Origin of the sequence: Roseomonas acroporae (assembly GCF_023223525.1) — a bacterium.
Classification (GTDB): Bacteria; Pseudomonadota; Alphaproteobacteria; order Acetobacterales; family Acetobacteraceae; genus Roseomonas_E; species Roseomonas_E acroporae.
The window spans coordinates 1-44,717 of record NZ_JALPRX010000108.1 but is presented as its reverse complement, the minus strand read 5'-3'; the positions used below and the strand labels follow the sequence as shown (position 1 = coordinate 44,717).

Genomic DNA, 44,717 nt, shown 5'->3' with positions numbered 1-44,717 from the left:
GGGAAGGCGCCGCCTTCCCCAGACCCCATCCGGCCCTTGGGGAAGGCTCTGCCTTCCCCAGACCCCATCCGGCAGGAGGGCGAGGCCCTCCTGCACCTCTGTTCGTTTGGTCCCAGGGGTAGAAGCACCTCGGACTTTCTTCCCGAAACGGGGGTTCCAAGGGGGCTTCGCCCCTTGGCGGATGGGTCCAGGGAAGGCAGCGCCTTCCCTGGTCGGGGTCGCAGGGGGCGAAGTCCCCCGTCCTCACCCCACCGCCGCGATCCGTCCGTCCCGCCGCGGCGCCAGCGGCGCGTGCGCCTGGAGGTACGGCACCACCGCGTCCGTCAGCAGCGGTCCGGTCGCGTAGCCCTCCAGCGTCCGGTCGCGCAGCACCGCGTACCCGTCGCCGCCCGAGCGCAGGAAGCTGTGCGTCACCACCACGTAGGCGCGCTCCGGATCGAGCGGCGCGAGCCGCCCGTCCAGCATCACCTGCACCTCCTCCACGCGCTGCCCGGGCGGGGCCGCCGGGTTCCAGCGCAGACGCATCCCCGCCACCTGCGGGAAGGCGCCGGAGGGTTCGGGGGCGCGGCGCAGCCCGTGCTCCAGCGCCGCGCGCAGGTCGGCGCCGCGCAGGCGCAGCAGCGAGAGCGTGTTGCCGAAGGGCATCACGGTCAGCAGGTCGCCCAGCGTGACCTCGCCCGCCGGCAGCCCGGCGCGCAGCCCGCCGCCGTTGTGGATCGCCACCTCGGCCACCGGCAGCGCCGCCAGCATCGCGTCGGCGATCAGGTTGCCGAGCGCGCACTCGCCGGTGCGGCAATTGCCGTTGCCGATCGGCGCGGCGGCGCGGCTCACCCGCCGGCGCAGCGTCTCCTGCAACGGCACGGCGAGGGTGGCGACCAGCGCCGCCACCTCCGGGTCGGGCGGGATGTCCTGGGTCAGCGCCGTGGTGTCGCCGCCATGCGCCAGCACCCGGCCATCGGGGCCGAGATCGAGCTCCAGATGGCCGAGATACCGGCCGTAGGCGCCGGCCTGCACGATGCGCACCGGCCGGTCCGGCCCGTCCGCCAGCACGGGGGAGGGTCCCTCGGCGCGCGCCACCGAATTGGACAGCAACGTGTGCGAATGCCCGCCCACGATCACGTCCACCCCCGCGACATGCGCGGCCAGGCGCTGGTCCGCCTCCAGCCCGCGATGCGAGATCACCACCACGGTCGAGGCGCGTCCCGCCCGCGCGTCCGCCGCGCGGATCTCGGCGATGGCGCGCGAGACCGCCTCCTCGGCGTTGCGGAAGCGCAGCGTCGGGCCGGGCGAGGAGACCGAAGGCGTGGTCGTGGTGGTGACGCCGACCAGCGCCAGCCGCGCCCCGCCGCGCTCCACCGTCATCCAGGGCCGCATCGTCCCGGCCAGCGAGGGCTCGGCCGTCGCGTCGATGTTGGCCGAGAGGATGGGGAAGGGGGCGGCGCGGACGAAGCGGGCGAAATTCTCCGGCCCGTTATCGAATTCGTGGTTGCCCGGCACCATGACCTCGCAGCCGGTGGTGCGCATCACCGCCAGCTCCGCGTCGCCGCGATAGTGGGTGTAGAACAGGCTGCCCATGAACTGGTCGCCCGCATCCACCTGCAGCACGGCGCGGCCGGCGGCCGCGGCCCGCGCGCGGCCGAGCCTGAGGCCGGTCGCCAGCCGGGCGCTGCCGCCGAGGCAGCCGCCGCGCGACGCATCCTCCGCCCGGCAGGTGTTCACCTCGGCGTTCACCGGCTCGTGGCGCGAGTGGAAGTCGTTCAGGTGCAGCAGCGTCACCCGCGCGGCGGGATCGGCGGCGGCGCGGCGCGGGAAGGGGGCTGCGAGCGGCAGCGAGGCGGCGCCGGCAAGGGCGGCGTGGACCGTGGTCCGGAGCAGGGCGCGGCGCGGAACGCGCATGGGGTCGATCCTCGGATTCGGAGAGGCGCCGCCCCACGGCTACGGGTCGCCGGGGCGGGGCGGTTCGTGCCGCCGAGGAGGATTGTACGCCCTCCGCCGTGCCGGGCGATGGCGGCCCGGCGGCGCGGGGGCTCCGTCGGGCCACCGCCGCCGCCCCGCGCCGCCGGGGCGGCCCCGGCATGCCCCGGAACCGCCGGATGGCCAGGCCCGGACCCCGACCGCGCCATCCCGATCACACCGGCCGCCCGACCTCCGCCCGCCGCCAGAATGCCCCTTGCGTGGTGCCGCCCCTCGGTCCAAAGCCGGCCGGGAAGGCGCGGTTCGGGACGGTTGCGTTCCGAGCCGGTTACTCGCCCCTATCCCAACCGCATGACGACCGGGATGCCGCGATGCAGGTCTACCTGCCGATCGCCGAGATGTCGGTGGATGCCCTGCTGCTGCTGGGCATCGGCTTCGGCGTGGGCTGGCTCTCGGGCCTGTTCGGCGTCGGCGGCGGCTTCCTGCTGACGCCGCTGCTGATCCTGATCGGCATCCCCTCGCCCGTCGCCGTCGCCTCCGGCGCCAACCAGACCATCGGCGCCTCCGTCTCCGGCCTGATCGCGCAGTGGCGGCGCGGCAACGTCGACGTGCGCATGGGGCTGGTGCTGCTGGCCGGCGGCTTCACCGGCTCGGCGCTCGGCGTGCAGCTCTTCGCCGCGCTGCGCAAGATGGGGCAGGTCGATCTCGCCGTCGCCATCTTCTACGTGGTGGTGCTGGGCACGGTGGGCGGGCTGATGGTGATGGAGTCGGTGCGCGCCATCGTGCAGCGCCGGCGCACCGGCGGCACGCCAAAGCGGCACGAGCATTTCTGGATGCACGGCCTGCCGTGGAAGATGCGCTTCCGCAAGTCGCGGCTCTACATCTCGGTGATCCCGCCGGCCCTGGTCGGCTTCGCGATCGGCATCCTCTCGGCGGTGATGGGCGTGGGCGGCGGCTTCATGCTGGTGCCGGCCATGATCTACCTGCTCGGCATGCCCACCTCGGTGGTGGTCGGCACCTCGCTGTTCCAGGTGGTGTTCGTGGCCACCAACGTGACGCTGCTCCAGGCGGTGCAGACCGGCAGCGTGGACGTGGTGCTGACCATGCTGCTGCTGGTCGGCGGCGTGGCGGGCGCGCAGTTCGGCGCCGCCTTCGGCTCGAAGCTGCGCGGCGAGGAGATGCGCGCGCTGCTCGGCCTGCTGGTGCTCGGCGTCGCCCTCAGCCTGCTCTGGGGGCTGGTGCGGCGGCCGGACAAGCTGTTCACCATCGGGCCGCTGCTGTGACGCCCCCGCCCGCGGGGAGCGCCCACGGGCCTGTTCCCGGTGGCGGTGCCCGGCCCGTCCGCGCCGCCGCTCCCGGCCGTCGCGCCCATCCCGCCCACGGCCCCGCCGCCCCGGGACGGGTGGCCCCACCGGCTGCGCCCCGGTCCCCGCTCGCCGGCCGCGCGCTCGCCGCCGGGCTGTGCGCCCTGCTGTGCGTCCTGCCCCGGGCGGCGGCGACGCAGCCGCCGCCGCCCGTGCCGCTCGTCGCCGCCCTGTCGCGCGGCGAGATCGCCATCACCACCGGCTTCACCGGCGACGAGATCGTGGTGTTCGGCACCACCGATCGCAGCATCGGCGCCGGCGCCGACGAGATCCTGGTGCTGGCGATCGGCCCCACCCAGGGGATGGTGGTGCGGCGCAAGACGCGCGTGCTCGGCTTCTGGATCAACGGCGCGGCGGCGCGCTTCCCGGGCGTGCCGAGCTACTACGCCGTGACCGGCACCCGCCCGCTGCGCGACCTGCTGGGCGAGGGCGACCGGCGCGAGCTGCAGCTCGGCATCGACGCGCTGCCGCTCTGGTCCGCCGGCCCGCAGGGCGTCGGCTACCGCGCGGCGCTGCGCGAGCTGAAGCAGGAGGCGGGCGAGTGGATCGAGGATGTCAGCCCGATCACCGTCGCCGCCGGCCACCTGTTCCAGGCGCGCATCCCGATCCCCGCCACGGTGCTGACCGGCGACTACCTCGTCGAGGTGATGCTGGTGCGCAACCGCCGCGTGGTGGCGCGCCAGGCGCTCAGCCTGCGGGTGGACCGAGAGGGCACGGCGGCGCGGATCGCCGACGTCGCGGAACGCGCGCCGCTGGTCTACGGTCTGGTCTGCGTGCTGCTCGCCGCCCTCGCCGGGTGGTTCGGCAGCGTGCTGTTCCGGAGGGGCTGATGAGCGATTCGGGCAATCCGGCAACCGGGGAATCGGCGGCCACCGCCACCCCCGCCAAGCGCGACCGCGTCTTCCTGGTGGTGGTGGACGACAGCCCGGAGCGCGCCGTGGCGCTGCGCTACGCCTCGCTGCGCGTGCGCAACGGCGGCGGCCGCGTCGCGCTGCTGCGCGTGATGGAGCCGGCCGAGCCGATGTTCTGGGCCGGCGTCGGCGCCATGATGGCGGAGGAGCGGCGGGAGGAGGCGGAGAAGGTGCTCTCCGGCCTCGCCGCCGAGGTGCAGGAGATCACCGGCGGCATGCCGATCCTGCTGATCCGCGAGGGCGACCCGCGCGAGGCGCTGGAGGCGCTGCTGGCCGAGGACCCGCGCATCTCCATCCTGGTGCTGGCCGCGGCGGCCGATGGCGGCGGGCCGGGACCGCTGATCTCCTCGCTGGTCGGGCGCAACGCGGGGCGGCTGCCGCTGCCGGTGACCATCGTGCCGGGCGGCCTGAGCGACGCCGAGCTGGAACGGGTGACCTGACGGCCTGTTCGAGAAGCCTGCGGGTCGGTCCGGCGGGTCTTTTCCGCGCCGGGCGCGTCAGGGACTTGGCACGATGCCCCGCATCGCGCCGGCGTCCCTTCCTTCCCGGCACGAAAAATCCCTCGCCATCCCTCAGCCGCAGGCCTCTCGAACAGGCTCTGAGGCGCGGGGCTGCCGGCCGGGGAGACCCGCCGCCTCACCCCACCTCCGTGTAGAGCCGCCGCAGCGACGCCAGGAACGCCGCCTCGCCCTTGCGCCGCGTGCCCGCCACCGGGTCGGCATCCAGCATCGTGTCGCTCGCCTGCCAGGACAGGTCCCGCGCGAACGCCACCCGCGCGTCGCGCCGCGCCGCCACCGCCGCCGACAACGCCGCCGGGTCGCCGCCGGCGCGCAGCACCGGCGCGGCCAGCACGCCATCCTCCATCGCCTGGGTGGCGCCCTGCCCGAGCGTGGGCACCATCCCCTGCGCCGCATCCCCCAGGAACAGTGCCCGCCCCTCCGCCGCCCGGCGCAGCAGCGGCGTCTCCTGGATGCGCGCCCAGTGGATGTCGCCGAAGCCCGCCGCCACGCGCTCCAGCATCCAGGCCACGGCGGGGCAGGGCGCCCCGTCCGGCGGCGTGAACAGCGCCTGCTGGCAGGCGACGCTGCGCGCCGCCTCCGGGATGGCGCCGTCGGGCGGCAGCGGGAAGGCGCCGGCGACGTAGACCGCGCCGCCCGGCACCCGGAAGGCCAGCAGCCGCGCATGGCCGTTGAACCACTGCCCGTAATCGTCGAACGGGCAGCCCGCCGACGCCTCCGCCGGCACCAGCAGCCGCCAGATGCACAGGCCGAGCTGGCGCGGCACCGGCTCGCCGGCGGTCAGGGCGCGCAGCCGGCTGTAGCGGCCGTCGGCGCCGACCAGCAGGTCGAAGCCGCCGTCGCGCGCCAGCGTGCCGTCGGGGCGGCGGAACACCGGCACCAGCCGGCCGGCCGCGTCCGCCTCCAGCGCCTCCAGCGCATGGCCGCCCCGGACGGGACCGGGCGCGACGGCGGCCAGCGGCGCGCGCAGCAGCCGGTACAGCTCCGACCAGCGGATGCGTGCCCCCGGCTCCTCGGCGATGCGCAGCAGGTCGAGGTCGAGCAGCGGCCGGCCATCCGTCAGCGCCACCGTCCAGCGGCGCCAGGGCAGGGAGGCCGCGCGCAGCGCCGCGTGCCGCGCCGGCATGTGCAGGCGCAGCGCCTTCAGCGCGTTCGGTCCCAGGTTGAGCCCGGTGCCCGCCCCGGCATGCTCGCCCGCCCCGGCGCGCTCGAAGAGCGCGAGGTCGATCCCCGGCGCGCCGAGCAGCCCCTCGGCCAGCAGGGACCCCGCGACGCCGCTGCCGATGATCCCGATCCGCATCCGACCCCTCCGGCGCCCGCCGGCGACGATGCCGGTGCGCAGGCGCACGCAAACGCCGCGCCAGCGCGGCGCCGGGAAGCGGTCGGGAAGGCGGCGGCCGGCGTCAGCCGGGCTTCAGCACCCAGCGGATCAGCAGGGCGACGCTGCCCACCGCCAGCACGCCCGCGGCCCAGAGCGCCGCGAACCAGAGCAGGCGGCGCCGGAGCCCCGGCGGCGCCTCGCCGGGCGCGCCGCCATCCGCCAACTCAGTGGTATCCCTCTCCCTGCCGGACCTTCCCGCGGAAGATCCAGTAGGTGTAGGCGGTGTAGGCGAGGATGACCGGCAGCAGCACCGCCGCGCCCACCAGGACGAAGAGCTGCGAGGCAGGCGGCGCCGCGGCATCCCAGATGCTGACGGAAGGCGGCACGATGTTGGGCCACAGGCTGATGCCGAGCCCGGTGTAGCAGAGGAAGAACCAGCCCAGCACGCAGGCGAAGGCGGTGCCGTCGCGCCAGCGGAACACCCGGCCCGTCGGGTCCGCCGCGGCGAGCGCCTCGCGCGCCTCCGTCTCGCGCAGCGCGCGGAAGAAGCGCCAGGCCAGCAGCGCCATCAGCACCGGCACCGGCAGGGCGAGCAGGATCAGCGGGAAGTCGAACCAGCGCGCGCGGAAGGCCGGTTGCAGGAAGGGCATGCTGAGCGAGAGCAGCGCGATCAGCACCAGCATCAGCGCGCCCAGCGCCCGCGCCAGGTCGCGCGCGCGGTGCTCCAGCGCGCCCTCCGTCTTCCACACCAGCCAGCAGGCGCCGAGCAGCGCGTAGCCCACGGTGAGCGAGAAGGCGGTGAACAGGGTGAAGGGCGTCAGCCAGTCCCACCAGCCGCCGCCGTAGGCGCGGCCGGTCACGGTGATGCCCTGCACGATGGCCCCGAGCGCGAGGCCCTGGCAGATCGCGGCGCCGTAGGAGCCCCAGGAGAAGGCGCGGTCCCACCAGCGCTGCTGCGCCGCGTTGTCCGCCTTGAAGCGCATCTCGAAGGAGACGCCGCGGAAGATCAGCGCCAGCAGCATGCCGATCATCGGCGCGTAGAGCGCGGGCAGGATGATGGCGTAGGCCAGCGGGAAGACCGCGAGCAGCCCGCCGCCCCCCATCACCAGCCAGGTCTCGTTGCCGTCCCAGACGGGCGCCACCGAGTTCACCATCACGTCGCGTTCCGGCTTCTCCCGGATGAAGGGGAAGAGGATGCCGAGGCCGAGGTCGAACCCGTCCATGCAGACGTAGAAGAAGACGGCCAGCGCGATGATCACGGCCCAGACGAAGGGCAGCCAGGTCTCGATCGGCATGGCGTTCACTCCGCCGGCTGTGGCGCGTGCGGGCCTCCGCCCGGCGCTGCATGCGGGCCTCCGCCCGACGGCGCATGCGGGCCTCCACCCGACGGCGCGTGCGGGCCGTCGCCGGAGGAGGAGGGGCGGCCGGCCTGCATCGCGGCGGGGTCCATGGCCGGGCCCGGCAGGATGCCGCCGGTACGGATCGGCTCGCCCTTGGGCGGGCCCTGCTCGAAGGGGCCGGGCGTGCGCGAGAACAGCCGGAACAGGTACCAGATGCCGGCGCCGAAGACGAGGAAGTACACCACCACGAAGGCGGCGAGCGAGGTGGCCACGGCGGGCGCGGCCAGCGGCGAGACGCTGTCGGCGGTGCGCAGCAGCCCGTACACCGTCCAGGGCTGCCGCCCCGCCTCGGTGGTGATCCAGCCCGCCGTCACCGCGACCAGCCCCGAGGGGCCCATGGCGATCGCGGCGCGCTGGAACCAGCCCGTGTCGTACAGTCGCCCGCGCAGCCGCAGCCACAGCGAGACCAGCCCGGTCAGCGCCATCAGCGTGCCGAGCCCCACCATCACGCGGAAGGCCCAGAACACCAGCGGCACGTTGGTCGGGCGCGCCTCGCGCGGGAAGTCGCGCAGCCCCGGCGTCTCGCCGTCCAGGCTGTGGGTCAGGATCAGGCCGGAGAGGTAGGGGATCGAGATCGCGAGGCGCGTCTCCTCCGCCTCCATGTCGGGCAGGCCGAACAGGATCAGCGGCGCGCCGCGCTGCCGCTCCCAGTGGCCTTCCATCGCCGCCACCTTCTGCGGCTGGTGCTCCAGCGTGTTCAGCCCGTGCGCGTCGCCGATCAGGATCTGCAACGGCGCCACCACCGCCGCCATCCACATCGCCATGGAGAGCATCACGCGCGCCTGCGGGTTGGCGATCTTGTGGCCGGGCGTCACGCCGGAGCCGTCGCGGTCGCGCGCGCGCCGCTCGTGCAGCACGTGCCAGGCGCCGACCGCGCCGACGATGAAGGCGGTGGTCAGGTAGGCGGCGGTGACGGTGTGGACGAAGCGGTAGGGAAAGGACGGGTTGAAGATGATCGCGAACCAGTCCTCCGGCATGAAGCGCCCGTCGGGCGCGATGCTGTGGCCCGCCGGCGTCTGCATCCACGAGTTCACGGAGAGGATCCAGAAGGCCGAGATCGCCGTGCCGACCGCGACCAGCAGCGTCGCCGCGAAGTGCAGCGCGCGGCCCACGCGCTCCAGCCCGAACAGCATGATGCCGAGGAAGCCCGCCTCCAAAAAGAAGGCGGTCAGCACCTCGTAGCCCATCAGCGGCCCGATCACCGGCCCGGCCTTGTCCGAGAAGGCCGACCAGTTGGTGCCGAACTGGTAGGACATCACCACGCCCGAGACGACGCCCATGGCGAAGACGATGGCGAAGATGGTCAGCCAGTAGCGGAACACGTCGAGGTAGACGTCCCGCTTCGTCCACAGCCACAGCCCCTCCAGCACCGCGAGGTAGCTGGCGATGCCGATGGTGAAGGCGGGGAACAGGAAGTGGAACACCACGACGAAGGCGAACTGGAAGCGCGCGAGGTCCAGGGCGCTCGGCAAGGCTTCCCAAAGCATCGGTCGGCACGCTCCCGGTCCTGGGCCCGGCGTCGCGGCGCCGGCGCGCCAGCATCGCACGCCCGCCCGGCGGCGGTCATGCCGTGAATGACCGCGTGCACGCGCATGTCAGCAGGGCCGGCGCGCACGCCGGAAGCGGACCGCACGGCCCCGGCGCGACGGGATGGCGGCGCGTTTCCCGGCGGGCCGCTCAGGCGGCCGACAGCGCCGCGACCGACACCATCCGGACGGAGCGCACGCCGACCACCTGGCCGAGATTGCCGGCGACGAGGTGCAGCATCCCTTCCGGCATGCCGTCGAGGGCGATCTCGGCGCGCATCACCTCGCCCTGGCGCGTCGCCCGGACGCTGTCGGGCGTCAGGTCGCGCTTGGCGAAGGGTTCGAGCAGGCGCGAGAGCAGGCCCGGGAAGGCGTCGGCGACGACCACGAAGCGGGCGGGGACCAGGGACTCGGACATCGGGAAAGCTCCGGAAGGCAGGACGGGCAGGGGGACGGATCGGGTCCCGGCCGCGGGCGACGGCCCGCGGCATGCCGCATCGGCCGGTCGCCTAGGCGGCCGGGCCGCTAATTCGCGCCTGGAAGGTCCGGAGCATGGCCATGGCCGACATGCTAGCGACATGCCCGCCGCCGCGCCAGGGGGCGCACGACTTTTTCCCGCCCGTACGGCGCGCCGGGAGCCGGCCGGGGCAGATTCAGGGAGAGGCGGCCGGCTGTTGCCCCGGCCATTGCCCCGGCCATTGCCAGAGCGGCAGCCGTGCCACGCGCAGCCGCGCGATGCCCAGCGTGCTGTGCTCCAGCATCACCGGCACCTCGATCTGCGGCGGCGCGTCCTCGCTGGGGCGGCGGGCCATCAGCTGCGCCACGGCGCGCGTGGCCATGGCGCTGCGCGCGTCGATCGCGCCGCCCGCCGCGAGCGCGTCCAGCACCTCGGCGAAGCCGGTCAGGCGCAGCGTGCCGGCGCCCATGGGCTGCAGCCGCTCGTCCAGCGTCAGGGTGGCCGAGGCCGCGCCGCCGGCCGGCCCCCAGCGAAGCTGCAGGGAGCGCAGCTCCAGCGTGCCGCCGGCATCCCGCCAGATGGCGGCGCGCTCGGCCGGATCGCGCCCCGCGGGGATGGGGCCGGTCAGCGCCGCCTCGGCGGCGAGGCTCGCGATGCGGTCGCCGAGGGCGGGCGGCGCGACGCCCGGCGGCAGCGCAAGCCCCTCCGCCGACAGGGTCGCCGAGACCGCCGGCTCCCCCTCGATGGCGGTGCTGCGCGTCTCCAGTTCGAGTCGCAGGCGGCGCAGCTCCGCCGCCCCGGCCGGCGTGCCGAGCCGCAGCCGGTCGGCCGCGATTCCGGCCTCGCGCGGCAGCACGCCGGCTTCCAGCGGCACCTGCGCGGTGAGCCGGTCGGCGGCGAAGGGCACCTCCAGCGTGCCGAGCCGCAGCCGCTGCGGCCCCTGGGCCTCCACGGTCAGCCGCTCCAGCCGCGGCGGCACGAGGCGCAGCACCAGCGCCTCCGCCCGCCAGTCGATTCCCCCCGGCACGGTGGCGCCGCCGCCGGCGAGCCGGAAGCGCGGCAGGGTCAGCGTCGCCGAGAAGGGCCAGCCGCCCTGCACCGGCGCGGCGTGCTCGACCACCCAGCCCTGGGCGCGCCGGGTCTCCGCCCAGGTGGCGAAGCCGGCCTCCATCCGGTTGGCCATCCAGCGCCAGAGCACGGCATGGCCGGCGGCGAGCAGGGCGAGCAGCAGGAGGAGGCCGAGCAGCAGGCGCAGGGCGGGCGCGTGCCGGCCCCGGCCGGCGCCGCGCGCGGGGCGGCGGCTGCCCCCCGGCTCGGGGCGGGCGTAGGGGCTGCCGGCCGCGCCGGGGTCGGTGGCATGGGGATCGGGGCTCATGGGCGAGGCGGGATAGAGCGGATCGCCGGCGGGCGGACAAGCCCGGCGGCGCGCATCCGCGCCGGGAACAACGAGCTACGGCGAACCGCTGTCCCAACCGGACCGCGGTTCGCCGCAGGGCGTATCGCCGCCCCGACGCACGCCGCGTCCGCCGGAACGCGGCCGGCCGTTGCGCCGGCGTCGGAAAGCCGTGGCACATCAAGGTACTTGCCCACAGGCGCCGACTTCGTCCACAAGGCGCACCCCGCCGCCGTCTCGCCGCCGCGAAATGGTGGACGGGGTTGTCGGCCCCCTGTGCACAACGGCGTCCCGACTCGTCTGTCCAGATCAAAAAAATCTTTTTGGATCAATGGATTGACGCTATGCGCCGGGGCTGTGGACAAACCGGTGGGCAGGTGTGGCGGCAGCCCGGGGCGCCTGCCGGGGCGATCGCCGCGGCCGGTCGCACGCCGCCGCCCGTTCCATTCCGCCCGCACTATTCCACGAAGTTTTCCACAGGGTTGCCCACCACCGACGCGCGCAGCCGGTCCGATTCCGTCTCGATCGCGGCCTGCAGCCGGCGCATGAATTCGGCGCGTGGCAGGCCGCCGGGCAGCGGCGGCAGCACCGCGACGGTGATGGTGCCGGGCCGCTTGCGGAAGCCGCGCCGGGGCCAGAAGCAGCCGCTGTCGGTGGCGACCGGGATCACCGGCACGCCGAGCGCCCCGGCCAGCGCCGCGACGCCCGGCTGGTAGGCCGGCGGCGCGCCCGGCGCGGTGCGCGTGCCCTCCGGGAAGATCACCACCTGGCGCCCCTCGGCGACGGCGGTCCGCGCCGCCTGCACCATGGCGCGCAGCGCCGGGGCGCCGGCGCTGCGGTCCACCGCGATCATCCCCGAATGGCGGGCGAGCCGCCCCCAGACCGGCAGGCGCAGCAGCTCCTGCTTGAGGACGTAGACCGCGTCCGGCAGCAGGCGCAGCCAGATCACCGTGTCGAAGGCGGACTGGTGCTTGGCGGCCACCAGCGCGCCGCCGCCCGGCTGCCGCGCCGCCGCGAGGTTCGCCTCGCCGGTGACGCGGACCCGGATGCCGCAGACCACGCGCAGCAGCCAGAGCACCACGCCGGCATAGGCGCGCAGATAGGCCAGGAACCAGCGGCGCGGCGCCAGCAGCAGCGGCAGCGCGGCCAGGCAGCCGAGCGCCGTGCCGCCGAGGAACAGCAGGTTGAACAGAGCCGAGCGCAGCCAGGTCATCGACGGGGCGGTTCCGCGGAGAGGTGGGCCGGGGCGCGGCGCCGCCGGCCACGCGGGCGGGCTTCCGCCGCCCCGCGGCACGCTCAGGGCGTCGCCGTCTCCGGAGGCGCTTGTATGCCCGTGGCGCCGGCCGCTGGCATCCCCCCGCCCGGGAGGACCTGCCCCGCCCCCGCCGCGTCCCCCACCACTTCCCCCGGCACTTCCCCCGGCACTTCCCCCGGCATGTCCCCGGCCACATCCTGGCCATGCTTGGCGTCGATCGCCCGGCCGGGACGCGCCGCCGGCGGCTCGCGCAGCCCGGCCACCTGGCCCGGCGGCGCCGCGTAGCGCGCGAGGCCGAGGCTGGCGGCGAGGAATTTCGCGTACTCGCCGAGCAGCAGCGTCCAGGTGCGGGCGCTGCCGGTCGCCCCGCCACGGCGCAGCGCGGCGGGGGTGACGGGGTGCGGCACGAACTCGGCCTCGGGGAAGGCGCGCCGCAGCTCCAGCAGCGCCCGCGCCATGTGGTAGCCGGCGGTGACGACGCGGATGGAGCGCAGCCCGCGCGCGCGGGCCCAGTCCGAGACCTCGGCGGCGTTGCCGAGCGTGGTGGTGGCGCGGTGGCCGAGCGTGACCCGCCCGGCCAGCGGCGCCGGGTCCAGCCCGGCGAGCCGCGTCAGGTCGCGCAGGTCCACGTCCGGATGGGCACCCGAGACCAGCAGCGCCCCGGCCCGGCCCTCGGCCAGCAGGCGCAGCCCGGTCTCCACCCGCTCGGCGCCGCCGGTCAGCGCCACGATGCCGTCGGTGATCCGCGCCGGCTCGCTCGGCGGCGCCGTGGCGACGCGCAGGAACCAGCCGAAGCCGATGGTGAGGCCCAGCAGGGGCACGAGCAGCAGCAGGCCGCCGCCCCGCACCGGCCGCCAGCGGCGCCCGCGGCGGCCCTCCCCCGGCGCCCCGGCGGCCTCGGGCGGCCGGGCGGCGGCCGGCGCCCATGCCGGGCCGGAGGGCGGCGCGGCCGCCGCCGGGGGCCGGGCATCGGCGAGCGGCGGCGGGTCCGGCGGCGGGTCCGCACAGGGCCTCGCCGGCGGCCGGAGGCAGGGGAGGCCGATCATGGCAGGCGCCGCAGCCAGCGCCGCACCGTCAGCTGCGCCGTCGCCCAGCCGATCAGGGCGGCGAGCGGCGGCAGCGCCACCAGCTCGGCCCAGGGCAGCCCCGCCCAGGCCCAACCGATTCCGGAGCCCGCCCCGGCGGCGCCGCCAAGCAGCGGCGCCGCCAGCCCGGCGAGGCCCGCCAGCAGCGGCACCGCGAGGGCGGCCCCCATCAGCGCGCCGGCGCCGGCCAGGGCGAAGACGCGCCGCGCGAAGCGGCGGGCGATGTCGCCATCCGTGGCGCCCAGCGTGTGCAGCACGCCGATCGCCTCCCGCCGCGCGATCAGCCCGGCGCGCGTGGCGACCGCGACCACGGCGGCCGCCACGCCCGCCACCAGCAGCAGCGCCGCCAGCGACACCGCCTGCAGCGAGCGCGCCAGCGCCCCGAGCCGCGCCACCCAGAGCCCGTGCGACTCGACCAGCGCCCCCGGCGCCACGGCGGCGAGCCGCGCCTCCAGCGAATCCGCCCCCTCCGGCAGGGCGGCGTCCGGGTCGAGTCGCAGCTCGATCACGCCGGGCAGCGGCAGGTCCGCCGCGTCGCCGAGCCAGGGGCGCAGCAGCGCCTGCATCCGCGCATCGTCCATCGGCCGCGCCTCGGACACCGACGGGATCGACCGCAGCGCGGCCAGGGCGGCATCGAGCCGCCGTGCGGCCGGGGGGCCATCGAGCCGCCGCGCGGCCGGGGGAGCATCGAGCCGACGTGCGGCCGGGGGGCCACCGGCGGGCGCGCCTTCCGCCGGGGCCGCCGGCGCGGCGGGCTCGGGGACCTGCACGAGCACGGCGGCGGCGGCGCCGGTCTGCCAGCGCGCGGCCAGGGTCGCGGCGCCGCGCGCGCCGCCGAGCGCCAGCGCCGCCAGCAGCGCCATCGCCGCCACCAGCCCCGGCAGCAGCCGGTCCGAGAGGGCGCGGCGCAGGCCGAGCGGGTCGCGGTCCCGTCGCCGCCCCGGGCGCGACGCCGTACCCGGCGGGGTGCCGGCCGGCCCCCCGCCCGCCGGGCGCGTCTCCGCCGCGAGCCCCGCGGGGGGCGCGGCGTCGCGGTCAGCGATCGCCGACAAGCCGTCCCCCCTCCAGGCGCAGCGCCGGGGCGGGCTGTCGCGCCACCAGCTCCTGGCTGTGCGTCGCCACCACCACCGTGGTGCCGAGTCGGTTCATCTCGCCCACCAGCGCCAGCACCCGCCGCGCCTGCGGCGCGTCCAGGTTGCCGGTCGGCTCGTCGGCCAGCAGCAGGGCCGGGCGGGTGACCACCGCCCGGGCGATGGCCACGCGCTGCTGCTCGCCGCCCGACATCTCCGGCGGCAAGGCGTGCAGGCGCGAATCCAGCCCGACCCAGCGCAGCATCTCCAGCACGTCGGCGCGCAATTGCCCCTCGGGGCGGCCGGCGAGGCGCAGCGGCAGCGCCACGTTGTCGAAGGCGGTCAGGTGCGGCAGCAGGCGGAAGTCCTGGAACACCACGCCGATCCGCCGGCGCAGGTGCGGCAGCTGCCAGCGGCGCGCGCCGCCGATGTCGAGGCCGAGCACCTCCACCGTGCCGCGAGTCGGGCGCAGGGCGAGCTGCATCAGGCGAAGCAGCGAGGACTTGCCCGCGCCCGAGGCGCCGAGCAGCCAGGTGAAGCTGCCGGCGGGCAGGGTGAAGCTGAGGTCGCGCAGCACCTCGGGCCGCGTGGCCGCCCCGGCCTGCCGCGCCGCCTCACCCCGTCGTGCCCCCAGGGGCCGCTGCGGTGCGCCGTAGCGCAGGCCCACTTCCGAGAACCGCACCATCGGCCGCAAAATCGCACGCCCCGGCCCCGGCCGCCATGGCGGATCGCCTCGCGGCCCTGCCGCATGCCCCGGCGCAGCCGGATTCCGGCCGCGCGGATGGGCCCGCCGGTCCCGCCGGCGCGGGGGGCGGCGGGCGAATCGACGGCCCGGCCGCGCCGCCTTGATGCGCTGCGATACCGGGCTTGCGGCGGGCGGCCGTTGCGCTTCTGATGCCGCTCCCATGCGTATCACCTGCCCCGGCTGCGACGCCGTGTACGACGTGCCGGAGGCGCTGGCCGGCAGCGGCCGGAAGCTGCGCTGCGCGCGCTGCGGCCGCTCCTGGTCGCCTGCCGCGGCGCCGGCCATGGCGGACGGACAGGCCACCACGCCGGCCATGGCGGCGAGGCAGGCCGCCGCGCCGGAGCATGCCGCCCTCGAACAGGCATCGCGCGGCAGCGGCCAGACCGCCACACCCGCCGGGGCCAGCCTCCCGCGCCCCATGGTGCCGGAGCCGCCGCTCGGCCTGCCGCCGCTGCCCGCCGCCTCCAGGCCGGAGAGCGCCAGGTGGGAGGAGCTGCCGCTGCCGATGCCGGAGGAAAGGCCGCCCACCGGCACGGGGGTCTGGCTCGCCCTCGGCATGTCGGTGGTGCTGCTGGTGGCCGCCGCGGCCTCGCTGCTGGTCTGGCGCGACGAGCTGGCGACGCAGTGGCCGCCGATCGGGCGGCTCTACGCGGCGCTGGGCCTGGACTGACGCTAGAGCATTTTCAAGCTGAGCGTTCTCGCTCAGCGGCTCGGAAAATGCGAAAAATCAAAAGGCTGGAGCCGTTCCGGCCTGATCCAGTCAGGCTGGATCGGCTCTAGCGGCGGGATCGCCCGCCGGAGAACCCCCGGGAAGAGGGCCGCGGGCGGCTCCGGCCCCGCTTCCGGCACCCCTCTCATCGGCACCCCTCATCGGCCGCCCTGCGCCTGCCTCCCGAACAGGTTGCGCAGGAAGCCCGGCGTGACCGCGGTGAGCGGGTTCACCGAGACCTGCGGGTCGGCGAGCGGCCCGCGCACGCTGTAGGAGACCGAGAACAGCCCGCCTCCCGCCTCGGGGCTGAACAGCCGTCCGATCACCGGCAGCCGCCCGAGCGCCGAGTTCAGCACGTAGGCCGGCACGATGGTCCCGCGCAGGTCCAGCCGGTGCCGCTGCCGGTCCAGCGTGCCCTGCGCGGTCAGGCCGAGCGAGGACGAGAAGGCGCGCGCCTCGCCGATGGTCAGCAGCCCCGGCGTCAGCACGAAGGGCGCGTGCATCTGCGAGAAGGCGAGTCCGGGGGAGCGCGCCACGTCCACCAGCCCGTACACGGTCAGCGCCTGCAGCAGCTTGGCCGCGGCCGGCGCGCCGCCCACGCTGAAGTCGGTCATCGTCGCGTTGCCGTGCAGCGCCGCGCCGCGCCGGGAATCGGCGTAGCTGCCGGTCACGGTCAGCCGGCCGCCCTCGATGCTGTCGAGCAGGTCGAGCGCGCGCAGCAGCTCGCCGCCGGATTCGCTCACCAGCCGCAGGTCGCGCCGGCCGCCGGGCTGCGGCGCCACCATGAACTCGAAGCCGCCGCGGGGGCTGGTGCGGCCGGTCACCGCCGCCTCGCGCAGCACGCCGCTGCCTTCCGCGCGCACCCGCGCGACGACGCCCTGCACCTGCCGGCCCTCGCCCAGCAGCACCCGCTCGAAGCGCCCGTCCAGCGCCAGCGGCGCGCCGCCGGACCCGTCCTCCGGGGCGGCGCCGGCCGTCGCCTCGCGCGCCAGCACGGGGCCGAGGTCGAGCACCGCGCCCTGCGCCGCGATCCGCCACTCGCCGCCCTCGCGCTCCGGCGCCACGATCTCGCCGGCGAAGCGGTTGGCACCGGCCGCGCCCTCGCGCAGCACGATGCGGTCCAGCCGGCTGCGCGCGCGCAGCGTGGCGCTGCCGCGCAGCGAGAGGTCGCCGGCATCGACCCGGATGTTGTCCACCGATTGCAGCACGTCGCCGCGCAGCCGCAGCACCGCCTCGGCGGTGCCCGGCCGGCCGGCGGGGCCCGACCAGGCGAGCGGCTCCAGCATCAGCCGCGTGTCGCGCAGGTCGCCGCGCACCACGGCCTGCATGGTGCCGTTGCGCCGGCGCTCGGTGCGCGCCTCCAGCGCGACCGGCCCCTCGGCGTAGTCGGTGAGGTCGAGGTTGAAGGGCACGAGCTGGGCGATGGTGGGGCGGCCGGAATAGCCGATCCGCTCCACCACCTGCGTCGCCGGGCCGGGCCGGAAGTCCATCTCCACCGAGAGCTGCGAGGGCACGCCCGAGACCAGCGCCGGGCCGGAGGCGCGCAGCCGCTCCGTGTCCACCGCGAGGTCGAACTGGCCGCGCTCGATGTCGCGGCCGATCGCGGCGCCGGGCAGGCGGGCATCGGCGAGCTTCGCCGTGGCGCTCAGCCGCAGCATCTCGGCCGGCAGGTCGGCGTAGAGCGGGAAGGCGATGCCGAGTCGCGCCTCGGCGGTGCCGCCGGTCGCGCGCAGCTCCAGCGGCCGGCGGTCGAACAGGTGCAGCCGCGGCTGCCTGATCACCGTCAGCACGTCGGCCAGCGGGCCGCCCAGGCCGAGCTGCATCTCGGCCTGGCCCGGCTCGGTGTCGAGCGCGAAGAAGCGCAGCGTCGCGTCGCGCAGGTCGAGCGCCGTGCCGGACTGCCGGCCGGCGCGCGCACGCACGGTCACCTCGGTCGGCGAGAACTCCACCGTGCCGGCGACATTCTCCATCGGCGGGATCGGCCGCAGCCAGTGCACCGTGGCGCCGGCCACCTCCAGCGTGCCGGAGGCGGCGGCGAGGCTGGCCCGGTCGAAGGCGGCCGAGACCTCGCCCTCGGCCTGCCAGCTGCCGTTGCGGGCGATGCCGGCGGTGAGGTTCTCGGTGATCCACTCCCGCTCGTGCCCGCCGAGGCGCGGGGGCCAGTAGCCGGGCAGGTCGGCGAGGCGAACCTGGTCGAGCGTCAGCGTGGCGCGGCCGCGCCAGCGGTCCGGCTGGCGCCGCGCGGCGAGGGTGGCGACCAGGGTCGGCCCGGTGGAGGATCCCGGGTTGGCGGATCCCGGGGCGGTTGCCCCCGGCGCCGGCCGCGCCGCCCGGCCGGCGGGTCCGCTGGAGGCGGCGGCCGGGGCGGGGCGCGCGGGCAGGCGCAGCGTCAGGCGCGGCACGATCACCGTGTCGGGGCCGCCCTCCGCCTCGGCCTCCAGCAGGTCGAACGGGACCCGCCGGCCGGGGCCGAGATCGACGACGCCCGGCCCGGCATGCAGGCCGGCCCGCAGCCGCTTCGGCCGCAGCGCCTCGTCCAGCTCCAGCGAGGCGGTCAGCCGCGCCGGCGCGTCGAAGGCGGCGAGGCGCGCGAGCCCGGGCGCCTGCCGCGACAGCGCGGCGGGCCGCACCACCGGCAGCTCCGCTTCCAGCCGCAGCCGCGCCGGCGGGATCGGAGCGCGGGAGGTGGCGAGCGGCGCAGGGGCCGCGTCCCGCGCCGTACCACCCCCCGGGGCGACATCCGAGGCGACATCCGGGGCGGCTCCCGGGTCACCTCCCGGAGCATTCCCCCGGCCATCTCCCTGGCCATTTCCCTGGCCACTTCCCTGGGCGGCCGCCGGCGCCGGATCGGCGGCGCGCAACACCGGCAGCGCCTCCGCCCGCGCCGAGAGGCGCACCGGCACCCTCTCGGTGCCCACCGCCAGCGTCGCGGCGCCGGTGCCCGCGAGCCCGCCCTGGGCCGGCCGGTCGACGGCGACGCTGATCCCACGCAGCGACCAGTCGAGGTGCAGGGCGCGGTCGGCCACGGTCAGCAGCCCGTTCTCCAGCCGCACCCGGCGCAGCCCGGCCAGCAGCCCGTCGTCGCGCGCCGGGCCCAGCAGCGTGGCCAGCACGGACGAGACCACCGGCAGCTCGGCCTCGCCCGGTGCCTCCGCCGCCGATTCGCCGAGGCCGGCCGAGACCGCGCCGTCGGCGGCGCGGGCGAGGCGCAGCACGGGGTGCCGCAGGGTCAGCCCGTGCAGCGCCAGCTCGCCGTGCAGCAGGCGGCGGAAGGAGAGGGTGATCGCCGCCTCGGGCAGGTCGGCCCGCACCACGCCGGCCGGGTCCAGCGCCCGCACCCGCCCGAGGCGCAGCTCCAGCGGCGCGCCGAGCCCGGCATGCCAGCCGGCCCAGCCGACCGTGGCGAGCCCGACCTCCAGCCGCACCCCCTCGCGCGCGGCGGCCCGCTCCAGCGCGCCGGGCAGGAAGGGCACGGCGAGCGGTCCCTCCGCCAGTCGCCAGGCGAGCCCGCCCAGGGCCAGGGCCAGCAGCAGCGCCAGGGCGCAGACGCGCCGCAGCAGCCGGTGCCCCATCTCCAGCGCTTGACCCGCCACCCGGCTCACGGGTTCCCTGCCGTCCCATGCAGGGTCCGACGACGAAGCCGGCTGGAGACGCCTCGCCGGGGGCTGCCCAGGGGAGTTCCCGAAGGGATTCCCAGGGAAGGAGCCAGGGCGCTTTCCCGGAGGGCGCCAAGCCGGCCCCCGCGCCGGGACGGGACGCCGCGGGCGCCGAAGGGGCGGAGCCGGCGGCCGGCGCGCCTGCCTCCCCCGCCGCCTTCTCCCCTGTCGTCTTCTCCCCCGGGCGCCTGCCGCGCCCCTACGACCCCGAGGCCGCCGCCCGGCTGATCGAGCGCTTCGGCGAGCGCGGCGCGGACGAGCGCGCCTTCGCCCAGAGCGCCGAGGGGGTCGCGCTGCTCGGCGCCATCGGCGGCCACAGCCCCTACCTGTCGGACCTCGCGGTGCGCGAGAGCGACAGCCTGAAGTGCCTCGTGCGGCACGGGCCGGACGAGACCTTCGGCCGCACACTCAACCCGCTGACCCGCGCCGACACCATGGCCGGCCGCGCCGGCGTCGCCGCGCTGCTGCGGCAGGTGAAGCGGCAGGCGGCGCTGGTGGCGGGGGTGGCCGACATCGCCGGGCTGTGGACGCTCGACCAGGTCACCGGCGCGCTCTCGGCCGTGGCCGACGCGGCCATCGACTACGCCTGCGCCCACCTGCTGCGCGAGGCGGCGGCGCGCGGCACGCTGCGCCTCGCCGACCGCGCGCGCCTGCAGAGCACGCGCTACGACCCGCGCGCGACCTGCCGCGGCAGCGGGCTGATCGTGCTCGGCCTCGGCAAGCTCGGCGGGCGGGAGCTGAACTACTCGTCCGATGTCGATCTCATGGTTCTCTACGACCCCGACGCGCCAGCCTACCAGAACGCCGACAAGGATGGCATCGGGGGCGGCTTCGTGCGCCTGGCGCGCGACCTGGTGCGGCTGCTCGACGAGCGCACCGCCGACGGCTACGTGTTCCGCACCGACCTGCGCCTGCGCCCCGACCCCTCCGCGACGCCGCTCGCCGTCTCGGTACCCGGCGCCATCTCCTACTACGAGTCGATGGGGCAGAACTGGGAGCGCGCCGCGATGCTCAAGGCGCGGCCCGTGGCCGGGGACCGCGCGCAGGGCGAGCAGTTCCTGCGCGAGATCCGGCCCTTCATCTGGCGCCGCCACCTCGACTTCGCGGCGATCGCCGACATCCACTCGATCAAGCGCCAGATCCATGCCCACCACGCCGACCGCAAGGGCGCGGGCGAGCGGATCGCCATCGCCGGACACAACGTCAAGCTCGGGCGCGGCGGCATACGCGAGATCGAGTTCACCGCCCAGGTGCTGCAACTCATCTGGGGCGGCCGCGATCCCGGCCTGCGCGACCCGACCACGCTCGGCGCGCTGGCGGCGCTGGCCGCCGCCGGACGGATCGACCGCCGCGCCGCCGCCGACCTCGCCGACGCCTACGTCTTCCTCCGCACGGTCGAGCACCGCATCCAGATGGAGAACGACCGGCAGACCCATCGGATCCCCGAGGACCCGGCAGGACTCGCGCGCCTCGCCTCCTTCCTCGGCTTCCCCGACGTGGAGGCCTTCTCGGCCGTGCTCGGCGGGCACATGCGCAAGGTGGAACGGCACTATGCGCGGCTGTTCGAATCGGCGCCCGAGCTCTCCGCGGCGCCCGGCGAGCCGGCCGGCGGCAACGCGGCCCGGGGGGATGCCGCAGGGGATGCCAAAGGGGAAGGCGGCACCGGAAGCGGCGCCATGGGCAACCTCGTCTTCACCGGCGTCGACGACGACCCGGACACGCTGGAGACGCTGCGCGGCCTCGGCTTCCACAACCCCGCCGGCGTCGCCGCCCTGGTGCGCGGCTGGCACCACGGCCGCACCCGCGCGACGCGCTCCGAGCGGGCGCGCGAGCTGCTGACGGCGCTGATGCCGAGCCTGCTCGCCGCCTTCGGCCGGCAGGTGCAGCCGGACGCGGCGCTGGCGCGCTTCGACCGGGTGCTGGCCGGGCAGCCGGCCGGGGTGCAGATCCTCTCGCTGCTCCACCGCAACCCGGTGCTGCTCGACCGCGTGGCGGCGATGCTCGGCACCGCGCCGGCGCTGGCCGACCACCTGGCCCGCAACGCCGCCGCCTTCGACCGCTTCCTGTCCGGCCACCTCGCCGCCGAGGCGGACACGGCGGGCTCGGCCGCGCCGCTGGCCGCGCTGGTCAAGGATGCGCGCCATCTGGAGGAGGCGCTGGAGGGTGCCCGCCGGCTGGTGACGGAGCGGAATTTCGAGATCGACATCGCCGCGCTGGAGGGCCGGCTCGACGCCGATGCCGCCGGGACGCTGCGCGCCGACCTCGCCGACGCCGCCATCGCCGCGCTGCTGCCGCGCGTCGCCGAGGAGTTCGCCGTGCGCCACGGCAAGGTCGCGGGCGGGGCGATGGCGGTGCTGGCGCTCGGCAAGCTCGGCGGGCGGGAGATGCTGCCGGGATCGGACCTCGACCTCGTTCTGGTCTACGATCACGCCGGCACCGAGAGCCGGGGCGGCAGCCGCGCGCTGCCGGCCAGCACCTACTTCTCGCGCCTCGCGCAGCAGTTCATCGCCGTGGTCACGGCGCCCGGCCCCGAGGGCCGGATGTACGCGGTGGACATGCGGCTGCGCCCTTCCGGCAGCCAGGGGCCGGTCGCCACCAGCCTCGCCAGCTTCCAGCGGTACCACACCGAATCCGCCTGGACCTGGGAGCGGATGGCGCTGACCCGTGGCCGCGTGGTGGCCGGGCCGCCGGCGCTGCGCCGCCGCCTCGCCGCCAGCCTCCGCGCCGCGCTGACCCGCCGGCCGCCGGCGGGAGCGGACCCCGATGCCGTGCTGGCGGACGCCGCCGCCATGCGCGCCCGGCTGCTGCGCGACCTGCCGCCGGACGGGCCGTGGGACATCAAGCTCATGCCGGGCGGCCTGGTGGAGGTGGAGTTCGTCGCCCAGGCCCTGCAACTGCGCGAGACGGCCCGGCGCGCCGAGGGGCGGCCCGAGGTCCTGGCCACCACCACGCGCCTCGCCCTCGCGAAGCTCGCCCGCGCGAAGGCGCTGCCGGCGGCCGAGGCGGAGCTGCTGATCGGCGCCGACCGGCTGTGGCGGACGGTGCTCGGCCTGCTCCGCCTGACCGTGGGGCGGCGGCCGGAGGAGGTGCTGCCCGAGCCGGTGTCGCAGGTCCTGCTGGAGGCCTGCCGCCCGCTGCTGCCCGACCCGCCGGCCGATGCGGGCGCGCTGCGGCTGCGACTCGACGCGGTGGCGGCCTCGGTGCGGGCGGTGTTCGAGCGCCGGGTCGGGTCGCTGACCGCGCCGACGGGCGGGCTGGCGGGCGGGCCGGCGGTCGAGGTGCCGGACGCGGAGCCCGACCGGGACTGACGGCCCGCGGCACGGGTCTTCGCCGCCGGGCCGGCGCCGCGCGGCTCAGCCCGGCTCCGGCGCCCGCCGGCGCAGCCCGAACTGCCAGCGCAGCAGCCCGTCCGGCAGCTCGATCTGGCGCCGATGGATGTTGGCGAAGGCGTCGATGGCGATCTTCGGCGCGTTCAGCAGGTCGTGCGTGTCCGGCTCCTCCATCGACCAGAGGTAGTCGTCGCAGATCATCACCCCGCCCGGCCGCAGCAGCCGGAAGCCGAGCACCAGGTCGGCCAGCACGTCGGGCGCCTGGTGCGAGCCGTCCACGTACACGAAATCCGCCTCGACGCCGGCGCCGAGCAGCCGCACCAGCCCGTCGAAGGAGGGACCCCGCAGCACCGCCGCCTTGTCGCGCACGCCATGGGCGCGGAGGTTGGCGTCGAAGCGCTCGTAGAGGCCCGCGATCCGGTCCGCCTGGTGCTCGACGCCGCCGGCGAAGGTGTCGAGGCAGTGGATGCGGCTGTCCGGGTGCCGCAGCAGGTTCTCCAGGATCCAGATGGTGGAGCGCCCCTCGAAGGAGCCGATCTCCACCGCGACGTGGGGCGCCTCGGCATCCCAGCCGACCCCGTCGAAGAAGCGTCGCCAGGCGGGCGTGTGGTACTCGAACCAGTCCTCGGTGAAGCGCGCCGCCGGGGCGCCGGCCGGCGGACCGGCGGGGGGAGGAGCGGCGGCGGGAGGGCCGGCGGGGGAAGGACCGGCGGTCACGATGCGTGGCTCCGAGTGGCGGGGCAGGGTTCCATGGCGGGGGCTCCGTCTTGTCCGCCTCCCTGGAACCGCCCGGACGCGCCTTCGTTGCACCCGCCGGCATTGCGTCGCCGGCATTGCGTCAGGGGCATTGCGTCGGGGGCACGACCCGGCGGCATCGCGCCGCCGGCGCCGCCCGGCGGACCGCGCCCCGGCCCGTCGTTCCCGGGGCGGATGCATGCCGCCGGGCTGTGGCCGCCCTCCGGCGATCCGCCCTAACCCTCGGTGTAGAACTCGATCACGTTGCCCTCCGGATCGGAGATGCGGACGGCGCGGCCGCCCATCGGCAGGGGCCGCGGCGGGTCCAGCACCGCCACCCGGTTGGTCAGCACCCGGCGGTGCCAGCGGTCGAGCTCCGCCTCCTCGACCGGGAAGGCGAGCAGCAGGCCGGGCCCGCCCTCGCTCGGGAACAGCGCGTCGCCGCGCGGCCGCAGCAGGAACGCCACCGTGCCGAGGCCGTAGCAGATGCCCTCCGGCCCCTCCTCCACCGGCTTCAGCCCGAGGATGCGGGTGTAGAAGTCCCGCTGCCGCGCGAGGTCGCGGCAGGGCAGGTCGAGGCGCGCGAGCCGCAGCGTCCCGCTCATCGCCCCGCTCCGCCGGGCCGGTCCTGGCCGCGCAGGTCCTGACCGTGCAGGTCCTGGCCGCGCAGGTCCCAGCGCGCGGCCGCGTCGTCGTCCGCCGCCCGCGCCTCGACCCAGCGCTCGGTGCCGTCGCGGCCCGTCTCGCGCTTCCAGAAGGGCGCGCGGGTCTTCAGCCAGTCGATCAGGAAGGCGCAGGATTCGAGCGCCGCCGCGCGGTGCGGGGCGGCGGTCAGCACCAGCACGATCGGCTCGCCGGGCCGCAGCCGCCCGACGCGGTGCACCACGGTGCAGCCGAGCAGCGGCCAGCGCGCCATCGCCTCGCCGGCGATGCGCCCGATCGCCCGCTCGGTCATGCCGGGGTAGTGCTCCAGGGTCAGCGACTCCAGCGCGTCGTCGGCGCGGCAGATGCCGACGAAGCTGGCGAGGCCGCCGACATCGTCGCGGCCGGCGCAGAGGGCGGCGGATTCGGCGGCGAGGTCGAAGGCCTCCTCCCCGACCCGGACGGTGACGCGCGGCGGCACGGAGGCGGCGGCGGCCCGGGCCTCGGCCATCGGCTCAGCCACCGGTCACCGGCGGGAAGAAGGCCACCTCGTCGCCCGGGCGGACCGGGTGGTCGGGGCCGGCGAAGTCCTGGTTCACGGCGGCGCGCACCAGGCGCGGGTTGGCGAAGGCGGCGGCGTGGCGCTCGTCCAGCGCCGAGAGCCAGCGCACCAGGCCGCCGACGTCGCGCACCTCGGGCGGCGGCGAGACCTCCTCCTCGGCGGTGCCGACGCGTTGGCGGACCCAGGCGAAGTAGACGATGCGCATGGCGCTCATATGGGCCTCCCCGAAGCCCGCCGTGAGGGGCCGGGCGGGCCCCCGGCACGGCACGGGCGTTCCCACGGGCCGTCCGGCGCTTCCCCTGGCGCCTCCCCTGGCGCCTCTCCCCGGCGCCACCCCGGGGCGGACGGGGCGCCGCGGCCCGGGGCGGGCGGCGATGACGGTCCGGGCGCGCCGGCCTGCGGCGGCATCCCTACGGCACCTGCTGCACCGAGCCGTCCGGGTTGATCAGCGTGGTGCCGGCACCCGGGCCGTTCGGAATCGCGATGCCGCTGCCGCCCGTGCCGGGGCGCGTGAAGGTCTGGTAGTTGCGCGTGCCGCCCGTGACGTTGGCGGGCGGCCCGCCGGGCACGGGGATGACGCGCCCCTCGGGGCCGGGGGCCGCCGGGGCGGGCGTCGACGGCGGGGGCAGGGCGGGCGGCGTGCTCAGGGTCTGCGGGTCGTAGGGCAGCACCGCCGAGGCGGGCGGCGGGCTGGCGCTGCCGCGCCGCCGCGGCGCGCCCGGGGTGGTGGAGCCGGGCGGCGGGGCGAACTGCCCCGGATCCGGCTGCCGCAGGATCGGGCTCGCCGGCGGCAGCGTGGCGTCCGGCGTCCGCGGCATGCCGAGCGGCCGGCCGGTGGTCTCCGGCTGGAAGGTCGGGATGCCGCGCAGCGCCGCGTCGGGGTTGGCCAGGGTGGTGCGCGGCGGCTCGGCGCCCGGCCAGACATTGCCGTTCTCCGGCAGCAGCGGCGGCACTTCCGGTGCGCTGCCGAGCAGGCGCATGGCGGTGACGCTCTCCTCCGGCACCTGGGGCCGGGTGCTGCCGAAGCGGTTCCAGATGTCGCCGGAGGCGCAGCCGGCCAGCAGCAGCAGTGCCGCCGGCGCCAGCAGCCTCCGGAGCAGCGCCTGCCCCGCCGGCCGTCCCGCCGGTCGCCCCGCCGGTCGCGACGCCGCCGCGTGCCGTCCAAGCCGATCGAACATGCCCATTCCTCGATTCTGCGCCGCGGCAAGATGCGATGCAGGTGTGATGCTCTCAATACCGTGTGTCGGCACCCTGTGCCCGCGGGAGCCGGCTGCCGCCGGAATTCTCACCTTTCCGTGAGGCCGCCGGCCACCCCGGCCCCGCGCGCCGCGGGTGGCACGCGGTGCGGGGGGTCGGCCGGGGGGCGGCCCACATGGTGCAGGCCGGCCTGAAGGTAGTCCCAGCCCGTCACCAGCGTCAGCACCGCCGCCGTCCACAGCATGATCTCGCCGATCGCCTGCACCGGCAGCCAGGAGAGGTGCAGCGCGGCGGCGCCGGTGGTCCCGGCGAGCAGGGTGCCGAGCGCGCCCATCTGCACGCCGGTCTTCCACTTGGCCAGCCGCGTCACCGGCAGGCCGACCGAGAGACTGGCTAGGTACTCGCGCAGGCCCGAGACCAGGATCTCGCGCAGCATGATGACGATGGCCGGCAGCAGCCCGAAGGCCGAGAGGCGGTCGAGTCCGGCCAGCAGCATCAGCGCGGCGCCCACCAGCAGCTTGTCGGCGATGGGATCGAGCATGCGGCCGAGGTCGGAGACCTGCCGGCGCCGGCGCGCCAGCTTGCCGTCGAAGTAGTCCGTGATGGCGGCCGCCGAGAAGACGACGCAGGCCGCCACGTCTCCCCAGGGCAGACGCAATGCGCTGAGGGCCACCAGCAGCGGGATGGCCGCGATGCGCGAGAGGGTCAGCAGGTTGGGCAGGTCTGTCGGCAAGGCTCGACCGGGTGGCTGGTTGGTCCCGGCGACACCCTAGAGCAGAACCGGCCCGAGGCGAACCGCTCCGCGGCGAATCATGCGGGGCGCCCCGCGCCGGGCCCTGGCCTATCCCGCCCGCGCGGCATGGCCGGGCCGGTTCCGGGGCCACCGGCGCGGTGCCCGGCATGCCGGGGCGGGCGGAAAGGCGAAGGTCCGGGGGACAGCGGGGGGCGGACCGGGGTCGTCGGCCCAGGGGCGTCGGCCCGGGGTCGTCGGCCCAGGGGCGTCGGTCCGGGGGGCGGCCCGGCACGGCCTGACCGCGGCGGCGCCCCCGACCTTCCGCCGCCGGGCCCCGCCCTCTCCCGGCCGGATCGGACGGTCCCGCCGGTCGCGTCAGGCGGCCGGCGTCGCCGGCACCATGCGCCCCAGCCGGCGCCCGCCGAACAGGTGGACGTGGAAATGCCCGACCTCCTGCCCCCCGTCCGGCCCCATGTTGGAAAGCAGGCGGTAGCCGGAATCCTCCAGCCCGAGCTGCCGCGCGACCAGGCCCACGGCGCGCCAGAAGCCGGCCAGCTCCTCGGCCGGGGCGGTCGCGGCGAAGTCGGCGAAGCTGACGTAGGGGCCCTTCGGGATCACCAGCACATGCACCGGCGCCTGCGGCGCGATGTCGTGGAAGGCGAGGGCATGCTCGTCCTCGTGGACCTTCCGGCAGGGGATCTCGCCGCGCAGGATGCGGGCGAAGATGTTGCCTTCCTCGTAGGGGGGCTTGCCGGTGACGGCCATGGCGGTCCTCCTGCCGGACGGCCGGGCTCGGCCGCGCGGGCGGTTGGCGGTTGGCGCGGGCCCGGCCCGCCGGGAACCCTTCCCCCGGGTCGGGGCGGCCCGTCGGCCCCCTGCGGGCGTCCTGCGGGGAAGCCTGCCCCCGAGGGAGACCGCTCCAGGGGAACCCGTGCTCAGGGGAGCTTGGTGGTCCGCGCCGCCCGGACGATTCCCTTGGGGCGGGATGCCTTCTCGACGATGCCGCTGATGCCCTCGCGCCGGCGCAGCTCGGCCCAGACCTCGTCCGGCCGGATGCCGGCATCCACCCAGACGACGACGAGGTGGTAGAGCAGGTCGGCCGATTCGAGGATGGTCTCGGCGCGGTTGCCCTGCGTCGCCTCGATCACGCACTCCACCGCCTCCTCGCCGAGCTTCTGCGCGACCTTGGGCGTGCCGCGGGCGATCAGCCGGGCGGAATGCGAATTGGCGACGTCGCCGGCGGCGCGGCGCGACTCCACGGTCTGCCAGAGGCGGTCGAGCACCGCGGCGTCGCCCACGGGCTGCAGGTCGAGCGGCGCGAGGTGGCGCGCCTCCGCCTGGCGCACCGCCTTGGGCGGCTTGGCCTTCACCTTGGCGCCGGTGGCGGGCAGCAGCGCGGGCAGCGGCACCGCGGAGCGCTTGCGCGACTTCTTGCCCACGGCCTTGCCGGCCAGGGCCTGCGTCGCCTTGAGGGCGGCATCCCGGAGGGGCAGCTTCTTCTTCGCGCCGGCCTTGGCCTTGGTGGTCTTCGCCATGGATCAGGCCGCCCGCCGGCTCTCGGGCACCGGGCGCACCGGGAAGCCGGCGGCGGCGAGCGCCGCCTTGGCCTCGGCGACGCGCATCGTGCCGTAGTGGAAGACGCTGGCCGCGAGCAGCCCGGTGGCGCCGGCCTCGGCGCCCTCGACGAAGTGGCGCACCTCGCCCACGCCGCCCGAGGCGACCAGCGGCAGGCGCACGGCGCGGCGCATGGCGCGCAGCAGGTCGAGGTCGAAGCCGGTCTTGGTGCCGTCGCGGTCCATCGAGGTCACCAGCAGCTCGCCGGCGCCGAGCGAGGCCATCCGCTTCGCCCACTCGATCGCGTCGATGCCGGTGGGGCGGCGGCCGCCATGGGTGAACACCTCCCAGCGGCCGGGGCCGACGCTGCGCGCGTCGATCGCCACCACGATGGCCTGGCTGCCGAAGGCCTCGGCGGCGCGGCGCACGAGGTCGGGCTCGGCCACGGCCGCCGAGTTGATGCTGGCCTTGTCGGCGCCGGCCAGCAGCAGCCGTCGGACATCCTCGACCGAGCGCACCCCGCCGCCCACGGTGAGCGGGATGAACACCTGCTCGGCGGTGCGGGCGACCACGTCGAGGATGGTGTCGCGGTTCTCGTGCGAGGCGGCGATGTCGAGGAAGGTGATCTCGTCCGCGCCCTCCGAGTCGTAGGTGCGGGCCTGCTCGACCGGGTCCCCGGCATCGCGCAGGGAGACGAAGTTGACGCCCTTGACGACGCGGCCGTCCTTCACGTCCAGGCAGGGGATGACGCGCAGCGCGAGCAAGGGCGGGATGCTCCAGGGCTTCGGATCCATGCCGCGCGGCATCGCGGCACGGCATTCCACTTGAGGCGGAAAGTCTGCCGGGTCAAGCAATGCAGGGACGGGCCGGTTCCCGCCGGCGCGCGGGTCGGGCCCGCGCGCCGCGCGGCCATGGAGGGAGGAGAAGGCATGGCGCTGGAGGCGGGTTGGCCGGAGATCGCCCTGCGCCTGGCGCTGGCCCTGCTGGCCGGGGCGCTGTTCGGCCTCGACCGCTGGTCGCAGGAGCGTCCGGCCGGGCTGCGCACCACCATCCTGGTCGGCCTCGCGGCCGCGGTGGCGATGCTGCTGGCCAACCGGCTGCTCGGCACCGTGGGCAAGGCGCCCGGCTCCTTCGTGAACATCGACGTCATGCGCCTGCCGCTCGGCGTGCTCTCCGGCATGGGCTTCATCGGCGCCGGGGCGATCCTGCGGCAGGGCCAGCACGTCATCGGCGTCACCACGGCGGCGACGCTCTGGTTCGTCACCATGGTCGGGCTGTGCTTCGGCGCCGGCGAGATCGGGCTCGGCCTCGCGGCGCTCGGGCTCGGCCACTTCGCGGTCTGGGCGCTGAAGCGTGTCGAGCGGCACATGACGCGGATCCACCGCTTCGGCCTGGTGCTCGGCCTCCGCGCCGGCTGCGGCCCGATGGCGGGGGTGCCGACGGAGATGCAGGCGGGGCTGCGGGCGGCCGGGCTGCGCGTGGCGCGCGAGAGCCTGACCCTGCTGCCGAACGGGCGGCTCCTGCTGCGCTACGACATCCGCTGGCGCTGCCGCGCCGAGGCGCTCGCGCGCACGCCGGAGGCGGTGGCGGCGCTGGCCGCGAGGCCGGAGGTGGTGTCGCTGCGCTGGTACCCGGAGACGATGCCGTGAGGCGGCGGCGGTCCGCCGGGGCCGCGGGGCCGCCCGCCCCGCGCTCCGCGCCGGCCGGCGCCGGAACGGAGGCGGCGCCGGGATCCCGCCGCGGCCGACCCGTCCCGTCGCCGGGGCGGCGCCCGGGCAGGCCGCCCCGCAGGCTTCCCGAACAGGCTGTCAGGCGCCGGCGATGGTCATCCCGTCGATCCGCACCGTCGGCGAATCCGTGCCGTGGCGGAATTCCAGGTCGTCCGCCGCCGCGAGGTGCAGGAACATCTCCTTCAGGTTGCCGGCCACGGTCAGCCCGCTCACCGGCTCGGCCAGGGCGCCGTCGCGGATCATGAAGCCGGCGGCGCCGCGGCTGTAGTCGCCGGTGACGGCATTCACCCCCATGCCGATCAGCTCGATCAGGTAGAGGCCCTCGCGGATGTCGGCCATCAGCGCCGCCGGGGTGACGGTGCCGGGCGCCAGCCAGAGGTTGGTGGGGGCGGGGTGCGGCGTGCCCGAGACGCCGCGCGCGGCATGGCCGGTGGAATCCATCCCGAGCTGCCGCGCGGCGCGCCAGTCCAGCAGCCAGCTCGTCAGCACCCCGTCCTCCACCAGCAATTGCGGCACGCCCGGCATGCCCTCGCCGTCGAAGGGGCGGGAGCGCAGGCCGCGCGGCCGCAGCGGGTCGTCGTGCACCGCGATGCCCGGCGCGAAGACGCGCTGGCCCAGCCGGTCCTTGAGGAAGGAGGTGCCGCGCGCCACCGCGCCGCCGTTGATGGCGCCCGCGAGGTGCCCGAGCAGCGAGGCGGCCACGCGCGGGTCGTACACCACCGGCATCTGCGCGGTGCGCGGCCGGGTCGGGTTCAGCCGCGCCACCGCCCGCTCGCCGGCGCGGCGGCCGATCGCGGCGGGGTCCTCCAGGTCGGCGCCGAACACGGCGGCGTGGGATTCGGAATCCCGCTCCATCCCGGTGCCCTCGCCGGCCACGGCGCTGGCATGGACGGACCAGGAGGTGCGGGCATAGCCGCCCGCGAAGCCGTTCGAGGTGGCCAGCGCCACCACGGCGCGCCGCCAGCTCGCCGAGGCGCCCTCGGAATTGGTCACGCCCGGCACGGCCAGCGCCGCCGCCTCGGCCGCCGCCGCCCGCTCGGTCAGCAGCGCGGCGGAGGGCTCGGCCGGGTCCTCCAGCTCCAGCCCGGCGAGCAGCGGCCCGACCTTCTCGGCGAGGCCGGCATGCGGGTCCTCCGGCACCACCCGCGCCATGGCGACGGCGCGCTCGGCCAGGGCGGCGAAGCCCTTCGGGTCGGGGTCGGTGGTGGCGACGATGGCCTGCCGCCGGCCGATGAAGACGCGCAGGCCGAGATCCACCGCCTCGGCCCGCTCCAGCTGCTCCAGCTTGCCCAGCCGGTGGTCCACGATCAGCTTCGTGCCCTCGGTGAACAGGGCGTCGGCGGCATCGGCGCCGGCGCGGCGCGCCACGGCCACCAGCTCCTCCAGCAGGGCGGCGCGGGCGGCGGGATCGGCCGGCCGCGGCGCGGAGACGGATGGCGCGGAGACGGGCGGGGCGGACATGCGGGCGCGCTCCCCGGGGCTCAGGCCGCCAGCCGCTCGGCGATGCCGGGCAGCCCCGGCACGCGGCCGGCGGGGCCGAGCGCGGCCAGGGTCGGGGCGGCGCGGAACATGCGCGCGGCCGCCTCCTGCACCTCGGCCACGGTGACGGCGGCGATCTTCGCCTTGGTCTCCTCGGTCGGGATCAGCCGGCCGTAGGACTGGATCTGCCGCGCGAGCTGCTCGCAGCGGCTGCCCGTGCTCTCCAGCGACATCAGCAGCGAGGCGCGCAGCTGCGCCTTGGCGCGGTCCAGCTCCTCGGCGGTGACGTCGTGCTGCACCCGGCGCAGCTCCTCGAGGCAGACCGGCACCAGCTCCTCCGCCTGGTCCTCGCCGGTGCCGGCATAGATGCCGAACAGGCCGCTGTCGGCGTGCGGCGCGGCGTAGGAGTAGATGGAGTAGACCAGCCCGCGCCTCTCGCGGATCTCCTGGAACAGCCGCGAGGACATGCCGCCGCCGAGCAGGGTGGAGAGCAGCAGCGTCGGGAAGTGCAGCCGGTCGGTCTGGGCGAAGGAGGGAAAGCCCAGCAGGATGTGGACCTGGTCGAGGTCCCGCTCCTCGCGGAATTCGCCGCCCTGGTAGCGGGCGGGCTCGGGGGCGGGGGGATGGGCCGCCGGCAGGTCGGCGAAGTGCTGCCCGACGAGGTCGAGCAGTTGCTCGTGCGCGAGGTTGCCGGCGGCGGCCACCACCATGCGCTCCGGCGCGTAGTGGCCGCGCATGTAGGCCATCAGCGCCTCGCGCGAGATCGCCTCCACGGTCTCCTCGGTGCCCAGCACCGGCCGGCCGAGCGGCTGGTCCGGGTAGGCGGTCTCCTGGAAGTGGTCGAAGATGATGTCGTCGGGCGTGTCGTTGGCCTGGCCGATCTCCTGCAGGATCACGCCGCGCTCGCGCTCCACCTCCTCGGGGGCGAAGGTGGAGTGGGTGAGGATGTCGCCGAGGATGTCGGCGGCCAGCGGCAGGTCCTCCTTCATCACCTTGGCGTAGTAGGCGGTCTGCTCGCGCGCCGTGTAGGCGTTGAGGTGGCCGCCCACCGCCTCGATGGCGCGCGAGATCTCGGCGGCGTCGCGCTTCGCGGTGCCCTTGAAGGCCATGTGCTCCAGGAAGTGGGAGACGCCATTCTCCGCCGCCCGCTCGTCGCGGGTGCCGGCGAGGACGTAGGCGCCGATGGAGACGGTCTCGACCCGCGGCATCGTCTCCGACACCACGGTGAGGCCGGAGGGCAGGCGCGTCAGGCGGACGGCATCGGTCATCGGCTGGGGGAGGTCCTCTGGTGGGGGCGCCGCCACGGGCCGGCGGCCGGGCGTGGCGGAAAGGGCGTGTCGGGAAGGGAGTGTTGGGGCGAGCACAGTTAGTCACGCGGCGAGGGGAAGTCGATGGGTGGCGGAAGGGGGGCTCGGGAGAGGGGCGGGGGAGGGGGCCATGGCGCGGCGGGGCGGCCGCGCGGCGTTCAGCCCTGCGCCCGGACCAGCGTGACCAGTTCCGAACAGGGCGGCGGCAGCGGGCCGGCGGTACAGAGCCGCAGCAGGCCGGCAAGGGTCTGCGCCAGCAGCAGCCGGTCGAACGGGTCGCGGTGATGCGGCGGCAGGTCGGCCACCCGCGCCGCGGCCTCGGCGCGGGCCGGCGGCGGCAGGGGAGAACTCCAGGGAAGCCGGTCCGGAGGCTGCCGGGGGCGTTTCCTCGCCGCCCCTGATCCCGCTTGGAGCCCCTCCCGTCAGGCAATAGAAAGCCCCACATGGGACGGCAGGCCGCCGGCCCCGATGGAGACCGCCTTGGACCTTCTGCCCGACCCGATCCGCACCATCCTCGCCTTCGTCATCGTCCTCGGCGTGCTGGTCTTCATCCACGAGCTGGGCCACTACCTGGCCGCCCGCTGGCGCGGCGTGCACGTGGAGGCGTTCTCGATCGGCTTCGGCCGTCCGCTGCTCTCCTGGACCGACCGGCGCGGCACCGCCTGGCGGGTCGCCTGGATCCCGCTCGGCGGCTACGTGAAGCTGCACGGGCAGGAGCGGCCGGAGGAGGCGACGCCCGAGGAACGGGCCCGCTGGCGCCACGGCGAGACCTTCCACGAGAAGCCCGTGGGCAGCCGCGCCATCGTGGTGGCGGCCGGGCCGATCGCCAATTTCGTGCTCGCCGCGGTGCTGTTCGCCGGCCTCTTCATGGTGGTGGGCCAGCCCCGGCAGGACGCGGACAGCACCACGGTCGGCACCGTCTCGGCGAATTCCGCCGCCGCGCGGGCCGGGCTGCGGCCGGGCGACCACATCCTCAGCCTGGACGGCACGCCGGTGGCGCGCTTCGAGGACATCCAGCGCCACATCCAGCCCCGTGCCGGCCAGCCGGTCGCGGTGCGGGTGGAGCGCGACGGCGCGCCGCTCGACCTGACGGCCACCCCCGAGGGGCGCGGCGAGGGCGGCCGCGGCCTGCTCGGCATCTCCGCCATCACCATGCACCGGCTCGACCCGCTCAGCGCCCTCGCGGCGGGGGTGACGCACACGGCGGACATCTCGGGCCAGACCCTCTCCGGGGTATGGCAGATGATCGTCGGCCGACGCGGCACGGAGGAGCTGGGCGGGCCGCTGCGCATCGCCCAGCTTTCCGGGCAGGTGGCGGAGCTGGGAATCGCCTCGCTCATCAGCTTCATGGCGATCCTGTCGGTCAATCTGGCGTTGATAAACCTGTTCCCGATCCCGGTGCTGGACGGCGGCCACCTCGTCTTCTACGCCCTGGAGGCGATACGCGGCCGGCCGCTGCCGCCGCGCGCCGTCGAATACGGCTTCCGCGCCGGCTTCGCGCTGCTGGCGACCCTGTTCATCTTCGCGACCTGGAACGACCTCGCCAATCTCGGGATCATCCGCTGGGTGGCGGGTCTGGTCGGCTAGAGCGGATCGCCGGCGGGCGGACACGCCCGGAGGCGTGAATCCCCCTGGAAACAAGGGGATGGAGCGGAACGCCGTCCCCGCCGGACGGCGCGGCGCCGCTCCCGCCCGGCGGCGGACCCCGCGCCGGCCGCCGGCCGGCCCCCGGTGCGGCAGAAGGGACACGCCCGCCGGCCGATGCCGCGACCGGGCCGGACGGGGCGCGATCTTCGGGGGTTCCGGGGGTGACACCTCGCCGCTATTCTCCGCGCCGCCACGGAACGCCCGGCCCCAGCGCCGTCCCGCCAACCTTACCGCCGATCAGACCGTCGCACGGCACTGCATCAGGGTCGCCCATTGCATTCCTTCCGCGCCTTCCTGCTCGCCACCGCCTGCGCCTCGCTGCCCGTGGCCCTGCCCGACGGCGCGGCGGCCCAGCAGCCCGGCGGCCGCGCCCCGCGGCGGCCCGCCCAGGCGGCGGCCTCCGGCCTCGTGCAGGCCATCGAGATACGCGGCAACCAGCGCATCGAGCCGGACACGATCCGCTCCTACATGCTGCTCCAGCCCGGCGACCCGGTCGACCCGGACCGGCTCGACCGCTCGCTGAAGGCGCTCTACGCGACCGGCCTGTTCCGCGACGTGCAGATCCGCGCCGACGGCGGCCGCATCCTGGTGCAGGTGGCCGAGAACCCGATCGTCAACCGCGTGGCGTTCGAGGGCAACCGCAAGATCTCGGACGACAATCTGCGCCCCGAGATGCAGCTCCGCCCGCGCGCCGTGTTCACCGCCGCCGCCGCGCAGGCGGACCGGCAGCGCATCCTCGACCTCTACGCCCGCCGCGGCCGCTTCGCGGCGCAGGTGACGCCCAAGATCATCCAGCTCGACCAGAACCGGGTGGACGTGGTCTACGAGATCACCGAGGGCGACGCCGCGCTGGTCGCGCGCATCAACTTCGTGGGCAACCAGGAATTCTCGGATGCCCGCCTGCGCGACATCATCGCCACCAAGGAGCAGGCCTGGTTCCGCCTGCTCGGCAACTCCGACCAGTTCGACCCCGAGCGGATGAACTTCGACAAGGAGCTGCTGCGCCGCTTCTACCTGCGCTCCGGCTTCGCCGACGTCGAGATCACCGGCGCCACGGCCGAGCTGGCGCCGGACCGCAGCGGCTTCTTCCTGACCTACACGATCAGCGAGGGCGCCCGCTACCACATCGGCAAGGTGGACGTCGTTTCGCGCCTGCGCAATTTCGACGGCGCCACCGTCATGCGCGAGATCGACATCTCCGAGGGCGACCTCTACGACGGCGACGCGGTGGAGCGCACCGCCGAGCTGCTCACCGAGAGCATCAACCGCCGCGGCTTCCCCTTCGTCGAGGTGCAGCCGCGCATCGCCCGCAACCGCGAGGCGCACACCGTCGACCTCACCTTCGAGGTGACCGAGGCGCCGCGCGTCTGGGTCGAGCGCATCGACATCAACGGCAACACCCGCACCCAGGACCGGGTGATCCGCCGCGAGTTCCGCCTCGCCGAGGGCGACGCCTTCAACGCCGCGGCGATCCGCCGCTCGCGCCAGCGCATCCGCGACCTCGGCTTCTTCCAGGACGTGCAGGTCACCACCGTGCCCGGCTCGGCGCCCGACCGCGCCATCCTGAACACGGCGGTCACCGAGCGCGCCACGGGCGAGGTCTCGATCGGCGGCGGCTACTCGACGGATGCCGGCGTGCTCGGCGACATCGGCCTGCGCGAGCGCAACCTGCTCGGCACCGGCATCGACGCGCGCATCAACACCACCATCGCCCAGCGCCGCAGCCAGGTCGACCTCTCGATCACCGACCCGGCCTTCATGGACCGCAACATCGCGGTCGGCGCCGACATCTTCTACGTGCAGCGCAACCTGCTCACCATCTCCTCCTACCAGGAGCGGCAGGCGGGCTTCGCGCTCCGCGCCGGGTATGAGTTCAACGAGCGCCTGCGGCAGTCCTGGGCCTACACCCTGACCAACCGGGACGTGTACAACATCTCCTCCGACGCCTCGCTGCTGATCAAGCAGCAGCAGGGCTCGACGCTGCTCTCGCAGATCAGCCAGACCCTCACCTACGACCGCCGCGACAACCGGCTCGACCCGCACAGCGGCTACGTGGCGCGCCTCGGCACCGACGTCGCCGGCCTCGGCGGCGACGTGGCCTATGTGCGCGGCCGCGTGGACGGCACCTACTTCATCCCGTTCGAGCGGCTGCTCGGCGATCCCGACTACGTGCTGACCATCTCGGGCTCGGCCGGCTATCTCCAGCCCTACGGCGGCAAGGACGAGCGCATCGTCGACCGCTTCTTCCTCGGCGGCGAGAACCTGCGCGGCTTCGCCATCGCCGGCGCCGGCCCGCGCGACACCTCGACGCGCGACGCGCTCGGCGGCCGCCTGCTGCTGACCCAGAGCACGGAGTTCCGCTTCCCCCTGCCGCTGCCCTCCGAGATCGGGCTGCTCGGGCGCGTCTTCGTCGACATCGGCTCGCTGTCGCAGATCTCGTCCGCGGACCGCCGGCTCTCCCCCAACATCGTGGACGATTCGAGCCCGCGCGTCGGCGCCGGCGTCGGCGTCTCCTGGCGCTCCCCGTTCGGCCTGATCAACATCGACCTCGGCCAGGCGGTGGTGAAGAAGTCCTACGACCAGACCCAGGTGTTCCGCTTCGGCTTCGGCACGCGGTTCTAGATTCCAGGAAAGCCCACCTCATGCGTCCCTCGACCGCCCCCAGCGGCGCCAGACTTCGTGCCGCCCTGCTCGGCGCCGCCGCGCTGCCGCTGCTCCTCGCCGTGCCCGCCCGCGCCCAGCAGCAGGAATGGTTCATCCCGAACCAGGGCGGCGGCCAGGGGCGGCCCGCCCAGCAGGCCCAGCAGCCGCAGCGCCCGGCCCAGCAGGCGCAGCCGCAGCGTCCGGCCCAGCAGGCGCAGCCGCAGCGCCAGGCGCCGCCCGCCCTGCCGCCCGGCCAGCAGCCGCCCGCCGCCGTCGTCGGCATCGTCGACGTGCCCGAGGTGCAGCGCGTCTCCACCGCCTTCAACCAGGTGCGCGAGGAGATCGAGCGCCGCCGGCAGAAGCTCAACGAGGACCTGCAGCGCGAGCAGCAGAACTGGCGCGAGCAGCAGCAGCAGCTCGCCAACACCCGCGCCACCCTCTCCCCCGAGCAGCTCCGCCAGCGCGAGCGCGACCTGCAGGACCGCATCACCGACGCCCAGCGCATCTTCCGCGACCGCTCGCGCGGCATCGAGCAGGCGGCGCAGCAGGCGCTGGTCGAGATCGAGCAGGGCCTCGCCGTGGTGATCCGCCAGGTCGCCGCCAGCCGCAACGTCAACCTCGTCCTGCCGCGGCCGCTGGTGATCTACAACGACCCGCAGTTCGACCTCACCGAGGAGGTGGCGAACCAGTTCAACCGCGCCCTGCGCACCGTGACGCTGCCGGCCGAGTCGGCCGCGCCGGCGGCCCAGGCCGCGGGTCAGGGAGGGCAGGCCGCCGCGCCGGCCCAGCCGGCGCGTCCGGCCCAGCCGGCGCAGCAGGGCAACCGGCGGTAGCGGGTGGCGGTCGACCCGCGCTTCCACGGGGCACCGCACCCGCAGGACCTCGCGGCGGTCGTGGCCGCCGCCGGCGGCCATGTCGCCGCGGGCACCGACACGACGCGCCGCTTCGCGGGCGCGGCGCCGCTGCATTCGGCCGGCCCCGACGAGGTCAGCTTCCTCGACAACCGCCGCTACCTGCCGGCGCTGCGCGGCAGCCGCGCCGGGGCCGTGATCCTGCATCCCGACCTCGCCGCCGAGGTGCCGCCGGGCAGCGTCGCGATCCTCGCGGCGCAGACCTATCTCGGCTGGTGCCGGGTGCTGCGGCTGTTCCATCCGCCCCCGGCGCCGGTCGCCTCGATCCACCCGACCGCGGCGATCGCGGCGGATGCGTCGCTGGGCGCGGGCTGCGAGATCGGCCCCTACGCCGTGGTGGAATCCGGCGCCGAGCTGGGCGCGGGCTGCGTGCTCGGCCCGCATGCCGTGGTCGGGCGCGGCGTGGTGCTCGGGCCGGGCTGCCGCATCGGCGCGCACGCCTCGATCAGCCATGCCATCGCGGGGCGCGAGGTGGTGCTGCATCCCGGGGCGCGCGTGGGGCAGGAAGGCTTCGGCTTCGCGGTGACGCCGACGGGCGGCTTCGAGACCGTGCCGCAGCTCGGCCGCGTCCTGCTCGGCGATCACGTCGAGATCGGCGCCAACAGCTGCGTCGACCGTGGCTCTGCGCAGGACACGGTGCTGGGTCCCGGCACGCGCCTCGACAACCTGGTACAGATCGGGCACAACGTCCGCACCGGACGGGGGTGCGTCCTGGTGGCCCAGGTCGGCATCTCCGGCTCCACCCTGCTCGGCGACTTCGTCACCCTCGGCGGTCAGGCCGGCGTCGTCGGCCATGTCAGCATCGGGGACGGGGCGCGCATCAGCGCGCAGGCCGGCGTGTCGAAGGACGTTCCCGCCCGGCAGGACTGGGCCGGTTCCCCGGCGCGTCCCGAACGGGAGTACAAGCGCACGATCGTCCAGTTGCGGCGGCTCGGGCGGTAGCCGTCCCGCCCGCCGGGCCCGGTGCGTCGCAGCCGGCGGAAGGGCGTGGTCGTTCGTGACGGCCACGGGCCGGCCCGCCGCGGTCGAGGGAGCCGGCACCGGAGGTGCGTATGTTTCTGGGAGCACCCGGCGGGGCCGGGCGCTCCGGCCCATGGCCCATCCACGGCGGCCGTCTGGTACGGCCGCCTGGGCGATGGAGCTTGACGGTTGCGGCACGGCTGCGGCGCGCGATAGGCGTGGCGGCCGCGCCGGCGCGTTCCCGGGCCGCGCGGCATACCGCGCGGCCGGCGGCACGCGCCAGATAAAGCCGGGGCGGGGCGGGCGGCGGGGCCGGCCGCCGCCGTCCCCGGGCAGTCCGGCGGGGCGCGGTGCCGTCCGTGGCCGCGGGGCTGCCCGTTCTTGAAGGGATCGAGGGGGAGGCGCCGTTCTGCCGTGTGCGGCCGGCACGCCCCCGGGGGTGGAAAGGCGAACCGGTCGCGATGGCTGTCGAGGGTGAGTTCGGGCGGGAGCAGGAAGCTCCCGCGGCGGGCGATGGGTCGGACGTGATGGATATCGGGCGCATCATGCGCGCGATCCCGCACCGCTACCCGTTCCTGCTGGTGGACCGGATCGTCGAGCTGCGCCTGGGCGAGTCGGCGGTCGGCATCAAGAACGTCACGGCGAACGAGAATTTCTTCCAGGGCCACTTCCCCGGCCACCCGGTGATGCCGGGCGTGCTCATCATCGAGAGCATGGCGCAGACCGCCGCCGCGCTGGTGGTGGAGACGCTGGGCCAGGCCGGCACCGGCAAGCTGGTCTACTTCATGAGCATCGACGAGGCGAAGTTCCGTCGCCCCGTGGTGCCGGGCGACCAGATGCGGATCCAGGTGACGAAGCAGCGCGCGCGCGGCACCGTATGGAGGCTTTCCGCCGTCGCCCGAGTCGACGGCGTCGTGGTCGCCGAGGCGACCTGTTCCGCGATGATCCGGGATCCCTGAGTTTTGCTCGACACCCAAACGCCCCTGATCCACCCCTCGGCCGTGATCGCGCCGGAGGCGGTGATCGCCGAGGGGGCCCGCATCGGCCCGAACTGCCGCATCGGCCCCTGGACCATCGTCGGCAAGGACGTGGTGCTGGAGGAGGGCGTCGTGCTCGGCGCCCATGTCGTGATCGACGGCATCACCCGGCTCGGCGCCGGGGTGCAGGTCTTCTCCTTCGCGACGATCGGCCTGCCGCCCCAGGACATCAAGTACAAGGGCGAGCCGACCCGCGTGGAGATCGGCCCCCGCACCGTGGTGCGCGACCACGCCTCCGTGCACCGCGGCAGCGTCGGCGGCGAGGGCGTCACCCGCGTCGGCTCGGACTGCCTGCTGATGGCGGTCTCCCATGTCGGGCACGACTGCCAGCTCGGCAACGGCGTGATGCTCGCCAACAACGTCATGCTCGGCGGCCATGTCGCGATCGGTGACACCACCTTCGTCGGCGGCGGCGTCGCGGTGCACCAGTTCACCCGCATCGGCCGGCAGGCGATCATCGGCGGCATGTCGGGGGTCGCGCGCGACGTGATCCCGTTCGGCGCCGCCTTCGGCCCGCACGCCCGGCTGCGCGGCCTCAACATCATCGGCCTCAAGCGACGCGGCTTCCCGCGCGAGCAGATCCACGGCCTGCGCGCCCTGTTCCGCGCCCTCTACCGCGAGCCCGGCGCCTTCAACCAGCGCCTCGCCGCCGCCGAGGAGCGCTTCCGCGGCGATCCGCTGGCCGACGAGATCCTCGACTTCGTGCAGACGCCGAGCCGGCGCGGCCTGCTGCCCGCCGGCCGCTCGGTCGGCGCCGACGAGGCGAAGGAAGGGCTGGATTGATGCCTGCCCCCGCCGCGGCGTCCGCCGCCGGGCGCGCCGCCCGCGCATGAGCGGGGCGCTCGGCATCATCGCCGGCGGCGGCGGCGTGCCGCTCCGCCTGGCCGCCGGCGCCGCCCGCGCCGGCCGGCCGGTCTTCGTGCTGGCGCTGGAAGGCTTCGCCGACCCGGCCGACTATGCCGGCCACCCGCACGAGGTGGTGCGGATCGGCGCCGCCGGCCGCATCCTGGAGCGGCTGCGCGCCCATGGCTGCCGGCAGGTAGTGCTGAGCGGCGCGGTCAAGCGCCCCTCCTTCCTGGCGCTGCGCCCCGATGCCGGCGCGGTCGGGCTGATCGCCCGCATCGGCCGCGCCGCCATGGGCGGCGACGACACGCTGCTTTCCGCCGTGGTGCGCATCCTGGGCGAGGAGGGCTTCGAGGTCGTCGCCTCGCAGGACGTGCTCAAGGACCTGCTTTCCGTGCCCGGCCCGGTCGGCGCGCTGGTGCCGGACGCCCCGGCCACGGCCGACATACGCCGCGGCATCGAGGTGCAGCGCGCCCTGGCCGCCGCCGATGTCGGCCAGGCGGTGGTGGTGCAGCAGGGCCTCGTCCTCGGGCTGGAGGGCGTCGAGGGCACGGATGCGCTGCTGGAGAGGGTCGGTCCGCTGCGCCGCGAGGGGCCGGGCGGCGTGCTGGTGAAGCTGCTCAAGCCCGGCCAGAGCCGCATCGTCGACTTGCCCACGGTCGGCGTCACGACCGTGCGCGGCGCGGCGGCGGCGGGCCTGCGCGGCATTGCCATCGAGGCGGGCGGCACCATCCTGGTGGACCGTGCCGCCGTCGCCGCGGCCGCCGACGCGGCCGGGCTGTTCGTCGTCGCGATCGAGCCGGATCGCTTCCCGGCGCAGGAACCGGCGGCCGGCGCGTGAATTCCGGATCCGTGAGGGAGTTGCCACGATGAGCCAGGGCTTCAGCCTGCTGCACACCATGCTGCGCGTCGGCGACCTCGACCGCAGCGTGGAATTCTACACCCAGGCGCTCGGCATGCGCGAGCTGCGCCGCCGCGACGTGCCGGACGGCAAGTACACGCTGGCCTTCCTCGGCTACGGCGACAATTCCACCGGCGCCGCCGAGCTGGAGCTGACATACAATTACGGCGTCGACCACTACGACCTCGGCGGCGCCTACGGCCACATCGCGCTCGGCGTGCCCGACATCCACGCGGCGGCCGAGAAGGTGCGCGCGGCCGGCGGCAAGGTGACGCGCGAGCCGGGGCCGGTGAAGTTCGGCACCACCGTGATCGCCTTCGTCGAGGACCCGGACGGCTACAAGATCGAGCTGATCGAGCGCAAGCCGAACGCCGGCGGGGTGCAGCCCTGAACGGCTGACACGCCGACGGGCGGCCGGAGTCGCCGCGCATGGCCCTGCTGCCCGAGCTCTGGCGCGCCGCGACCTCGGGCGCCGAGGCGCTGGTGGACAACCCGCTCACCCGCGCCATCACCGGGCAGGAGACGGTGCGCCTCGCCGTCACCGGCCTCTCGCGCGCCGGCAAGACGGTGTTCCTCACCTCGCTGATCGCCAACCTGCTGGCGGCAGGCAGCGGCGCCCGCACCCTGCCGGCGCTGGAGAAGGCCGCCGGCGGGCGCCTGCGCGGCGTGCGCGTCCTGCCCGCCGGCATCGAGACGGTGCCGCGCTTCGACCACGCTGCGCACCTCGCCGCGCTGGCCGCCGACCCGCCGCGCTGGCCGAGCCGCACCGAGGATTTCTCCACCTTTGCCCTGACCCTGGTGATCGAGCGGGCCGGGGCGTTCCGGCACCTCTCGCCGCAGCGCACGGTGACGCTGGAGCTGCTCGACTATCCGGGCGAGTGGCTGCTCGACCTGCCCATGCTGGCGCAGGATTTTCCCGAGTGGTCGGCGGCGACGCTGCGGCGGCTCGGGCAGGGGCCGCGCGCCGCCGCCTTCGCCCCCTTCCGCGCCTTCCTCGACGCGCTGCCGCCCGGCGCCCCGGCCGACGACGCGCTGTTCCGGCGCGGCTACACCCTCTACCGCGACGCGCTGATCGAGTGCCGCGACCGCCACGGGCTGCACCTGCTGCAACCCGGCCGCTTCCTCAACCCCGGGCCGCGCGGCGAGACGCCGCTGCTCTGGTTCTTCCCCCTGCCGGCCGGGCATGCCGGCAGCCTCGCCGAGCTGTGCGCCCGCCGCTACGACGCCTACCGCGAGGACCAGCGCACCGGCTTCCTCGACCCCTTCCTGCGCCGCTTCGACCGGCAGGTGGTGCTGGCCGACGTGCTCGGCGCGCTGCATGCCGGCCCGGACAGCTTCGCCGACACGGCCGAGGCGCTGGCGCTGATCTCGTCCAGCCTGCGCGGCACCGCCTCCTGGCTGGACTGGCTGCGTCTCGACTGGCTCGGCCTCGACTGGCTGCGTGCCACCCCGCCGAAGGTGGTGTTCGCCGCCACCAAGGCCGACCACGTGCCGACCCGGCAGCGCGAGGCGCTGATCTCGCTGCTGCGCGACCTCACCGGCACCGTGGCCCCGCCCAACGCCCTGCCGGCGCCGGACGGGGGCGCCGCGCACGCCATCGCGGCGGTGCGCTGCACCGAGGACACGGTCTATCCGCTGCCGCAGCCGGAGGGGCCGCCGCGCCCCGTGGCCGCCGTGCGCGGCGTGCTGCTGGAGAACGGCCGCGCCGCCACCGTCTATCCCGGCGAGGTGCCGCTGCGCCGACCCGATGCGGAATTCTGGGAGCATGCCTATTTCCGGATGCCGGTGTTCCAGCCGCCCCGGATCGACCCGGCCGGCAATACCGGCGTGCCGCATCTCGGCATGGACACGCTGCTGGGCGCGCTGATCGGCGACCTGCTGTAGCCGGCAACCCGGCGGCGCGGCGGCACCGGGATGGCCTCCGGCGCGTTCGCTGTCCCTTGGCCCCGGAGGACCCGCCGTGAACCGACCGACAGGCCCGCGCATCCTGGTCGAGGAACCGTCCGAGCGGCTCGACCTGCTGCCCACCCCCGGCGTGGCGCCGGCGGAGGAGCCGGCGGCTGCCGAGCCGGGCCCGTCGCCCGCGCCGACGCCGCCGGCTGCCGCGCGGCCGGTCGTGGCGCCGGAGGCCCCGGCGCCGGCCGCGCCTCCCCGGCGCCCCGGCCCCGGCCCTGCCGCCGCCGCGCCCGCCACCCCGCGCCGGAGCGCCGAGCCGGCGCCGCCGCCCGGCCCCGCCGCCCCGCCGCAGGTCTTCCTGGACGAGGACGAGCCGGCGGAACGGCTCGACTTCTCCTGGGAGCGCAGCGTGGCCGGCGCCCCGCCGGTACGGCCGCGCGAATCCACCCTGACGCTGATCGGCGGCGGCATCGGCGTGCTGCTGCTCGGCCTGTCGCTGCTGGAGACGATCGGCTTCGTCTCCGCCCAGTTCGATCGCTCCGACCTGCTCGGCGCCGCGACGCTGCTGGTCGCCCTCGCCGGCTACGGGCTGATCGCGACCGGGATCTGGCGCGAGGTGAACGGGCTGCTCTCGCTGCGCGGCGTGGAACGTGCCCGCCGCGCCTTCGCCCGCCAGGACCTCGCCGCCGCCCGCGCCGAGGCCGCGCGCTGGGCCTCCGGGGTGGAGGCGGCCCAGGGCATGCGCGACGAGCTGGCCCGCGCGCCCGACCTCGCCACGCTGCGCGGCCTGCTGGAGGCCGGCCCGCTCGCCACGCTGGACGAGCGTTCCCTCGCCCTCGGCCGCGAGGCGGCGCTGCAGGTGCTGGCGATGACGGCGGTCAGCCCCTCGCCGGGCCTGGACGGGGTGCTGGTGGTCTGGCGCGGCGTGCGGCTGGTGCGGCAGGTGGCGGCGCTGCACGGGCTGCGCCCCGGCCTGCTCGGCACGGTCCGGCTGCTGCGGCGCGTGGCCTTCGATGCCGCCGGCGTCGCCGCCACCGATGTCGCCGTCACCACCCTGGCCGACGCGGTGATGACCAGCCCGATGGCGGGCGGGCTGGTCGGCACGGCCGCGGGCTCGGCCGTCGCGGCGCGCCGCATGCTGCGCCTCGCCCGCGCCGCGTCGGAGGCGTGCCGCATCGTGCCGCGCGCGTAGCGGGAAGGTTTCCGCGCCCGCCGGCGGACGGACAGCCCGCACCCGGTTCCGGGCCTAGAGCCGATCCAGCCTGACTGTATCAGGCCGGAACGGCT

At 75.8% G+C, this 44,717-nt stretch carries 40 protein-coding genes; 16 read left to right on the top strand and 24 right to left on the bottom strand.

Annotated elements, in window-relative coordinates; translation table 11 throughout:
• Window positions 1-243: 243 nt before the first annotated feature.
• Window positions 244-1,896 carry a bifunctional metallophosphatase/5'-nucleotidase gene (locus tag M0638_RS22635; protein WP_248669227.1) on the bottom strand — a complete coding sequence of 551 codons (1,653 nt, stop codon included), beginning with the start codon at window positions 1,894-1,896 and terminating at the stop codon, window positions 244-246.
• 389 nt (window positions 1,897-2,285) lie between these two features.
• Here M0638_RS22635 and M0638_RS22630 point away from each other — a divergent pair, with 389 nt between their 5' ends.
• The 3 genes from M0638_RS22630 (at window position 2,286) to M0638_RS22620 (ending at window position 4,629) form a co-directional block, all read left to right on the top strand.
• Window positions 2,286-3,197, top strand: a complete 912-nt coding sequence (locus M0638_RS22630) for a sulfite exporter TauE/SafE family protein (RefSeq protein ID WP_248669226.1) — start codon at window positions 2,286-2,288, stop codon at window positions 3,195-3,197.
• 119 nt (window positions 3,198-3,316) lie between these two features.
• The gene (locus tag M0638_RS22625; RefSeq protein WP_248669225.1) at window positions 3,317-4,108 is read left to right on the top strand and encodes a TIGR02186 family protein; all 792 of its coding nucleotides are present in this window, start codon (window positions 3,317-3,319) and stop codon (window positions 4,106-4,108) included.
• Entirely contained in the window at window positions 4,108-4,629 is a 522-nt protein-coding gene (locus tag M0638_RS22620) for a universal stress protein (RefSeq protein WP_248669224.1), read from the top strand. The genes M0638_RS22625 and M0638_RS22620 overlap by 1 nt, the downstream gene beginning before the upstream one ends.
• Before the next feature lie 196 nt (window positions 4,630-4,825).
• On the opposite strand, the gene M0638_RS22615 is transcribed toward M0638_RS22620, so the two are convergent.
• The 10 genes from M0638_RS22615 to M0638_RS22570 all read right to left on the bottom strand — a co-directional run bounded on the left by M0638_RS22615 (window position 4,826) and on the right by M0638_RS22570 (window position 14,899).
• Window positions 4,826-6,007, bottom strand: coding sequence for a Rossmann-fold NAD(P)-binding domain-containing protein (locus tag M0638_RS22615; RefSeq protein WP_248669223.1), 1,182 nt, complete (start codon window positions 6,005-6,007; stop codon window positions 4,826-4,828).
• Between the two features lie 103 nt (window positions 6,008-6,110).
• The gene (locus M0638_RS22610) at window positions 6,111-6,251 is read right to left on the bottom strand and encodes a DUF2474 family protein (RefSeq protein WP_248669222.1); all 141 of its coding nucleotides are present in this window, start codon (window positions 6,249-6,251) and stop codon (window positions 6,111-6,113) included.
• 1 nt (window position 6,252) lies between these two features.
• A complete protein-coding gene (cydB, locus tag M0638_RS22605) occupies window positions 6,253-7,323 on the bottom strand; it encodes a cytochrome d ubiquinol oxidase subunit II (RefSeq protein ID WP_248669221.1) in 1,071 nt (356 codons plus the stop codon).
• A 5-nt stretch (window positions 7,324-7,328) separates the two neighbouring features.
• The gene (locus M0638_RS22600; protein ID WP_282572232.1) at window positions 7,329-8,915 is read right to left on the bottom strand and encodes a cytochrome ubiquinol oxidase subunit I; all 1,587 of its coding nucleotides are present in this window, start codon (window positions 8,913-8,915) and stop codon (window positions 7,329-7,331) included.
• A gap of 190 nt (window positions 8,916-9,105) precedes the next feature.
• On the bottom strand, window positions 9,106-9,372 hold the full coding sequence (locus M0638_RS22595; RefSeq protein WP_248669220.1) for a hypothetical protein: 267 nt from the start codon (window positions 9,370-9,372) through the stop codon (window positions 9,106-9,108).
• Between the two features lie 235 nt (window positions 9,373-9,607).
• A complete protein-coding gene (locus M0638_RS22590) occupies window positions 9,608-10,786 on the bottom strand; it encodes a DUF2125 domain-containing protein (RefSeq protein WP_248669219.1) in 1,179 nt (392 codons plus the stop codon).
• 475 nt (window positions 10,787-11,261) lie between these two features.
• Window positions 11,262-12,017, bottom strand: coding sequence for a lysophospholipid acyltransferase family protein (locus M0638_RS22585; protein ID WP_248669218.1), 756 nt, complete (start codon window positions 12,015-12,017; stop codon window positions 11,262-11,264).
• 83 nt (window positions 12,018-12,100) lie between these two features.
• Window positions 12,101-12,907 (bottom strand): YdcF family protein, encoded by an 807-nt coding sequence (locus M0638_RS22580; RefSeq protein WP_248669217.1) that lies wholly within the window; start codon window positions 12,905-12,907, stop codon window positions 12,101-12,103.
• A gap of 194 nt (window positions 12,908-13,101) precedes the next feature.
• On the bottom strand, window positions 13,102-14,196 hold the full coding sequence (locus tag M0638_RS22575) for a cell division protein FtsX (protein ID WP_345893061.1): 1,095 nt from the start codon (window positions 14,194-14,196) through the stop codon (window positions 13,102-13,104).
• Entirely contained in the window at window positions 14,180-14,899 is a 720-nt protein-coding gene (locus tag M0638_RS22570; RefSeq protein ID WP_248669216.1) for a cell division ATP-binding protein FtsE, read from the bottom strand. Before M0638_RS22570 ends, M0638_RS22575 begins: the two co-directional genes overlap by 17 nt.
• A gap of 220 nt (window positions 14,900-15,119) precedes the next feature.
• Here M0638_RS22570 and M0638_RS22565 point away from each other — a divergent pair, with 220 nt between their 5' ends.
• Complete coding sequence (locus tag M0638_RS22565) at window positions 15,120-15,629, top strand: zinc-ribbon domain-containing protein (protein WP_248669215.1); 510 nt, start codon at window positions 15,120-15,122, stop codon at window positions 15,627-15,629.
• Between the two features lie 197 nt (window positions 15,630-15,826).
• Here the strand turns inward: M0638_RS22565 and M0638_RS22560 are convergent, their stop codons facing one another.
• Entirely contained in the window at window positions 15,827-19,261 is a 3,435-nt protein-coding gene (locus tag M0638_RS22560; RefSeq protein WP_248669214.1) for a YhdP family protein, read from the bottom strand.
• Window positions 19,262-19,287: 26 nt separating this feature from the next.
• Here M0638_RS22560 and glnE point away from each other — a divergent pair, with 26 nt between their 5' ends.
• Window positions 19,288-22,632, top strand: a complete 3,345-nt coding sequence (gene glnE / locus M0638_RS22555) for a bifunctional [glutamate--ammonia ligase]-adenylyl-L-tyrosine phosphorylase/[glutamate--ammonia-ligase] adenylyltransferase (RefSeq protein WP_248669213.1) — start codon at window positions 19,288-19,290, stop codon at window positions 22,630-22,632.
• 45 nt (window positions 22,633-22,677) lie between these two features.
• Here glnE and M0638_RS22550 read toward each other — a convergent pair whose 3' ends face one another.
• The 9 genes from M0638_RS22550 to hisF form a co-directional block, all read right to left on the bottom strand.
• On the bottom strand, window positions 22,678-23,370 hold the full coding sequence (locus M0638_RS22550; protein WP_248669212.1) for a class I SAM-dependent methyltransferase: 693 nt from the start codon (window positions 23,368-23,370) through the stop codon (window positions 22,678-22,680).
• A 254-nt stretch (window positions 23,371-23,624) separates the two neighbouring features.
• Complete coding sequence (locus M0638_RS22545) at window positions 23,625-23,993, bottom strand: VOC family protein (RefSeq protein ID WP_248669211.1); 369 nt, start codon at window positions 23,991-23,993, stop codon at window positions 23,625-23,627.
• Window positions 23,990-24,541 carry a molybdenum cofactor biosynthesis protein MoaE gene (locus M0638_RS22540; protein WP_248669210.1) on the bottom strand — a complete coding sequence of 184 codons (552 nt, stop codon included), beginning with the start codon at window positions 24,539-24,541 and terminating at the stop codon, window positions 23,990-23,992. The genes M0638_RS22545 and M0638_RS22540 overlap by 4 nt, the downstream gene beginning before the upstream one ends.
• Before the next feature lie 4 nt (window positions 24,542-24,545).
• Complete coding sequence (moaD, locus tag M0638_RS22535) at window positions 24,546-24,806, bottom strand: molybdopterin converting factor subunit 1 (protein ID WP_408903659.1); 261 nt, start codon at window positions 24,804-24,806, stop codon at window positions 24,546-24,548.
• Between the two features lie 196 nt (window positions 24,807-25,002).
• Window positions 25,003-25,770 carry a hypothetical protein gene (locus tag M0638_RS22530; RefSeq protein WP_248669209.1) on the bottom strand — a complete coding sequence of 256 codons (768 nt, stop codon included), beginning with the start codon at window positions 25,768-25,770 and terminating at the stop codon, window positions 25,003-25,005.
• 107 nt (window positions 25,771-25,877) lie between these two features.
• Window positions 25,878-26,522 carry a CDP-diacylglycerol--glycerol-3-phosphate 3-phosphatidyltransferase gene (pgsA, locus tag M0638_RS22525; RefSeq protein ID WP_248669208.1) on the bottom strand — a complete coding sequence of 215 codons (645 nt, stop codon included), beginning with the start codon at window positions 26,520-26,522 and terminating at the stop codon, window positions 25,878-25,880.
• A 375-nt stretch (window positions 26,523-26,897) separates the two neighbouring features.
• Complete coding sequence (locus M0638_RS22520; protein WP_248669207.1) at window positions 26,898-27,287, bottom strand: histidine triad nucleotide-binding protein; 390 nt, start codon at window positions 27,285-27,287, stop codon at window positions 26,898-26,900.
• A gap of 170 nt (window positions 27,288-27,457) precedes the next feature.
• Window positions 27,458-28,057, bottom strand: coding sequence for a phosphoribosyl-ATP diphosphatase (locus tag M0638_RS22515; protein WP_248669206.1), 600 nt, complete (start codon window positions 28,055-28,057; stop codon window positions 27,458-27,460).
• Window positions 28,058-28,060: 3 nt separating this feature from the next.
• Window positions 28,061-28,840 (bottom strand): imidazole glycerol phosphate synthase subunit HisF, encoded by a 780-nt coding sequence (hisF, locus tag M0638_RS22510; RefSeq protein WP_248669229.1) that lies wholly within the window; start codon window positions 28,838-28,840, stop codon window positions 28,061-28,063.
• Between the two features lie 165 nt (window positions 28,841-29,005).
• Here hisF and M0638_RS22505 point away from each other — a divergent pair, with 165 nt between their 5' ends.
• Window positions 29,006-29,725, top strand: a complete 720-nt coding sequence (locus tag M0638_RS22505) for an MgtC/SapB family protein (protein ID WP_248669205.1) — start codon at window positions 29,006-29,008, stop codon at window positions 29,723-29,725.
• Window positions 29,726-29,884: 159 nt separating this feature from the next.
• On the opposite strand, the gene M0638_RS22500 is transcribed toward M0638_RS22505, so the two are convergent.
• The 3 genes from M0638_RS22500 to M0638_RS22490 form a co-directional block, all read right to left on the bottom strand.
• Window positions 29,885-31,267 (bottom strand): TldD/PmbA family protein, encoded by a 1,383-nt coding sequence (locus M0638_RS22500; RefSeq protein WP_248669204.1) that lies wholly within the window; start codon window positions 31,265-31,267, stop codon window positions 29,885-29,887.
• A gap of 20 nt (window positions 31,268-31,287) precedes the next feature.
• Window positions 31,288-32,553: a M16 family metallopeptidase gene (locus tag M0638_RS22495; protein ID WP_248669203.1), complete on the bottom strand. Its 1,266-nt coding sequence runs from the start codon at window positions 32,551-32,553 to the stop codon at window positions 31,288-31,290.
• A 197-nt stretch (window positions 32,554-32,750) separates the two neighbouring features.
• The gene (locus M0638_RS22490) at window positions 32,751-32,897 is read right to left on the bottom strand and encodes a PIN domain-containing protein (protein WP_248669202.1); all 147 of its coding nucleotides are present in this window, start codon (window positions 32,895-32,897) and stop codon (window positions 32,751-32,753) included.
• A 175-nt stretch (window positions 32,898-33,072) separates the two neighbouring features.
• Between M0638_RS22490 and rseP the strand changes: the two genes are divergently transcribed.
• From rseP to M0638_RS29170, 10 genes are all read left to right on the top strand, one after another.
• Entirely contained in the window at window positions 33,073-34,179 is a 1,107-nt protein-coding gene (rseP, locus tag M0638_RS22485; protein WP_248669201.1) for an RIP metalloprotease RseP, read from the top strand.
• Between the two features lie 333 nt (window positions 34,180-34,512).
• Entirely contained in the window at window positions 34,513-36,861 is a 2,349-nt protein-coding gene (bamA, locus tag M0638_RS22480; protein ID WP_248669200.1) for an outer membrane protein assembly factor BamA, read from the top strand.
• Between the two features lie 20 nt (window positions 36,862-36,881).
• The gene (locus M0638_RS22475) at window positions 36,882-37,715 is read left to right on the top strand and encodes an OmpH family outer membrane protein (RefSeq protein WP_248669199.1); all 834 of its coding nucleotides are present in this window, start codon (window positions 36,882-36,884) and stop codon (window positions 37,713-37,715) included.
• Between the two features lie 3 nt (window positions 37,716-37,718).
• The gene (gene lpxD / locus M0638_RS22470) at window positions 37,719-38,735 is read left to right on the top strand and encodes a UDP-3-O-(3-hydroxymyristoyl)glucosamine N-acyltransferase (protein WP_248669198.1); all 1,017 of its coding nucleotides are present in this window, start codon (window positions 37,719-37,721) and stop codon (window positions 38,733-38,735) included.
• A 545-nt stretch (window positions 38,736-39,280) separates the two neighbouring features.
• Window positions 39,281-39,712: a 3-hydroxyacyl-ACP dehydratase FabZ gene (gene fabZ, locus M0638_RS22465; protein ID WP_248669228.1), complete on the top strand. Its 432-nt coding sequence runs from the start codon at window positions 39,281-39,283 to the stop codon at window positions 39,710-39,712.
• A gap of 3 nt (window positions 39,713-39,715) precedes the next feature.
• Window positions 39,716-40,573, top strand: a complete 858-nt coding sequence (gene lpxA / locus M0638_RS22460; RefSeq protein ID WP_248669197.1) for an acyl-ACP--UDP-N-acetylglucosamine O-acyltransferase — start codon at window positions 39,716-39,718, stop codon at window positions 40,571-40,573.
• A gap of 46 nt (window positions 40,574-40,619) precedes the next feature.
• On the top strand, window positions 40,620-41,474 hold the full coding sequence (locus M0638_RS22455; protein ID WP_248669196.1) for an LpxI family protein: 855 nt from the start codon (window positions 40,620-40,622) through the stop codon (window positions 41,472-41,474).
• Window positions 41,475-41,502: 28 nt separating this feature from the next.
• Window positions 41,503-41,925: a lactoylglutathione lyase gene (gloA, locus tag M0638_RS22450; protein WP_248669195.1), complete on the top strand. Its 423-nt coding sequence runs from the start codon at window positions 41,503-41,505 to the stop codon at window positions 41,923-41,925.
• 38 nt (window positions 41,926-41,963) lie between these two features.
• Window positions 41,964-43,418, top strand: a complete 1,455-nt coding sequence (locus M0638_RS22445) for a YcjX family protein (protein ID WP_248669194.1) — start codon at window positions 41,964-41,966, stop codon at window positions 43,416-43,418.
• Window positions 43,419-43,494: 76 nt separating this feature from the next.
• Complete coding sequence (locus M0638_RS29170; RefSeq protein ID WP_248669193.1) at window positions 43,495-44,622, top strand: DUF697 domain-containing protein; 1,128 nt, start codon at window positions 43,495-43,497, stop codon at window positions 44,620-44,622.
• Window positions 44,623-44,717: the final 95 nt, after the last annotated feature.

Excerpts from the sequence above, each read along its gene's own strand:
- M0638_RS22635 (WP_248669227.1), bottom strand. The coding sequence starts at position 1,896 with ATGCGCGTTCCGCGCCGCGCCCTGCTCCGGACCACGGTCCACGCCGCC.
- M0638_RS22630 (WP_248669226.1), top strand. The coding sequence starts at position 2,286 with ATGCAGGTCTACCTGCCGATCGCCGAGATGTCGGTGGATGCCCTGCTG.
- M0638_RS22620 (WP_248669224.1), top strand. The coding sequence starts at position 4,108 with ATGAGCGATTCGGGCAATCCGGCAACCGGGGAATCGGCGGCCACCGCC.
- M0638_RS22615 (WP_248669223.1), bottom strand. The coding sequence starts at position 6,007 with ATGCGGATCGGGATCATCGGCAGCGGCGTCGCGGGGTCCCTGCTGGCC.
- cydB (WP_248669221.1), bottom strand. The coding sequence starts at position 7,323 with ATGCCGATCGAGACCTGGCTGCCCTTCGTCTGGGCCGTGATCATCGCG.
- M0638_RS22600 (WP_282572232.1), bottom strand. The coding sequence starts at position 8,915 with ATGCTTTGGGAAGCCTTGCCGAGCGCCCTGGACCTCGCGCGCTTCCAG.
- M0638_RS22595 (WP_248669220.1), bottom strand. The coding sequence starts at position 9,372 with ATGTCCGAGTCCCTGGTCCCCGCCCGCTTCGTGGTCGTCGCCGACGCC.
- M0638_RS22590 (WP_248669219.1), bottom strand. The coding sequence starts at position 10,786 with ATGAGCCCCGATCCCCATGCCACCGACCCCGGCGCGGCCGGCAGCCCC.
- M0638_RS22585 (WP_248669218.1), bottom strand. The coding sequence starts at position 12,017 with ATGACCTGGCTGCGCTCGGCTCTGTTCAACCTGCTGTTCCTCGGCGGC.
- M0638_RS22570 (WP_248669216.1), bottom strand. The coding sequence starts at position 14,899 with ATGGTGCGGTTCTCGGAAGTGGGCCTGCGCTACGGCGCACCGCAGCGG.
- M0638_RS22565 (WP_248669215.1), top strand. The coding sequence starts at position 15,120 with ATGCGTATCACCTGCCCCGGCTGCGACGCCGTGTACGACGTGCCGGAG.
- glnE (WP_248669213.1), top strand. The coding sequence starts at position 19,288 with ATGCAGGGTCCGACGACGAAGCCGGCTGGAGACGCCTCGCCGGGGGCT.
- M0638_RS22545 (WP_248669211.1), bottom strand. The coding sequence starts at position 23,993 with ATGAGCGGGACGCTGCGGCTCGCGCGCCTCGACCTGCCCTGCCGCGAC.
- M0638_RS22540 (WP_248669210.1), bottom strand. The coding sequence starts at position 24,541 with ATGGCCGAGGCCCGGGCCGCCGCCGCCTCCGTGCCGCCGCGCGTCACC.
- moaD (WP_408903659.1), bottom strand. The coding sequence starts at position 24,806 with ATGAGCGCCATGCGCATCGTCTACTTCGCCTGGGTCCGCCAACGCGTC.
- M0638_RS22530 (WP_248669209.1), bottom strand. The coding sequence starts at position 25,770 with ATGTTCGATCGGCTTGGACGGCACGCGGCGGCGTCGCGACCGGCGGGG.
- M0638_RS22520 (WP_248669207.1), bottom strand. The coding sequence starts at position 27,287 with ATGGCCGTCACCGGCAAGCCCCCCTACGAGGAAGGCAACATCTTCGCC.
- M0638_RS22515 (WP_248669206.1), bottom strand. The coding sequence starts at position 28,057 with ATGGCGAAGACCACCAAGGCCAAGGCCGGCGCGAAGAAGAAGCTGCCC.
- M0638_RS22505 (WP_248669205.1), top strand. The coding sequence starts at position 29,006 with ATGGCGCTGGAGGCGGGTTGGCCGGAGATCGCCCTGCGCCTGGCGCTG.
- M0638_RS22500 (WP_248669204.1), bottom strand. The coding sequence starts at position 31,267 with ATGTCCGCCCCGCCCGTCTCCGCGCCATCCGTCTCCGCGCCGCGGCCG.
- M0638_RS22495 (WP_248669203.1), bottom strand. The coding sequence starts at position 32,553 with ATGACCGATGCCGTCCGCCTGACGCGCCTGCCCTCCGGCCTCACCGTG.
- M0638_RS22475 (WP_248669199.1), top strand. The coding sequence starts at position 36,882 with ATGCGTCCCTCGACCGCCCCCAGCGGCGCCAGACTTCGTGCCGCCCTG.
- fabZ (WP_248669228.1), top strand. The coding sequence starts at position 39,281 with ATGGATATCGGGCGCATCATGCGCGCGATCCCGCACCGCTACCCGTTC.
- M0638_RS22455 (WP_248669196.1), top strand. The coding sequence starts at position 40,620 with ATGAGCGGGGCGCTCGGCATCATCGCCGGCGGCGGCGGCGTGCCGCTC.
- gloA (WP_248669195.1), top strand. The coding sequence starts at position 41,503 with ATGAGCCAGGGCTTCAGCCTGCTGCACACCATGCTGCGCGTCGGCGAC.
- M0638_RS22445 (WP_248669194.1), top strand. The coding sequence starts at position 41,964 with ATGGCCCTGCTGCCCGAGCTCTGGCGCGCCGCGACCTCGGGCGCCGAG.